At 63.9% G+C, this 43633-nt stretch carries 38 protein-coding genes and 1 pseudogene; 18 read left to right on the plus strand and 21 right to left on the minus strand.

Annotation, left to right across the window (positions count from 1 at the left end; all coding sequences use genetic code 11):
- Positions 1-1101: thiamine pyrophosphate-binding protein (locus tag Q3C01_RS37700; RefSeq protein ID WP_458150368.1), on the plus strand; the 1101-nt coding region annotated here is incomplete at its 5' end.
- A 151-nt stretch (positions 1102-1252) separates the two neighbouring features.
- Here Q3C01_RS37700 and Q3C01_RS37705 read toward each other — a convergent pair.
- A complete protein-coding gene (locus tag Q3C01_RS37705; protein WP_458150369.1) occupies positions 1253-2632 on the minus strand; it encodes an LLM class flavin-dependent oxidoreductase in 1380 nt (459 codons plus the stop codon).
- A gap of 177 nt (positions 2633-2809) precedes the next feature.
- On the opposite strand from Q3C01_RS37705, the gene Q3C01_RS37710 reads away from it, so the two are divergent.
- From Q3C01_RS37710 to Q3C01_RS37735, 6 genes are all read left to right on the plus strand, one after another.
- On the plus strand, positions 2810-4195 hold the full coding sequence (locus Q3C01_RS37710) for a M20 family metallopeptidase (protein WP_458150370.1): 1386 nt from the start codon (positions 2810-2812) through the stop codon (positions 4193-4195).
- 81 nt (positions 4196-4276) lie between these two features.
- On the plus strand, positions 4277-5188 hold the full coding sequence (locus Q3C01_RS37715) for an amino acid ABC transporter substrate-binding protein (RefSeq protein ID WP_458150372.1): 912 nt from the start codon (positions 4277-4279) through the stop codon (positions 5186-5188).
- Between the two features lie 290 nt (positions 5189-5478).
- Complete coding sequence (locus tag Q3C01_RS37720; RefSeq protein WP_458150373.1) at positions 5479-6210, plus strand: amino acid ABC transporter permease; 732 nt, start codon at positions 5479-5481, stop codon at positions 6208-6210.
- Positions 6211-6212: 2 nt separating this feature from the next.
- Positions 6213-6905: an amino acid ABC transporter permease gene (locus tag Q3C01_RS37725; protein ID WP_458150374.1), complete on the plus strand. Its 693-nt coding sequence runs from the start codon at positions 6213-6215 to the stop codon at positions 6903-6905.
- Between the two features lie 8 nt (positions 6906-6913).
- Positions 6914-7645, plus strand: a complete 732-nt coding sequence (locus Q3C01_RS37730; protein WP_458150375.1) for an amino acid ABC transporter ATP-binding protein — start codon at positions 6914-6916, stop codon at positions 7643-7645.
- Positions 7646-7815: 170 nt separating this feature from the next.
- Positions 7816-8676 (plus strand): D-amino-acid transaminase, encoded by an 861-nt coding sequence (locus Q3C01_RS37735; RefSeq protein ID WP_458150376.1) that lies wholly within the window; start codon positions 7816-7818, stop codon positions 8674-8676.
- Between the two features lie 314 nt (positions 8677-8990).
- On the opposite strand, the gene Q3C01_RS37740 is transcribed toward Q3C01_RS37735, so the two are convergent.
- The 3 genes from Q3C01_RS37740 to Q3C01_RS37750 form a co-directional block, all read right to left on the minus strand.
- Positions 8991-9452: a carboxymuconolactone decarboxylase family protein gene (locus Q3C01_RS37740; protein ID WP_458150377.1), complete on the minus strand. Its 462-nt coding sequence runs from the start codon at positions 9450-9452 to the stop codon at positions 8991-8993.
- A gap of 20 nt (positions 9453-9472) precedes the next feature.
- Positions 9473-11089 carry an MDR family MFS transporter gene (locus Q3C01_RS37745; RefSeq protein WP_458150378.1) on the minus strand — a complete coding sequence of 539 codons (1617 nt, stop codon included), beginning with the start codon at positions 11087-11089 and terminating at the stop codon, positions 9473-9475.
- Positions 11090-11203: 114 nt separating this feature from the next.
- Complete coding sequence (locus Q3C01_RS37750; RefSeq protein WP_458150379.1) at positions 11204-12355, minus strand: HlyD family secretion protein; 1152 nt, start codon at positions 12353-12355, stop codon at positions 11204-11206.
- A 140-nt stretch (positions 12356-12495) separates the two neighbouring features.
- On the opposite strand from Q3C01_RS37750, the gene Q3C01_RS37755 reads away from it, so the two are divergent.
- Complete coding sequence (locus Q3C01_RS37755; protein WP_458150380.1) at positions 12496-13404, plus strand: LysR family transcriptional regulator; 909 nt, start codon at positions 12496-12498, stop codon at positions 13402-13404.
- A 59-nt stretch (positions 13405-13463) separates the two neighbouring features.
- A complete protein-coding gene (locus tag Q3C01_RS37760; RefSeq protein ID WP_458150381.1) occupies positions 13464-14192 on the plus strand; it encodes a helix-turn-helix transcriptional regulator in 729 nt (242 codons plus the stop codon).
- A 98-nt stretch (positions 14193-14290) separates the two neighbouring features.
- On the opposite strand, the gene iaaH is transcribed toward Q3C01_RS37760, so the two are convergent.
- Positions 14291-15718, minus strand: coding sequence for an indoleacetamide hydrolase (gene iaaH, locus Q3C01_RS37765; protein ID WP_458150405.1), 1428 nt, complete (start codon positions 15716-15718; stop codon positions 14291-14293).
- A gap of 182 nt (positions 15719-15900) precedes the next feature.
- Positions 15901-19332 carry an indolepyruvate ferredoxin oxidoreductase family protein gene (locus Q3C01_RS37770; protein ID WP_458150382.1) on the minus strand — a complete coding sequence of 1144 codons (3432 nt, stop codon included), beginning with the start codon at positions 19330-19332 and terminating at the stop codon, positions 15901-15903.
- Between the two features lie 155 nt (positions 19333-19487).
- On the opposite strand from Q3C01_RS37770, the gene Q3C01_RS37775 reads away from it, so the two are divergent.
- Positions 19488-19943 carry an Lrp/AsnC family transcriptional regulator gene (locus Q3C01_RS37775; protein ID WP_458150383.1) on the plus strand — a complete coding sequence of 152 codons (456 nt, stop codon included), beginning with the start codon at positions 19488-19490 and terminating at the stop codon, positions 19941-19943.
- A 114-nt stretch (positions 19944-20057) separates the two neighbouring features.
- Here the strand turns inward: Q3C01_RS37775 and Q3C01_RS37780 are convergent, their stop codons facing one another.
- On the minus strand, positions 20058-21425 hold the full coding sequence (locus Q3C01_RS37780; protein WP_458150384.1) for an LLM class flavin-dependent oxidoreductase: 1368 nt from the start codon (positions 21423-21425) through the stop codon (positions 20058-20060).
- Between the two features lie 21 nt (positions 21426-21446).
- A complete protein-coding gene (locus Q3C01_RS37785) occupies positions 21447-22499 on the minus strand; it encodes an Ldh family oxidoreductase (protein ID WP_458150385.1) in 1053 nt (350 codons plus the stop codon).
- Positions 22500-22805: 306 nt separating this feature from the next.
- Here Q3C01_RS37785 and Q3C01_RS37790 point away from each other — a divergent pair, with 306 nt between their 5' ends.
- Positions 22806-26909 carry a bifunctional diguanylate cyclase/phosphodiesterase gene (locus tag Q3C01_RS37790; protein WP_458150386.1) on the plus strand — a complete coding sequence of 1368 codons (4104 nt, stop codon included), beginning with the start codon at positions 22806-22808 and terminating at the stop codon, positions 26907-26909.
- Here the strand turns inward: Q3C01_RS37790 and Q3C01_RS37795 are convergent.
- The 4 genes from Q3C01_RS37795 to Q3C01_RS37810 form a co-directional block, all read right to left on the minus strand.
- Entirely contained in the window at positions 26883-27224 is a 342-nt protein-coding gene (locus Q3C01_RS37795; RefSeq protein WP_458150387.1) for a hypothetical protein, read from the minus strand. The two genes, Q3C01_RS37790 and Q3C01_RS37795, sit on opposite strands and share 27 nt — an antisense overlap.
- Positions 27225-27494: 270 nt before the next feature.
- On the minus strand, positions 27495-28301 hold the full coding sequence (locus Q3C01_RS37800) for a WecB/TagA/CpsF family glycosyltransferase (protein WP_458150388.1): 807 nt from the start codon (positions 28299-28301) through the stop codon (positions 27495-27497).
- Positions 28294-30579, minus strand: coding sequence for an exopolysaccharide transport family protein (locus Q3C01_RS37805; RefSeq protein ID WP_458150389.1), 2286 nt, complete (start codon positions 30577-30579; stop codon positions 28294-28296). The genes Q3C01_RS37800 and Q3C01_RS37805 overlap by 8 nt, the downstream gene beginning before the upstream one ends.
- Positions 30580-30701: 122 nt before the next feature.
- Positions 30702-30965 carry a hypothetical protein gene (locus Q3C01_RS37810; RefSeq protein WP_458150390.1) on the minus strand — a complete coding sequence of 88 codons (264 nt, stop codon included), beginning with the start codon at positions 30963-30965 and terminating at the stop codon, positions 30702-30704.
- 422 nt (positions 30966-31387) lie between these two features.
- On the opposite strand from Q3C01_RS37810, the gene Q3C01_RS37815 reads away from it, so the two are divergent.
- The gene (locus tag Q3C01_RS37815; RefSeq protein ID WP_458150391.1) at positions 31388-32416 is read left to right on the plus strand and encodes a glycosyltransferase family 2 protein; all 1029 of its coding nucleotides are present in this window, start codon (positions 31388-31390) and stop codon (positions 32414-32416) included.
- A 104-nt stretch (positions 32417-32520) separates the two neighbouring features.
- Here the strand turns inward: Q3C01_RS37815 and Q3C01_RS37820 are convergent, their stop codons facing one another.
- Positions 32521-33504 (minus strand): glycosyltransferase, encoded by a 984-nt coding sequence (locus Q3C01_RS37820; RefSeq protein WP_458150392.1) that lies wholly within the window; start codon positions 33502-33504, stop codon positions 32521-32523.
- A 365-nt stretch (positions 33505-33869) separates the two neighbouring features.
- Between Q3C01_RS37820 and Q3C01_RS37825 the strand changes: the two genes are divergently transcribed.
- Positions 33870-35009, plus strand: a complete 1140-nt coding sequence (locus tag Q3C01_RS37825) for a GNAT family N-acetyltransferase (protein WP_458150393.1) — start codon at positions 33870-33872, stop codon at positions 35007-35009.
- 16 nt (positions 35010-35025) lie between these two features.
- On the opposite strand, the gene Q3C01_RS37830 is transcribed toward Q3C01_RS37825, so the two are convergent.
- The 4 genes from Q3C01_RS37830 to Q3C01_RS37845 form a co-directional block, all read right to left on the minus strand.
- Entirely contained in the window at positions 35026-35160 is a 135-nt protein-coding gene (locus Q3C01_RS37830; RefSeq protein WP_458150394.1) for a hypothetical protein, read from the minus strand.
- A gap of 62 nt (positions 35161-35222) precedes the next feature.
- Complete coding sequence (gene wrbA / locus Q3C01_RS37835) at positions 35223-35822, minus strand: NAD(P)H:quinone oxidoreductase (RefSeq protein ID WP_458150395.1); 600 nt, start codon at positions 35820-35822, stop codon at positions 35223-35225.
- A 157-nt stretch (positions 35823-35979) separates the two neighbouring features.
- Entirely contained in the window at positions 35980-36678 is a 699-nt protein-coding gene (locus Q3C01_RS37840; RefSeq protein WP_458150396.1) for a pirin family protein, read from the minus strand.
- Between the two features lie 36 nt (positions 36679-36714).
- Positions 36715-37467 carry an SDR family NAD(P)-dependent oxidoreductase gene (locus tag Q3C01_RS37845; RefSeq protein ID WP_458150397.1) on the minus strand — a complete coding sequence of 251 codons (753 nt, stop codon included), beginning with the start codon at positions 37465-37467 and terminating at the stop codon, positions 36715-36717.
- 119 nt (positions 37468-37586) lie between these two features.
- Here Q3C01_RS37845 and Q3C01_RS37850 point away from each other — a divergent pair, with 119 nt between their 5' ends.
- Together Q3C01_RS37850 and Q3C01_RS37855 are read left to right on the plus strand one after the other, a co-directional pair.
- On the plus strand, positions 37587-38525 hold the full coding sequence (locus Q3C01_RS37850) for a LysR family transcriptional regulator (RefSeq protein ID WP_458150398.1): 939 nt from the start codon (positions 37587-37589) through the stop codon (positions 38523-38525).
- 351 nt (positions 38526-38876) lie between these two features.
- Positions 38877-39398 (plus strand): annotated as a pseudogene (locus Q3C01_RS37855) (REP-associated tyrosine transposase).
- A 40-nt stretch (positions 39399-39438) separates the two neighbouring features.
- Here the strand turns inward: Q3C01_RS37855 and Q3C01_RS37860 are convergent.
- Positions 39439-39693: a hypothetical protein gene (locus tag Q3C01_RS37860; RefSeq protein WP_458150399.1), complete on the minus strand. Its 255-nt coding sequence runs from the start codon at positions 39691-39693 to the stop codon at positions 39439-39441.
- A gap of 353 nt (positions 39694-40046) precedes the next feature.
- On the opposite strand from Q3C01_RS37860, the gene Q3C01_RS37865 reads away from it, so the two are divergent.
- A complete protein-coding gene (locus tag Q3C01_RS37865; protein WP_458150400.1) occupies positions 40047-40400 on the plus strand; it encodes a hypothetical protein in 354 nt (117 codons plus the stop codon).
- A 22-nt stretch (positions 40401-40422) separates the two neighbouring features.
- Here the strand turns inward: Q3C01_RS37865 and Q3C01_RS37870 are convergent, their stop codons facing one another.
- Genes Q3C01_RS37870 through Q3C01_RS37880 form a run of 3 tightly spaced genes read right to left on the minus strand, consistent with a single transcriptional unit; the run spans position 40423 to position 42525 of the window.
- Positions 40423-40890, minus strand: coding sequence for a YbaK/EbsC family protein (locus tag Q3C01_RS37870; protein WP_458150401.1), 468 nt, complete (start codon positions 40888-40890; stop codon positions 40423-40425).
- Complete coding sequence (locus Q3C01_RS37875; RefSeq protein ID WP_458150402.1) at positions 40887-41627, minus strand: haloacid dehalogenase type II; 741 nt, start codon at positions 41625-41627, stop codon at positions 40887-40889. Before Q3C01_RS37875 ends, Q3C01_RS37870 begins: the two co-directional genes overlap by 4 nt.
- Positions 41628-41640: 13 nt before the next feature.
- On the minus strand, positions 41641-42525 hold the full coding sequence (locus Q3C01_RS37880; protein WP_458150403.1) for an amidohydrolase family protein: 885 nt from the start codon (positions 42523-42525) through the stop codon (positions 41641-41643).
- Positions 42526-42822: 297 nt separating this feature from the next.
- Between Q3C01_RS37880 and ykgO the strand changes: the two genes are divergently transcribed.
- Both ykgO and Q3C01_RS37890 read left to right on the plus strand, forming a co-directional pair.
- Entirely contained in the window at positions 42823-42948 is a 126-nt protein-coding gene (gene ykgO / locus Q3C01_RS37885) for a type B 50S ribosomal protein L36 (protein ID WP_006611362.1), read from the plus strand.
- 104 nt (positions 42949-43052) lie between these two features.
- Positions 43053-43633 (plus strand): tetratricopeptide repeat protein (locus Q3C01_RS37890; RefSeq protein ID WP_458150404.1); only part of this gene is annotated, 581 nt, incomplete at its 3' end.

Consider the following 43633-nt stretch of genomic DNA (forward strand, 5'->3'; position numbering starts at 1 on the left):
TCTGACGAGGCGTTGAGGGCATTCGCAGCACGGCTGCTCGAAGCCGAACGTCCCGTCATCGTCACGATGGACGAGGTGGTCAAGAGCGATGCGCTGAAGGAAGCGGCCGAGCTGGCGGAACTCTTGGGCGCGGCCGCCTATCAATCGTCCACGGCCTATGGCGCGCATTTCCTCTCGGAAAGCCCGAGCTTCATGGGCACGCTGGCGCGCGTACAGAAGGCCGCACGCGATACGCTTGCGCCTTACGACCTGCTCATCGCGCTGGGCGGCGATCCGTTGCGGATGTCGGTCCATAGCGAGATCGATCCGCTGCCGGATGGACTCCCGATCGTGCAGGTCGGCCTCGTCGATTGGGAGATCGCCAAGAATTTTGGCGCGGACATCGCGCTCAAGGCTGACGTGAAGGAAACGCTGCGCGCGCTGATCCCGGTGCTCAAGGAAATGGGCGGCGCCGTGCTGGAGCGGCGCGCGAGGGAACGTCTCGCCGAACTTGCGCCGAAGAACTGGACCGCGCGCCGCGCCATGCTGGTCGAGCAGATCACGAAGGCGAGGGACCGCACGCCCATCGACCCTGACTGGCTAACGCTGCAAATGGTCGAGGCGATGCCCGACAATGCGATCCTCGTCGACGAAGGCCTCACCTCCGGCCGCCAGATCGCAAGCCTGCGTCCGCATCGCGATCGCTACGGCTATCACGGCCTTGCCTCCGGTGGCATCGGCTGGGGCCTGCCGGCCTCCGTCGGCGTGAGCCTCGCAAACCCAACGCGGCCGGTGGCCTGCTTCTCCGGCGATGGCAGCGCGATGTACTCGATCCAGTCGCTCTGGACCGCTGCCCACCACAAGCTGCCGCTGACGATCGTGATCGCCAACAATGGCGGCTACCGCATCATCAAGCAGCGCCTGCTCGCCTTCCACGGCGATGACAATTATGTCGGCATGGATTTCGTCGACCCGCCGGTGGATTTTGCCGCGATCGCGAGGGCGCTGGGCTGTGAGGCGATCAAGGTGAGCGATCCCCGGGAGCTGAAGCCAACCTTCGCCTCCGCGTTCAACCGCCCCGGCACCAAGCTGATCGAGGTGATGGTGGACGGGAAGGTCTAAACGCGATCACCGTCATTGCGAGGAGCGAAGCGACGAAGCAATCCAACTATTTCCGCGGAGAGATTCTGGATTGCTTCGCTGCGCTCGCAATGACGATGTGGGGGTCGTGTGCACAAAAATCTGCAAAACAACCCCATGCAAAGTAGCCGGCCTAGCCTTTTCTTCCCACCCGATAGCCCGCCGCCGGGTGCGGCGTGGTGAGCCGGGCGCGGCCTTGGCCGAACAGCTTTTCCCGCAGTGTGCCCTTCGCGTACTCCGCCTTGTAGCGGCCGCGCCGGGTCAACTCCGGCACCAGCATGTCGGCGATATCCTCGAAATCGCCGGGCGAGATCGCAAACGCCACGTTCAGCCCGTCGACGTCGGTCGCCTCGAACCATTCCTCGATCTTGTCTGCGACCATCTCCGGCGTTCCCACCACGACCGGGCCGGCGCCGCCGATGCCGACATGTTCGATGACGTCGCGCACGGTCCAGACGCGGTCGGGATCGGCGCGGGTGACGTTGTCCATGGCGCTGCGGCCGGCATCGTTCTGCACGTGGCGAACCTGCTGATCGAGCTCGTAGCCGGAGAAATCGACGCCGGTCCATCCCGACATCAGCGCCAGCGCGCCTTCGGGGCTGATGTGGCGGCGGTAGTCGGCGTATTTCTGCTTTGCCTCCGCCTCCGTCCGCCCGAGGATCAGCGTCATCATCGAGAACATCAAAATTTCGGCCGGGTTGCGCCCGAGCTCGGCCGCCGTCTGGCGGATCGCGGCTACGCGCGGCGCGATCACCTTCGCCGACGGTCCCGACATGAACACGCATTCGGCGTGCTGGGCCGCGAACTGCCGGCCGCGCGGCGAGGTGCCGGCCTGATACAGCACGGGCGTGCGTTGCGGCGACGGCTCGCTCAGATGAATCGTGTTGTTGAGCCGGAAATTCCGGCCCTCATGCGTGATGCGATGAACCTTTGCCGGATCGGTGAAGATGCCGCGCGCGCGATCGCGCAGCACGGCGTCATCCTCCCAGCTTCCTTCCCAGAGCTTGTAGACGACCTCCATATATTCGTCGGCAATGTCGTAGCGATCGTCATGCGCGGTCTGCTTGTCCTTGCCGGCGCCCCGCGCGGCGCTGTCGAGATAACCGGTGACGACGTTCCAGCCGATCCGCCCTTCGGTCAGATGATCGAGCGTCGACATCCGTCGCGCGAACGGGTAGGGCGGCTCGTAGGAGAGGTTGGAGGTGACGCCAAAACCGAGATTCTGCGTCACCGCGGCCATCGCCGAAAGCAGCAGCAGCGGCTCGTTCGATGGCGTCTGCGCTGCATTGCGCAACGCGGCGTCGGGGCTGTTGCCAAAGACGTCATAGACGCCGAGCACGTCGGCCAGGAACAATCCGTCGAAGCGGCCGCGCTCCAGCGCCTTCGCCAGATCGATCCAGTAGGGCAGGCGATTATATTCGGCTGTGCGATCGCGCGGATGGGTCCACAGGCCCGGCGATTGATGCGCGACGCAATTCATCGCGAATGCGTTGAGCCGGATTTCTTTTGCCATGCTTGTCCCTCGGCGCCACTATCCCCGGGCTCGTCTCGATGCTATCGGTCCCCGGCAGTTGGCCAAGTTCTTGCATTCGGCCTGCCCTTGGCAAGAGTCAATTGCTAACCCTGCTACTTCCGAAAGATGGCGTATCCCGCTACGCTTGTTCCAAATCCAGGCTTGAAAAAGAACGAAATGACCAGAGCTGACGCCATCGCCCGCGCCCGCGATGATTTTTCATCCGGCGCGTTCCTCGCAGAGCTCGACCGCCGCGTCGCCTATCGTACCGAGAGCCAGAATTCCTCGCGCGGCGCCGAGCTGCGTGCCTATCTGGAACAGGAGATGCAGCCCGCCTTTGCCGCGCTCGACTTCGAGAGCCGCCTGGTGGAATCGCCGAGCGGCAAGGCGCCGTTCCTGATTGCCGAGCATGTCGAGAGCGCGTCCGCGCCGACTGTTCTGATCTATGGCCATGGCGACGTCGTCGACGGCATGGAGGGCGAGTGGCGCGACAATCGCGATCCCTGGCGCACGACGACATCGGGCAATCGCGTCTATGGCCGCGGCACCGCCGACAACAAGGGCCAGCACAGCATCAACATGGCCGCGCTTCGCGCGGTGCGCGGGGCGCGCGGCGGCAAGCTCGGGTTCAACGCCAAATTCATCGTCGAGATGGGCGAGGAGATCGGCTCGCCCGATCTCGGCAAGGTCTGCGATCTCAATCGCGAGACGTTGAAGGCTGATCTGTTCATGGCCTCCGACGGGCCTCGCCTCTCGGCCGATCGCCCGACGCTGTTCCTCGGCTGTCGCGGCGGCATTCGCATCCATCTCGACGTCAACTTACGCGACGGCGGACATCATTCAGGCAATTGGGGCGGTGTGCTCGCCAACCCCGCGACCATTCTGGTGAACGCGATTTCGACGCTGGTCGACGGCCATGGCCGCCTCCAGCTCGACGCCTTGAAGCCGCCGCGGCTGACCAACCTGATCCGCAGCTTCCTTGCGGACGTAAAGGTCGAACCGACCGAGGACGAGCCGGCGCTTGCGGAGAACTGGGGCGAGGACGGATTGTCCGCCGCCGAACGGCTCTACGCCTGGAACACGCTGGAAGTGCTGGCCATGTCGTCGGGCAATATCGAGAAGCCGGCGAACGCGATCCCCGGCCATGCCAACGCGGTGCTGCAACTGCGCTTTGTGGTCGGCACGAAGATTGACGGTATGATCGACGCCATCCGCGCGCATCTCGTCGCAAAGGGATTTCCGATGGTCGAGGTGCGGGCGGCGCAAAGCTTTGCCGCTTCACGGACCGATTTCGACAGCCCCTGGATCAAATGGGCCGCGGACTCCGTGCAAGCGACCACCGGCAAGGCGCCCGCGATCCTGCCAAATTTCGGCGGCTCATTGCCGAACGACGTGTTCTCCGAGGTTTTGGGCCTGCCGACGATCTGGGTGCCGCATTCCTATCCCGGCTGCTCCCAGCATGCGCCAAACGAGCACATCCTGCTGCCATTGACCGAAGAAGCGCTGACTGTCATGGCCGGCCTGTTCTGGGACCTTGGGGAGCTACCCCGTCCGCTCGGCTAGGTGAAGGGCTCCGAAAGTCACATTCTAATCCGGCCCGATTTATGCAAGCATCCGGCCGCCATTCCGCAAGGGGAGAAAAAAGTGAAACATTTCCGTAACTTCGGCCTCGCGCTCGCCGCCACCATGGTCGTGAGCCAAGCCAGTGCCGAGGAGCTGACCGGCACGCTCAAGAACATCAAGGATACCGGCGCGATCACGCTCGGCTTCCGCGACTCTTCGATCCCGTTCTCCTATCTCGACGACAACCAGAAGCCCGTCGGGTTCGCGATGGACATCTGCTACAAGATCGTCGACGCCGTGAAGAAGGAGCTCAAGCTCGACAAGCTCGAGGTCAAGCTCAACCCGGTGACCTCGGCCACCCGCATCCCGCTGATGGCCAATGGCACCATCGACCTCGAATGCGGCTCGACCACCAACAATGCCGAACGGCAGAAGCAGGTCGCCTTCACCAACACCCACTTCCTGACCGCGAGCCGCTACGTGTTCAAGAAATCGAGCGGCCTCAAGTCGATCGATGACCTGAAGGGCAAGACGGTGGTCTCGACCGCCGGCACCACTAACATCAAGCAGCTCACCGAAGCCAACGTCGAGAAGAAGCTCGGCGCCAACATCATTCCGGCCAAGGATCACGCCGAAGCCTTCCTGATGGTGGAGACCGATCGCGCCGTCGCCTTCGTGATGGATGACATCCTGCTTGCGAGCCTCGTTGCCGGCTCGAAGAGCCCGTCCGACTACGTGATCTCCAAGGATGCGTTCTCCAAGCCCGAGCCCTATGGCATCATGCTGCGCAAGGACGACGCCGCCTTCAAGAAGGTGGTCGATGCGGCGACCGCCGCGCTCTACACCTCCGGCGAGGGCCAGAAGATCTACGACAAGTGGTTCATGCAGAAGATCCCGCCGAAGGATCTCAACCTCAACACGCCGATCTCGGACGAGTTGAAGCACGAGTTCGCCAAGCCGTCGGACTCGCCGAATCCGGACGATTATAAGTAAGCTGATCTGTTACTGCCGGTTGTGCGATGGTCCAATCATTGCATGAGCGGTGCAGCACATTTCGCCTCTTCCCTCACCAGGGGAGGGGAGAGGCTCTCGATCCTCATGGTGAGGAGCTGCGCAAGCAGCGTCTCGAACCATGAAGGCCCGGACCGTGGCCTTCATCCTTCGAGACGCGGCGAAGCCGCCGCTCCTCAGGTGAGGGGCACTTTCGATCATTCTGGAGGAGAATGGTCTAAGATGTGCACGGAAGTTGGTAGGTATAATCGACACGTTCGCGCGGGGGACTCGTGAACTACAACTGGAACTGGGGAATTTTCTTCCAGCCGAACCCGATGGGTACAGGCACGTATCTCGACATGCTGTTGTCGGGACTGGTGCTGACGCTCGAGACCGCGGTGCTGGCCTGGATCATCGCGCTGATCACCGGCTCGATCGTCGGCGTGATGCGCACGCTGCCGTCCAAGGCAGCCTACTGGTTCGGCTTTTGCTGGGTCGAGTTCTTCCGCAACATGCCTCTGCTGGTGCAGCTCTTCCTGTGGTTCTTCGTGCTGCCGGAAATGCTGCCGAAGGCCGCCGGCCTGTGGCTGAAGCAATTGCCGAACGCGCCGTTCTGGACGGCGTCGATCGGCGTCGGCCTGTTCATGTCGGCGCGCGTCGCCGTGCAATTGCAGGCCGGCATCGGCTCGCTGCCGCGCGGGCAGAAGATGGCGGCGACCGCACTCGGCCTGACCACCGTGCAAGGCTATCGCTACGTGCTGCTGCCGATGGCGTTCCGCATCATCCTGCCGCCGCTGACCTCCGAGTTTCTCAACACCATCAAGAATACCGCGGTGGCCATCACCATCGGCCTGCTGGAACTGACCGGACAGGCGCGCTCGATGCAGGAATTCTCGTTCCAGGTGTTCGAGGCATTCACCGCAGCGACCGTTCTCTATCTCCTCGTCAACGCCGTCGTCGTGACCGCAATGCGTTTCCTCGAGCGCTGGGTCGCGATCCCCGGCTACATCACGGGGAAATAGCGATGCTCGGCAATTTCGATTTCGACGTTATCCGCCGTGCACTGCCCTATCTGTTCTACGAGGGCATGACGTTCACGCTGATGCTCACGGCGCTCGCCGCGCTCGGCGGCCTGATTTTCGGCACGGCGATCGCATTGATGCGGCTCTCCGGCTACAAGCTGCTCGGCCGCATCGCCGGTCTCTATGTCGACTTCATGCGCTCGCTGCCGCTGGTGCTCGTCATCTTCTGGTTCTACTTCCTGGTGCCCTATATCGGGCAGTGGTTGACCGGTGCGCCGCGGCCGATCAAGGTCGGCGCGTTCGCCTCCTCGCTCATCACCTTCATCATGTTCGAGGCGGCCTATTTCTCCGAGATCATGCGCGCCGGCATCCAGTCGATCTCACGCGGGCAGCCGGCCGCGGCGAACGCGCTCGGCCTGACCTACGCGCAGACCATGCGCTACGTCGTCCTGCCGCAGGCGTTTCGCAACATGCTGCCCGTGCTGATCACGCAAACCATCGTGCTGTTCCAGGACACCTCGCTGGTTTACGTGCTCTCGATCACGGATTTCCTCGGCGCGGCGAGCAAGGTCGCGCAACGCGACGGGCGTCTCGTCGAGATGTACCTATTCGCCGCCGTCGTGTACTTCACCATTTCCTGCATCGCGTCCTTCGGCGTTCGCCGCCTGCAGTCGCGCATCGCCATCATCCGCTAGAGCCCGTCATGATCGAGATCAGTCACGTCGACAAATGGTACACCGCCTCGTTCCAGGTGCTGAAGGATTGCACCACCAACGTCGCCAAGGGCGAGGTGGTGGTCGTCTGCGGCCCTTCGGGCTCGGGCAAGTCCACCCTGATCAAATGCGTCAATGCGCTGGAGCCCTTCCAGAAGGGCGATATCACCGTCGACGGCACCAAGGTCAACGATCCCAGAACCGATCTGCCAAAGCTCCGCTCGCGCGTCGGCATGGTGTTCCAGCACTTCGAGCTGTTCCCACATCTCAAGATCATCGACAATCTCTGCCTCGCGCAGGAGAAGGTGCTGCGGCGAGCTCACGACAAGTCGATGGCCAAGGGCATGCAGCTTCTGGAGCGCGTCGGGTTGAAGGAGCAGGCGCAGAAGTTTCCGGCGCAGCTCTCCGGCGGCCAGCAGCAGCGCGTCGCCATCGCGCGCGCGCTGGCGATGGATCCCATCGCTATGCTGTTCGACGAGCCGACCTCCGCCCTCGACCCCGAGATGATCAGCGAGGTGCTGGACGTCATGGTCGACCTCGCCCGCGAAGGCATGACCATGATGGTCGTCACTCACGAAATGGGCTTTGCCCGCAAGGTCGCCAACCGCGTGATCTTCATGGACCGCGGCGAGATCGTCGAGGATGCTCCGAAGGATGATTTCTTCGGCAAGCCCAGAAGCGACCGCGCGCAGAAGTTCTTGTCGAAGATTCTGTCGCATTAACTCTCCCCACCGTCATTCCGGGGCGATGCGAAGCATCGAACCCGGAATCTCGAGATTCCGGGTTCATTCGCTGCGCGAATGCCCCGGAATGACGGGGAGTGGGGTTTATCGCCGCCCACGAATTTCGTATACGAGCAGGCAATTCCCGCATTCCCGACAGGAGACCTGCCTTGGACTCGATCGCCTACGTCAACGGCTCTTTCGTCCCGCTTTCGGAAGCCAAAGTCTCGGTCCTCGATCGCGGCTTCCTGTTCGCCGACGGCATCTACGAGGTTTCGGCCGTGCTCGACGGCAAGCTGGTCGACAATGCCTCGCACCTGGCGCGCCTCGAACGCTCCGTCGGCGAGATCAAGCTGAAGCTGCCGGAGACGGTCGAGCGCATCACCGAGCTGCAGAAGGAGCTCATCGCGCGCAACAAGCTCGCCAATGGTCTCGTCTATCTCGAAGTGACGCGCGGCGCCGACGCGGGACGCGACTTCGCTTTCCCCACGGGCGACGTCAAGCCGACGCTGGTCATGTTCACGTCCGAGAAGGACATCATCAACGCGGCCTCGGCCAAGACCGGCATCAACGTCATCACGGTGCCCGACATCCGCTGGGAACGGCGCGACATCAAGAGCGTGGCGCTGCTTGCGCAGGTCCTGGCAAAGCAGGCCGCAGCCGAAGCCGGCGCAGGCGAAGCCTGGATGCTCGAGGACGGTTTTGTCACCGAGGGCGGCTCGTCATCGGCGTTCATCCTGACCCAGGACGACGTCATCGTGACGCGCCAGAATTCGAATGCCATCCTGCCGGGCTGCACCCGCAAGGCCGTGCTGGCGCTCGCCGAAGAGCGCCAGCTCCGCGTCGAGGAGCGCGCTTTCACGGTCACTGAGGCGCTCGCCGCCAAGGAGGCCTTCATCACCAGCGCATCCTCGTTCGTGCAGCCGGTGGTCGCGATCGACGGCAAGCAGGTCGGGAGCGGTAAGCCCGGCCCGATGGCAACGCGGCTGCGCGAGATCTATGTGGAGTTTGCCAAGGCGACGGGAGTTTAAGCCTCGTACTCAGCTATCGCAGGGTGGGCAAAGGCGCGCTTGCGCCGTGCCCACGTCTTCTCTCGCGTTTGCCGAAAAAAAGAGGTGGGCACGCTTCGCTTTGCCCACCCTACGAGATTTGCCCGCGAGGGCGTCCCGCCCCTCACGCCGCTGTGCATTGCTGCAAGCCGTGGCATGAGGCCTGTGTCGCACACTCCGCCGAAATCGCCCGGTTTGATCGGGCGATCCAGTACGCCGCGGCAGTTGTTGTGAATCTCGAAGCCTCTGGAATACTGGATGCCCCGCCTTCGCGGGGCATGACAGCGGAGAATGCCTCACGCTACCGACGCCTTCACCTTCACGGGATGAACCGAACGGAACGAGATCGCGATCCGGTTCCAGGCATTGATGGTCGCGATCAGCATGGTCAGGTTCACCGTCTCCTCCTCGGAGAATTGCGCACGGACCTGCTCGTAGACGTCGTCGGGCGCGTGCGTTTCCGAAATCAGCGTCACCGACTCCGTCCAGGCCAGTGCTGCGCGTTCCCGATCGGTGTAGAGCGGGGATTCGCGCCAGGCGTTGAGCAGATAGATGCGCTGCTCGGTCTCGCCGCGCTTGCGCGCGTCCTCGGTGTGCATGTTGATGCAAAAGGCGCAGCCATTGATTTGGGAGGCGCGGATCTTGACGATCTCGATCAACGATTTCTCCAGGCCCGTCGACTGGATCTGGGTCTCCAACGCGTTCAGGGCCTTGATCGTGTCGGGCGCGGCCTGGAAGAAATTCATGCGGGGCTTCATGGTCGTTCTCCTTGGTTTGGTCAGTGGGCTCCGCCCGCCGAAACGTGGCCGGGCTTCTTCAGGAAGAGGGACGCGATCAACGCGACGATCAGCGCCGCGCCGAGCAGATAGAAGGTGTCGCTGAAGGCGAGGATGAAGGCCTGCTTCTGCACGATATGGCCGATTGCGACATAGGCGCGGTGCGCCGCATCGGTGCGGTCGACGACGCCGTGATTGACGAAGTACTGGGTCAGTTGTTCCAGCCGCGTGCGGGTCGCCTGCTCGAACACTGACACGGACTGCATCAGTACGTTGGAGTGATATTGCTCGCGCTTGGTCAGCACGGTCTGCAACAACGCGATGCCGACGGCGCCGCCGAGATTGCGCATCATGTTGAACAGGCCGGAGGCCGAGCCTGCATTCTCCGGCTCGATGCCTGATGTTGCAACTGCCGACAGCGGCGTCAGGACCAGTGCCTGGCCGATCGCGCGGACAACATTGGGCCACAAGAGCTGGTCGGCGGCGTAGTCGCTGGTCATGTAGATGTTCATGAAGTTGGAGGCTGCAAACAGAGCGAAGCCGACTCCGATCACGATCCGCGCATCGAAGCGCTGCATCAGGCGCGGCACCAGCGGAATGAAGAGAAGCTGCGGCAGTCCGGTCCAGGCCAGCACCATGCCGATCTGTTCGGCATTGTAGCCCTGAATGCGTGACAGGTATTGCGGCAGAATGAACACGGAACCGTAGAGCGCTATGCCGAGCAGGAAGTTCGCGAGGATGCCGAAGCCGAAATTGCGGCGAGCCAGCAGGCGCAGGTTGAGCAGCGGCTTCTCAACGCTCAGCTCGATGATCAGGAACGCGGTCAGTGCAACGGCGGCAATGACGGACAGCTTGACGATGAAGGGCGAGCCGAACCAATCGTCCTTGTTGCCTTCCTCCAGCACGGTCTGAAGCGCGGAGAGACCTATCGCCATGGTGATGATGCCGGCCCAGTCGCCGTCGCGCAGCAGAGCCAGCTTCATCGGCTTGGGTTCCAGCGCATACCAGAGCATGCCGAGCATGATCGCGCCGGGCACGAGATTGACGTAGAAGATGTACTGCCAGCCGAGATTCTCGGTGAGATAGCCGCCGATGGTCGGGCCGATTGCCGGCGCAAACGTCGCCGACAGCGCAAACAGCGCAAGGCCCACCGGCTGTTTTCCGCGCGGCAGCAGTGTGATGATGAGCGTGAAGGCGAGCGGAATCAGCACGCCGCCGGTGAAGCCTTGGACTGCGCGCAGCGCGATCATCTGCGGCAGGTCCTGCGCCAGCGCGCAGGCGGCCGAGAGGATCAGGAACAGGACCGCGTTGGTCAGGAGATAGACGCGAACCGAAAACACTTGCGCAAGCCATCCCGAAAGCGGGATCACCACGATCTCCGCGATCAGGTAAGAGGTGGAGATCCAGCCGCCATCGTCGATGCCGGCGCCGATCGCACCCTGGATGTCGGCGAGCGAGGCGTTGACGATCTGGATGTTCAGCACCGCCATGAAGGCGCCGAGCGTTGCGCCGATCACGGCGATCCAGGTTTTTGCGGAGACCGCGGGCGTGGTGGGCGCAGCCGGAGCTGGAATGGTTGCGGCGGATGTGGCGTTGAGGGCGGGTTGGAGCGTGCTCATGGAAGCCTCGTCTCGATGGTAGAGACAGGATGCATTAGGCGAATGATTTCGATAATCGCGGAAGTTTTGGAAGGATCGTCCGGCGGAGCTTGATAATCGGGCGAAGTGGCGGCCTCATCCGCCGTTCGCGCGCGCCGCGCTGTCGGCGACGCGCTTGCCGATGTCACGCTCGGCCAGCACGGCCTGCTTGGTGTTGACGGTCGGAACCGCCGACATGCCAGGGCGTAACAGGCCGCTCAGGCTGTGGTCGTCGAGCACGATCTTCACCGGCACGCGCTGCACGATCTTGGTGAAGTTGCCGGTGGCGTTGTCCGGCGGCAGCAGCGCGAATTCAAGCCCGCTCGCCGGCGACAGGCTGTCGACATGGCCGTGCAGCGTCTGATTGCGGAAACTGTCAATGCGCATTTCCACCGGCTGGCCGGCGCGCACATGGGTGAGCTGTGTCTCCTTGAAGTTGGCGACGATATAGACCGCATCGAGCGGGACCACCGCCATCAATTGCGTTCCGGCCTGCACGAGCTGGCCGACGCGCAGCGAACGGGCACCGACCGTGCCGTCCACCGGCGCGGTGATCTCGGTGTAGGAAAGATTGAGCGAGGCCTGCTCCGCGATCGCGCGTGCGCGCTCGAGCTGCGCGACGGCCCTGGCGCGCTCGGTGGTGAGCACGTCGACCTTGCGCTGCGCGGCCATCAGGCCCGATTTTGCGTGCTGCAATTGCGCGTCGCTGGCGCGGAGCGCGGCGTCGGTCTGCTGTGCGCGCTGGATCGTGCCGGAGCCCGACTTCATCAGCTCGTCGTAGCGCGCACGCTCCTCCTGCGCGAATTTCAGGTTGGCCTCGGCCGCGGCGACGTCGGCGGTGCTCTGTTCGATGATCGGCTGCTGCAGCGCGATCTGCGCATCGAGATTGCGGACCGACGCTTCGCCGCCGGCAACGTCGGCGCGGGCCTGGTCGAGCGCCGCCCTGAAATCGCGGTCGTCGATCCGCGCCAGCACCTGACCCGCTTTGACCTTCTCATTATCGCCGACCAGCACCTGGGCGATGTAGCCGGAGACCTTTGGCGCGATGATCGTGGAGTCCGCCTTCACATAGGCGTCATCGGTGGATTCGAGATAGCGCCCGGTCGTCAGGTAGTCGTAGCCAAAATCGGTCGCCGCGGCGACGCTCAGCCCCAGTGCGAGTGCGATGGCCACCCGCTTGATCGCCTGCCGCGACGGGCGCAGGCCGATTTTTGTAGTGGGTTCAGTGACATAAGTAGCGTTCGACATGGCGCTCTCCGGGATCTCCAGGCGTCCCCGTCCGAAAGGACGCTGCTCGTGACGGTAAGATGCGCTGTCCTGCCCGTTGTGATAATCCCAGAAGAACTGGAAGCATTATCCAGCGACAGCGGATAATCGGAGCCTCGATCATGGATCGCTTCACCAGCCTCACGGCCTTCGTCCGGGTGGTCGAAAATGGCGGATTCTCCGCCGCCGCCCGCCGCCTCAACATGTCGACGACCATGGTGAGCAATCACGTCCAGGCGCTGGAGGACCGGCTCGGCGTGCGCCTCCTCAACCGCACGACGCGGAAGGTGAGCCTGACCGAAATCGGCCAGGCCTATTACGACCGCTCGACGCAGATCCTCGCCGACCTCGAACAGGCCGACGACATCGCTGGCGCGCTGCAATCGACACCGCGCGGCACGCTGCGCATCCATATCGCCACCCACATGGTACCGTTCGTCGCGCCGGTGGTGGCCGAATTCCTGTCCGCTTATCCGGAGGTGAAGGTCGACTTGCGCATGGGCGAGAGCAACGTCGATCTGGTCGCTGAGGGGTTCGACCTTGCGCTCCGAATGACATCGCCGCCGGATTCGAGCCTGATCGTGCGAAGCCTTGCGACCTGGCGGCACGTGCTGTGCTGCTCACACGCCTATATCGAGGCGCGCGGGCGCGTGCAGCAGCTCGAGGAGCTTGCCGAGCATAATTGCGTGCGCCATCTGAACTATCCCTTCGAGGAGTGGCGCTTCCTCGATCGCAAGGGAAACCCTGCATCGGTCCGCGTATCCGGAACTCTCATGACCAACAGCGGTGAGGCCTTGCGCACCGTCGCGCTGCAAGGCGCCGGCGTTTGCCTTGCGGCGGGGTTTTTGGTGCACGACGATCTCGAAGCCGGACGCCTGGTCCGCCTGCTGCCGGAATATCGTCCGGTCGAGCTGTCGATGAATGCGGTCTATCCGCATCGCCATCATCTGTCGGCGAAGGTGCGGACCTTCATCGACATGCTCGTGCACCACAGCGCCGAGCAGCAGAAGCTGATCAATCCCTACGCCTGACGCGAGGGATCATGATGCCGGTTCCCCTGCTCGGGTTTGGCCGTTAGACTGGTGACGCCATGTACGTTACCGCCACCGAGAGCCGGGTTCTTGCGCGCATCTTCGGGCTGCTGTCCGAGGACATGGGGGAGCGAGACGTCCGTGAAGCGGTCGGACATCACCTGCTCGAATTGCTGCAGGCGGATTACTACGCGTCTTTCGTCTGGGAGGACGCGACGAAGACGTTCGGCAAGGCCGTATTCCTGCACATGGATCCGAAGAACCTCGCGAACTACGACGCCTATTACCAGTACCACGATCCCATCACCTTCAAGCTCCAGGCACGCCGTGAAGCGACGCTGGTGACGCAAGTCATGCCGCAGCGCGATCTGATGCGGACGGAGTTCTTCAATGACTTCCTCGCACGCGACGGGCTGCATTGGGGCGTCAACGCCTACAGCTTTGTCGGCGATCGCAACATCGGCGATGTCAGGATCTGGCGCTGCCGCCAGCGCGACAATTTCGACGCGCATGCGCTGGAATTGCTGCGGCTGATCGAGCCGGCATTCACCGGAGCGCTCGTCCGTGCAAACGGCGACGCCGCGGTGGCCGGTGTCTCACCGGTTCTCAAGCTCTCGGTCCGCGAGTTCGAGATCGCGCGCATGATCGCGGATGATCTCAGCGACAAGGAGATCGCGCACCGCCTTCAGGTCGAGGTATCGACGGTGCGCACCTATCTGAAGCGCATTTTCGACAAGCTCGGAGTACGCCGCCGCAGCGGCGTCGCCGGTCTATTGTCGAGGCACTAAAGCGCGATGAGGTTTAGGATGAATCGTCATCGCGCTTTAGGTTGTTGTTTGAGCATGATCTTTTCGGAAAACCGCTTCACACTTTTCCGGATCATGCTTTAGTGCGTGGGCGCCGGCAGGCGTCCAAACACCTTGTCCATTGCCATTCCAATCGCGAGCAGTCGGCGGTCGCTTCCGGCGGGTCCATCGAGCTCGAGACCGACAGGGAGCTTGCTCGACGCGCCCAGCGCGACCGGGATCTGGATGCCGGGGACACCGGCATTGCTGCCGGGGTCGGTGTTCTGGATGAATAGCAGGAAATTCGGCAGGCTGCTGGAATCGGGATTTGCGGCAAGCGCGACCTTCGGCGTGGTCGGAAACGCGATGGCATCGAGCTTGTTCTTGGCGAACGTGTCGCGATAGAGCGCCTGAAGCGACGGACGAGCCGTTTTGATCGCCGCGTCGTAGACCGGCTTGCCGTCGACGACGGTGTTGTCGGGACCGGGCAATTTGTGCGGGATCACCAGGCCATCGTAGGTGCCTTTTACATCGGGACTTGCAATGTCTTTGGCCAGCGCTTCGATGGTGATGCCGGTGCCGGTGTGCTTGAGATAGGCGACCATGTCGTCATTGGCCTCATAGATGGCCACGGGAAAACTCACTTTGCCGTTGAGCTCGGCGAGCTCTGGCATCTCGACATCGACCACGGTGACACCTTGGGATCTGAGCTTGTCGATCGCCGCCTTGAAGGCGCCATCCGTATCGCCGTCGAGATTGGCCTGCATGGTCTTCGCAACGCCGATGCGCACCTGCTTCAGATCGGCGGGGACGATCGCACTGCCGCCGGCGATGATGCGGTCGAGCGCCGCGACGTCCGTCATTGTTGCCGCCATCGGGCCCGCGGTGTCGCGGGTGTGGGAGATCGGCGCGATGCCGCCTTGCGGATAGCGGCCGACGGTCGGTCGCAGCGATGCGCAGCCATTGAGCGCGCAGGGGATTCGAACTGATCCGCCGGTATCGGTGCCAAGGCCTGCGGTCACGATCCGCGCGCCGATCGCGGCGGCCGTTCCGGACGACGAGCCGCCGGCGATCTTGCTGGTGTCATAGGCGTTGCGGACGCCGGGCTCGGCGCCGGTCTTGAAGCCCGCATTGTATCCGGAGATGCCGAAGGCCAGCTCGTGCATGTTGGTCTTGCCGATGATGATGGCGCCGGCTGCGCGCAACTTCGCCGCGACGGGAGCATCGCTCTTCGGAACGAAGCCCTTCAGCGCCGGCGTTCCCGCGCTGGTGGGCAGCCCGGCGACCTCGATATTGTCCTTGATCACGACGGGCACGCCGCCCAACGGCTGGCACGGGCGCTTCCTGCGCCGCGCATCGAAGGCCTCGGCAGCCTTCATGGCGCCGGCCTCGTCCAGCGTGATGAAGGCGTTGAGATTGGGATTGGCCTTGGCGCGGGCCAACGTTGCCGATGTCAGCGCCTTGCTCGTGACCTTGCCTGCGCAGATGTCGGCCGCGGCCCGGGTCATCGTCAGCTGGTCGAGGTCGATCGCCTGTTGCGCGAGCGCGGGCGCCGGCAGCGCGGCGGCAAACAGGATGAGGCTTGCGATAGCTGAATTCAGCGAAACAGTTCTACGTTCCATGAGGCTCCCCCGTCGGCGAAGGCGACCGCGGGAGCTTACCTCAGGCGGAGGACGGTGCCTGTCCTCATTTTCGTGGACGCGGAGCCTCCTCAGGCTGCCTGGGCAGCTGCCGGCCGCGCCAGCAAGGATACGACCTCGGCCTTGACCTTCGTGATCGCGGCATCCTTCACCGGCCCGTAGCCGCGGATGTCCATCGGCGCCTTGGCGATGGTCACGAGATCAGGCAGATGCGCGGTGTCGAGCCGGCCGAGCATCATGTCAATCAATCCCTCGTACCAGGTGATCAGCTCGCGCTCTGCGCGCCGCTCGGAGGTATACCCGAACGGATCAAAAGGCGTGCCGCGCAATCCTTTCAGGCGCGCGAGCAGCGAAAGTGGCATCTGGATCCACTGCCCGAAGGCGCGCTTGCGCGGCCGGCCGCGCGCGTCGCGCTTTGAGGGGAGGAAGGGCGGCGCCAGATGATAGTTGACCCTGAAATCGCCGTCGAACTCGCGCTTCAGCGTATCGAGAAAGCCGGTCTGCATATGCAGGCGTGCCACCTCGTATTCGTCCTTGTAGGCCATCAGCTTGAACAGGGAGCGCGCGACCGCATCGGTCAGCGCCTCGCTACCGAATTTACTCTCGGCGCTGCGCACCTTCGCGACCATCGCCCGAAAGCGCGCCGCATAGGCTGCGTCCTGATATGCAGCCAGGAATTCGGCACGACGGTCGATGATTTGATCGAGCGTCTCGGCGACGGGAGAGCCCTCCGGCTTGGGGAGAGAATCCGGATCGGCCGCGGCGATCCGGCCCCAGGCCAAAGCCTGCTTGTTGCGCTCGACCGCGACGCCGTTGAGCTCGATCGCGCGGAGCAAAGCCTGAAGCGAGACCGGCACGAGGCCGCGCTGCCAGGCAAAGCCGAGCATGATGATGTTGGCGTAGACGGCATCGCCGAGCAGGTGTTCGGCCAGTGCGTTTGCGTCGATTGTATCGAGATTGCCGTCACCGACGACCCGGCGGATCGCGCGCAGGCGGGCGGGCGAGGCGAGATCGGCGTCGCGGAAGCGCACGACGTCGCCGGTCGGCATCTCCGCCGTGTTGATCGCGGCACGCGTGCCGCGGTGGTAGGTGCCGGAGGCTTTAGGCGAAGAGCTGACGACGAGATCGCAGCCGATCAGCGCATCTGCTGCGCCCTGATCGATGCGCACCTGATGCAGCGCCTCCGGGCTCGCGGCAAGACGGATGTAGCTCAGCACGGGTCCGAATTTCTGCGCAAAGCCGGTAAAATCCAGCACCGAGACGCCGTGGCGTTCGAGATGCGCGGCCATGCCGATCAGCGCGCCGACGGTGATCACGCCGGTGCCGCCGACGCCGGTCACCAGGAGATCGTAGGGTCGGTCGAGCGACGCGGGCGCGGGCAGGGGGAGCGAGGCGGCGCGACCCACGGCATCGACGTCGCTCGCCGTCCTCTTCCGTCGCGTGGCGCCTTCGACCGTCACGAAACTCGGGCAGAAGCCGTTGAGGCAGGAAAAGTCCTTGTTGCAGGCCGACAGGTTGATCTGGCGCTTGCGGCCGAACGGCGTTTCCTTCGGCTCGACGCTCAGGCAGTTGGACTCGACCGAGCAGTCGCCGCAACCTTCGCAGACGAGATCGTTGATGTAGGCAAAGCGCTTCGGATCTCCCATCTGACCGCGCTTGCGCCGGCGGCGCTTCTCGGTGGCACAGGTCTGCTGATAGATCAGCACGGAGACCCCAGGGACTCCGCGCAACTCGCGTTGCACGGCGTCCATCTCCTCGCGCGGATGGATGCTTACGCCACCAGGCAGATCCGCGGGCGAGAACTGCGCGGGATTGTCCGACACCAGCGCGATGCGCGAAACGCCCTCGGCGCGAACGCTGTGCGCGATCGCGTGCACGCTGACGGGGCCGTCGACCGGCTGGCCGCCCGTCATCGCCACCGCGTCGTTGAACAGGATCTTGTAGGTGATGTTGGCCTTCGCGGCGATCGCCTGCCGGATCGCCATCGAGCCCGAGTGGTAATAGGTGCCTTCTCCGAGATTCTGGAACACGTGCTTGTGGCCGGTGAATCTTGACGACGCAGCCCAGTTCACGCCTTCGCCGCCCATCTGGATCAGCGACGAGGTCTCGCGGTCCATCCAGCTCGCCATGAAATGGCAGCCGATACCGGCAAGCGCCTTGGAGCCTTCGGGGACTTTGGTTGACGTGTTGTGTGGGCAGCCTGAGCAGAAATAGGGCGTGCGCGTCGCGCCGCTGACGGTGATCACGCGCTCAGCCTCCGGCGACAGCGCGGCCGCACGCGCGGCGAGGTTCAACCCCGGAAACATCGGGTCGAGCCGTCGTGCCAAGACGCCTGCGAGCGCGCGGGGCGACAATTCCCCGATCCAGGAGATCAGCCGCGTCCCTTGTTCGTCATGCTTGCCGACCATGCGCTCCGGCTTTGCGCCGGGAAAGTCGTAAAAATACTCCTTGAACTGGCTCTCGATGATGCCGCGCTTTTCCTCGACCACCAGGATCTCGCGCTTGCCCTTCACGAACTCCATCGCGTCGTGCAGCGCCAGCGGCCAGACCATGCCGACCTTGTAGATGTCGATGCCGATGCTGCGGCAGGCCGCTTCATCAAGGCCCATCAGCCGCAGTGCCTCCATCAGGTCGAGATGCGCCTTGCCGGTGGTGACGATGCCATAGGTCGCGTGCGGGATGTCGTAGATGTGCCGGTCGATCGGGCTGGCCTTGGCGAAGGCGTAGACCGCATGCTTCTTCGCCTCCAGCCGTTCCTCGATCTGCGGACCCGGCAGATCCGGCCAGCGATAGTGCAGGCCGCCCGGCGGCGGCGTGAAGTCGGGCGTACGGAAGTCGCGCGGCGGACGCAATGCGACGGAGGCGCCTGATTCCACGATCTCCGAGATCGCCTTGAAGCCGACCCACATGCCGGAGAAGCGGCTCAGTGCGTAGCCATATTCGCCGAACTCCAGATACTCGCTGACGCTTGCCGGATGCAGCGTCGGCATGAACCAGCTCATGAAGGCGACGTCGGACTGGTGCGGCATCGAGGAGGAGACGCAGCCATGGTCGTCGCCAGCGATCACGAGCACGCCGCCATGCGGCGAGGAGCCGTAGGCGTTGCCGTGCTTGAGCGCATCGCCGGAGCGGTCGACGCCGGGGCCCTTGCCGTACCAGAGCCCGAACACACCCTGCACCTCGCGGTCGGCTTGCGTCTCGACCTGCTGGGAGCCGAGCACGGCGGTCGCAGCGAGATCTTCGTTCACCGCGGGCAGAAACTCGATGCGATCTCTGGTCAGGCGATCCTTGATACGCCACAGCTCGAGGTCGACGCCGCCGAGCGGCGAGCCGCGATAGCCGGAGATGAAGCCAGCGGTGCTCAGCCCCGCGGCGCGATCGCGCCGGGCCTGGTCAAGCGCGATGCGGACGATCGCTTGCGTGCCCGTGAGGAAGACCCTGCCATCCTCGCGCTCGTAGCGGTCGGAGAGCTCGTAAGCATCGAGTGATGAAATGGCGTCCATGGTGGACCTCGCGCGGCGTCCCTGCCGGATAGGCGAAAGGTTAGTCCCTGATGGCTGGTAGGTCTTACCTATCCATCCCGAATGGAGGCGATATTTGGTACATTTTTGCGATATTACCTTCGGTGTGGTAGAATTATCCGGATTGAGGTGCTTCCATGATCGAAGAACAGGACGCGCGGATTCTCGCTCATCTCCAGAAGGATGGTCGCGCCACCAACCAGCAGCTTGCCGAGGAGGTCGGCATGTCGACCTCGGCATGCTGGCGCCGGGTGCGCGCGCTGGAGGAGACCGGAATCATCCAGGGCTATGCGGCGCTGGTCGCGCGCGAGCGGGCAGGGTTTGCAATGTCCGCGGTCCTCCATGTCTCGCTGGAGCGGCATGATGCAAAATTCGTCGACGAGTTCGTCTCGCGCGTAACGAAACGTCGCGAGGTGCTGGAGTGCTTTGCGACCACGGGCGATGCCGACTATCACCTGCGCGTCGTGGTGCAGGACATGGCGGCCTACAACAAATTTCTCGATGAATTCATGTTCCGGATTCCCGGCATCCGCTACGTCCGAAGCAACGTGATCCTGAAGGAGATCAAGACGGGCGTGGCGCTGCCGTTTTGATATGCGGTGTCGTCGGGTCGTAGGGTGGGCAAAGGCGCTCTTGCGCCGTGCCCACCATCTCTCCACGATTGCGAAAAGTGGTGGGCACGCTTCGCTTTGCCCACCCTACGATATCTATTCCGCGGCCACGCGCGGCTGTGTCTTCCACGCGCCGGCGGCCGGCCGCTTCAGCCCGAGATTGTCCCGCAGCGTCTTGCCGCGATAATCCTTCTGGAACAGCCCGCGCCGCTGTAGCTCCGGCACGACGTGGCGGACGAAGTCGGCATAGGAGCCCGGAACGTAGGTCGCAGCGATGACAAAGCCGTCGCAACCTCGCTCGATGAACATCTCCTCGAATCTGTCGGCGATCTCCTTCGGTCCGCCGACCATTGCATCCTGTACTCCGCCGCGTCCGGAGAAGGTGACGAAATCACGCGCGGTCGGATTGCTCTTGCCCGACAGCTTCAGTACGCCGTCGCGGATGCCGAGGATGCCCTGCATGCTCTTCAGCTCGTCGGTCGTGAGCGGCTCATCGAGTCCCTTCGAGGCGAAATCATAGTTGAGGGCTTCGGCGAGCAGCGACAGCGCGTCGATCTGGAGCGGCAGCGTGTTGATCAGCGCCATCCTGTCTTCCGCTTCCGTCTTGGTCGCGGCGCAGACCGGCGTGGTCAGGTTGCAGAGGAACATCGCATCGGGGTCGCGTCCGGCCTTGGCAGCCTCATTGCGCACGGCGGCGTAGCCCTCCTTGGCGCCCGCAAGATTTCGCGCAGCAGTGAAGACCACTTCGCCCCAGCGTCCCGCAAAGCGCTGCCCGCGGCCGGAGGCGCCGGCCTGGATGATGACGGGATGGCCCTGGTCCGAGCGCGGCACGGTGAACGGCCCGCGCGATTTGTAGAATGACCCCTTGTGATCGAGACGCTTCACTTTGCTCGGATCAGCGAAGCGGCCGCTCGTCTTGTCCACGATCAGCGCGCCGTCTTCCCAGGTGTCCCAATGGCCAAGCACGACCTCCATGAATTCGTCGGCGCGGTCGTAGCGAGCGTCATGTTCGGGATGGGAGTCCCTGCCCATGTTGAGCGCCTCGCCGTCATTGAGCGAGGTGACGACGTTCCAGCCCGCGCGCCCACCCGACATCAGGTCGAGGGTGGCAAAGCGGCGCGCGACGTCGAACGGCTCGTAATACGTAGTCGAGCAGGTCGCGCCGAGCCCGAGCCTGTCGGTGACCATGCCCATGGTGGTCAGCACGATCAGTGGATCCATCTTGACGCAGCGGATGCCATATTCGACGGTGTGCGCGTGATCGTTGCCGTAGCGGTCTGGCATCGCCAGGCGGTCGTCGAAGAACGCCATGTGGAACTTGCCGACTTCGAGAATGCGCGCGATCTCCTGGTAGTAGTCCGCCGACATCGAATCATCGCGCGAGTCCGGATGCCGCCACGAGCTCGGCAGATTGGTGCAGTTCTGCGCCTGAAGGAAGCCGACCAGTACCATCTGCCGCGTCATGCCGCTTCTCTCCGTTTTTCGTCAGGCGAGGTCGAGCTCGGTGTCGAGCTTGTAGCCGCGCGCCAGCGCGCGCAGCTTCTCCCAGGTCGCGTCCTCGACCGCGATGCCGTCGCGCAATCGCTCGATTTCCCGCAGATGCTCGACCTCGCCGGGATAGAACACCCCGCGGCTTCCTTCCGACGGCGGCGTCGACTTCAGGTAACGCGCGAACTCGGCGACCTCGCGCTTGAAATCCTTCAGGGGGCGGAACGCGGCGACGTTGAACACCGCCATGAAGCATCCGTCATTGTGACGGCCGGTCGGCTCGACACCGAAGCCGAGACCGGTGAGCAGGCCGCACAGCACCTCGACCATGGCCGCGAGGCCACTGCCCTTGTAGCCCTCGGTGCAGCCGAGCGGCAGCAGTGCGCCGCCCTTGCGATATTGCGTGGGGTCGGTGGTGTGCCGCCCTTCGGCATCGATGATCCACCCCAACGGAATCTCTTCGCCGCGCGCGACCGCCAGCTGGATTTTGCCCGCGGCGACCGCCGAGGTCGCCATGTCCAGATAAAACGGGGCCTCGAGATCGGACGGCACCGCGATTGCGATCGGGTTGGTGCCGAGCCGTGCCTCGCGGCCGCCGAACGGCGCCACATGTTTTGGCGAGCGGCCGGAATCCGCCGTCGCAATTCCGATCATGCCTTCGCGCATCGCCATCAGCGGATATGCCGCGAGCCGGCCGACATGGCTCTGCCGGAACACGGTGCAGGCGGCGACGCTTGCGGTCTTCGCCTTCGCGATCGTCAGCATCATCGCCTTGGCGTTGACGTGGAAACCGAAGCCCCAATGGCCGTCGATGACCGTCGTGGTTGGCGATTCCTGCACGATCGTCCATTGAGCACCGGGCACGATGTGGCCGGCCTTGATGCGGTCGATATAGGTCGGGATCGCGATCACGCCGTGGGAGTCATGGCCGGCGAGATTGGCGTTGACGCAGCCGGTCGCAACCGCATCGGCTTCCTCGACGGATGCGCCCGCAGCCCGAAGCAGCGCGGCACTGACGCGCGTGAGGCGGTCGGCCTTGACGATCGGCATGGCGTTCCCTCGATGCCCGCCCGTTGGCGGGCTGGATTGTTGAGGGCCATCGTCTCAAAGCGCAGGCGTGATATCAATCTCCCGTAAACCAAATCAGGGCTGCATATTGGTAAAGGAGCCGTGCGCGGATGCCGCTGCTGGCGCGAAAAGCCGCGTCCACCGTAGTTCTGCGAACAGTTTTGCACCACTCGTTCGCAGCCCATTCACTTTGATTGCGGGTTTGCAGGGCGCAATAACGACCACTTAGGCGGTCGTCGCCGATAAAGTCGCGGGAAAAAACGGCAGGAATGCCCGGGAGTTGAGACCTTGCAGACGACCCTCGCGCGCACATTTGCAGCGTTGAGTGCCATCAACGAAGCCATCCTGTATGCGAAATCGCCGGACGAGCTGTACCAGAAGGTCTGCGACGCCGGGTTTTCGAGCGGGGACTTTTTGGCGGTCTCGGTGTTCCTGGTCGAGCCGGATGGCCGGCGGCTGCGCTTCGCGGCTGGCTGCGGCGAGGATGTTCCCCGGCTGCGGTCCATCAATATCACCATCGAGGAAGGCACGCCGGAAGGATCAGGCGTCGGCGGTGAGGCGTTCCGCACGCAGCGGCTGTGCATCAGCAACGATTTCCTGAACGATCCGCGTTCGCTGGCATGGCGCGAAGGCGCCATCAAGGCCGGCGTCGGTGCGGCCGCGGCCCTGCCGCTGATAAGCAATGGGAAGAGCGTCGGCGTACTGTTCGCCACGCGCACCGAGGCCGGATCGCTCGACGAGCAGATGGTCTCTCTGTTCACGCGCATGTCGTCCAACATCTCCTATGCGCTCGAAAATCTCGAGCGCGAAACGGCCCGCGTCCGCGGCGAAAAGGCGATGCGGCGGCTGAACCGCATGTTCAGCGCCATCAGCGCGACCAACGAAGCTATTTTGCGCGCCAAGACCGAGCTCGAGCTGTATCAGCTCGTCTGCGACGCCTCCGTGCACAGCGCCAAGTCGATTGCAACCATCGTCCTGCTCCGCGAGCCGAATTCACACTGGTTGAAGCCGGTGGCGGGAACGGGCGAAAATCTCGACCTCGTCACCCAGGCGCGCTACTCGATCGATCCGGACAATCGGTTCGGCCGCGGCATTTCCGGCCAGGTGTTCCGCACGCAGGAGCCGATCGTCGAGGACGACCTCGCCAGTCGCACCAAGGGAACGCCCTGGGAGCAGGTCAACGTCGATACCGGCGTCGCGGCGTGCGTGGCCGCGCCGCTGATCAAGTGCGGCGACGGCGTCGGCGTGCTGCTGTTCTTCATCAGCCGGTCCTGGGCAAAGGACCAGGAGATCGTCGGCTTGCTGCTGCGCATGGCGGAGAACGTCTCCTTCGCGCTCGACAACTTCGCGCGCGACGAGGAGAAGGCACGGATCGCCGCCGAGGAGGAGCGGCTGGCGCGGATGTATGCCGCGCTCAGCGCCACCAATGAGGCGATTCTGCGCGCGCGATCGCGCGCCGAACTGTTCGATCTGGTCTGCGAGGCCACGGTACAAAGTGCAAAATTCGCATCGACCACGATCTTTGTGGCCGATCTTGAGGCCGAATTGCTCCGTGTCGCGTCGAGCTACGGGCCGCATGCGGAAGACTTGCGCAACTACACGTTCTCCCTCACCGACGCGGTGCCGGAGGGACGAGGGTTGACCGGAACCGCCTTCCGGACTCGCCAGACCTATATCAGCAACGACCTACTGGCCGACGAGCGCATCAAGCCATGGCACGAAAGCGCGCGTCGCGCCGGCATACATTCTTCAGCGGCCTTGCCGCTGTTCAACGGCAGTCGGGTCGAAGGTGTCTTCCTCTTCAATGCCGTGGAGCGCGACACATTCACTCCGGAGTTCGTCGAGTTGCTCCGGCGGTTGCAGGCCAACGTCGCCTTTGCGCTCGAGAACTTCGATCGCGCGGAGGAGAAGGCGCGGGCCGACAGGCAGCGCGACAGGCTGAGCGGCATGTTCCAGGCGCTTTGCGCGACCAACGAAGCCATCATGCGCGCCAAGACGCGCGAGGAGCTGTTCGAGGTGGCCTGCCAGGCCGCCGTCCTCGGGGGGATGTTCGCCTCGACCACCATCGGTCTCATGGATGCCAAGCATGAAGTTCTCCGAGTCGTCGCGGCCAAGGGGCGCAAGCACGAGAGGATGCTCGGTCGCACCTGCGTCATCTCCGCCGATCATCCCGAAGGAAGAGGCCTGATCGGCACGTCGGTGCGGACCCGACGACCCTGCGTGATGAACGACTATCTGAACGATCCGCGCTCCGAGCATTGGCGCACCAAGGCGAACGAGGACGGCACCCACGCGGCAGCGAGCTTCCCGCTGCTGCGCGCGGGTCGGGAGCCGATCGGCATCCTGCTGTTCCTTGCGCCCGAGGAAGGCACCTTTACGCCCGACCTCGTGGAGTTGCTGGAGCGGCTCGCGGAAAACGTCTCCTTCGCACTCGACAATTTCGACCGCGCCGAAGAGAAGGCTCGTACGGAGGAGCAGAAGGAGCGCCTGACGCTCATGTTCGCGGCGCTGAGCGCGACCAATGAAGCGATCATGCGGGCGAAGTCCCGTGCCGAATTGTACGAGCTGGTGTGCCAAGCGGCGGTGCTCGGCGGCAAGTTCACCTCGACGACCATCGCGCTTGCCAGTCCCGACAGCGACCAGCTCGAGATTGTGGCTACTGCCGGCCCATCCTCCGAGACGACGCGGAACGTCAGGCTGTCCATCGACCCCGCGCGTCCCGAAGGGCGTGGCATGAGTGGTACGGCGTTCCGCACCCGGCAGCCCTGCATCAGCAACGACTATCTGAACGACAACCGGGTCGCCGCGTTCCATGCCATCGTTCGCAACGACCGGGCGCGGTCGGGCGCCGCATTCCCGCTGATCGCACACGATCAGGCCGTTGGCGTCATGATTTACATGTCAACCGAGCACGCGGCGTTCACCGGCGAGTTCGTCGAGCTGCTCCAGCGCCTCGCCGACAACGTCTCCTTCGCGATGGAGAATTTCGACCGTGCCGACGAGAAGAACAAGGCCGACGAGCGCATCGAATATCTGGCGTCCCATGACAGCCTGACCAACCTGCCGAATCGCGAGACGTTCAACGCCCTCTTACGTGCGGCTATCGACACGGCGCAGCGTCACGACCACCGCTTTGCCCTGTTGTTCATCGACCTGGACCGGTTCAAGGTCATCAACGACTCGCTCGGCCATGAAGCTGGCGACTTGCTCCTGCTCGAGGTCGCCGCTCGGCTGCGCCGCGCGCTGCGGACGAGCGACGTGATGGCGCGGCTCGGCGGCGACGAATTCGTGGTCATTCTCGACCAATGCGGTGAGATCGATGACGTGCAGCGCATCGCAACCGGGCTCCTGACGGCACTCGCGCAGCCGATGGAGCTTGCCGGTCACGAGTGCCACACCACGGCCTCGATCGGCATCGCGATGTATCCGGCCAACGGCGCCGACGCGCAGACGCTGACCAAGAATGCGGACATGGCGATGTACCTCGCCAAGGAAGACGGCAAGAACGGCTACCGCTTCTTCTCCAAGGAGGTGAAGACGCAGTCGATCGAGCGGCTGTCGCTGGAAAGCGCGCTGCGGCGGGCGCTGGAGCGCGAGCAGTTCGCGCTGAACTACCAGCCCAAGGTGGACATGGAGACCGGCCAGATCACCGGCGTCGAGGCGCTGCTCCGTTGGACGCATCCCGAGCTCGGCAGCATATCGCCGGCGCAGTTCATCCCGCTCGCCGAGGAGACCGGCCTGATCGTTCCGATCGGCCGTTGGGTGCTGAAGGAGGCCTGTGCGCAGGCCATGGCCTGGCAGCGCCGCGGCCTCTTGCCGCTGTCGATGGCGGTCAACCTGTCGCCGCGGCAGTTCGCCGACGAGCACCTGTTGCAAGATGTCGACGAGGCGCTCGCGGCGAGCGGCATGTCGCCCGTGCTGCTCCAGCTCGAAGTCACCGAGAGCATGATGATGCGCAACGTCGGGCGCGCGTTGAAGGTGCTCGACGCCATCCAGAGCCGCGGTATTCGCCTCGCGATCGACGACTTCGGCACCGGCTATTCGTCGATGTCGCTGATGAAGCATTTTCCGATCGACACCATCAAGATCGACCGCTCCTTCGTGCGCGATCTGTCGCATGACAGCGAGGACCAGGCGATCGCGCAGGCGATCATCAGCATGGGCAAGGCGCTCGGCATGACGGTGGTCGCCGAGGGCGTCGAGAATGCCGAGCAGGAGACGTTCCTGCGAACTCATGGCTGCGACGAGATGCAGGGTTTCCTGATCGCCAAGCCGCTGCCGGCGCGGCAGATGGCCGAGCTGTTGCGACCTATGGCGCCACCACTCCAGCCCGAGCAGGACGCAGGCAGCGAGGCGGAGACCACGTCACGGCTGAAACGCGCTGTCGTCTGACGGCAGCGGGTGCAACTCGCGAGTGGCGTGATCGTCACCCTCGGACTTGCTTGGAAAATCCTGTGGCCCCGTCAGAGACGTCTGCTCGACGAACAGTGCAAGGATCGTGCGCGCGCCTTCGGCGAAGCTCGCGCTTTCGTTCAAGCCAAGCTCGCAACACAACGCGCTGCTCATCGGCTCATGGTCGTCGAACACCGCCATGGCGGGCCCCCACCACCACGCCGGCGCGGGCGAGCGCTCGTGCTCGGGCACGGCGTGCCAGCGGGCGAACTCGTCCATCACGCGCTCGAACTCCAGGCGTTGAGCCTGATGCATTGCTTCGGTGCTCCCTGTGCCGCGCCTGAAAACAGGCCGATCAGTTAAGGACACGGTGACGACCTTGACGCGGTGAGAAAATCCGCTCGCACAAATCTTCGCGAGCCATTCAAGCCGACCTCATCGTCGGCCACGGGCAACTGGCGACTGGGCGTTTTGCCGGCGCCGACCGCGTTGCTATGTTCTAGCCGTCAAGGCTCCCGCCCGGCAAGGCGCGGGGTCCACGGATGCCTGACGCCAGTCTAGCAGAAGCTTCGCCGTGCCGCCACGCTAGCGATTGAATGGCCGGTTTCGGCTGAACAGGAGATAGAGCGCACGCGGATTGGTGGTCAGATAGCGCCAGAACAAGCGCCGCGGTTCCAGCATCGTGCGCCAGACCCATTCCAGCCCGATCGTCTGCATCCATTTCGGCGCGCGGCTGCGGCTGCCGGACAGGAAATTGAACAGGCCGCCAGCGGTCTTGATCACACCGACATTGCCGAGATGGGGCGTGTATTCCTCGACGAAAAGCTGCTCGAAGGGCACGCCGAGCGCGACCCAGAGATAATCGGGTGCCAGCGCGTTGATCTCGTCGACCTTGGCCCGCAGCGCGTCGCCGCGGAGATAGCCATGGCTGCGTCCGACGATCTTCAGGTTCGGGTACATCTTCCGAATCCGAGCGACCGCAGCGGCGTTCTCGTCCTCGCTGGCGCCCAGCATGTAGAAGGTCCGGCCGGCAGCTTCGGCTTTGCGGGCGACGACATGGAAGAGATCGGTCGTCGCGACGCGTTCGGGAAGCGGGAACCATGATTGCAGCCTGGAGGCCGCTACCAGCGGTTGGCCGTCGGCATTGATCAGGTCGGCCGAGCGGAACAGGCGGTCGGTTTGCGGCTCGGTCGAGCAGCGCGCCAGCACTTCGCCGTTGGCGGAGGTGAGATAGAGCGGGCGGCCGATGCGATGACGCGGGTCGGTCGCCTCGATCATGAAATCGGCAGTCGCTTCCAGGTCGAGCGCGGCCATGCGAAGGCCACCGACCGTGGTCCGTGGTACCTCGGCGGTCGCGGTGCGTCCGACCAGATTGACGCGGCGCTCAAGCATATTGTTTGCCTCGCTGGCGCGATTGGGTCGCGGGATTGAGCTCGTTGAGGATGACGCCGACGAGCTTGCGCTCGCCACCGCCGAGTGCGGTGAGGATGTCTTCCATGGCATCGTTGATGTCGAGATGAGTGGGCAGCACGGCCACCAGCGCGTCCGCTGCGTCGAGCAGCTTGCGGTCGGCAGCGGTCAGCGGCATTGCCGGCCCATCGAGAATGACGAGATCGCTGCCGCCTGCGGAACGTGCCTGCGCCACCGCCTTGCCGATGGCCTCGACGGCCTTGCCGGCATCGCCCCCGGCGACGGGCAGCACCGAAATGCCGTTTGCGGTCTTGATCTCGCGCGATGCCTTGTTGCCGATTGAGAGCCAGCCGAACCGGCCCGGCTCGCTCTTGCCGGGGCGGTTGAGCTTGTCGGAGAGCTCGTGGGCCCGGCGGTCGGTGTCAATCATCAGCACGCGCGTGCCGTCACGAGCGGCGGCGAGCGCAAAGTTCAGCGCAGCGACGCTGCGGTCGGCCGTAGTGCCGGCGCCGACGATTGCAATCACCGGCATGGTCTTGCCTGCCGCGTGTCGCGTCGCCACGGCGCGCATGTCGCGCATCGCGTTGATCAGCGTCGTCAGAGGAAATCCGGGACGGAGCGTCGGCCAGCCCAGCCGGGTGAGGTCGAGCGTGGTGTCGACAGCGAGGATGGCGCCGAGCGTGCGCATGACGTCGGCTTCCTGGAGGCGCGCGATCAGCGGCTTCTCGACCAGCGTCAGCGGCGGCGTCTGCGGCGTGGAGGCGTCGTCGACCGAGGCCTTGGGAGCTTCGGGAGCTGCCGTGCGCTCGCGGCGCGTCGGTTCGGGCTCCGATGCGCCGGCGGACAATTGCCTGATGGCGACGAACCAGCCCGTGGCGGCGAGCGAGCCGAACAAGAAGCCGATCATGGCGAACAGGCCCATCGTCGGCGGGAACGAGCGCCGCTGCGGCATCGTGGCCTCGCCGATCACGCGGGCCGCCGACGTATTCAGGCTTTCCTGCTCCTCCGTCTCGCGTGAGCGCTTCAGGAAGGATTGATAGACGTCGCGGCTGGCCTCGGCCTCGCGCTCGAGCTCACGCAGGCGCACCGCGGCCTGGCTGAGCTGCACGCTCTGCCGCTTCTGCGTTTCCAGCGCCCGGTTCAGCGACGCCTCATAGTCCCGCGCGCGCGTCAAATCGTTCTTGGCGGCCTGGGCGAAGCGATCGATCTCCTCGTTGATGGTGCGCTTGACATCCTCGACCTGCTTCTCGGTCTGGCGTAGCGCCGGATGCCGCGGCCCGAGCTCGGCGGCTTGCTCCGCGTATTTCTTGCGCGCTTCGGCATATTGCGCGCGCAAATTCGCGATGGTCGGCGATTGCAGGGCTTCCGGAATGGCGCCGGCATCGGTCGCAGTGCGGCGGCTCGCCTCGATCTGGTCGTAGCGCGACTGCGCGTCCAGCGTCGCCGCGCGTGCCGCGGCAAGCCGCTGGTTGCTGGCGGAAAGCTGCTGGTCGCTGATCAGCGTGTCCTGGGTGCCGACGAAATTGTTCTGCGCCTTGTAGGTCGCAAGGGCGGTCTCGGCCGTACGCAGTCGCTCGCGCAATTCCTTCAGCCGGCCGGAGAGGTCGTTGGTGGCGCGTCGCGCCGCCAACGCCTGTGAGTTGCGAGACTCCGCGAGATAGACGTTGGTCAGCGTGTTGGCGAGCATCGCCGCCTTCGCCGGATCGGTCGACCATACCTCGACGTCGACGATGAAGCTCTTCTCGGTCTTGCGGATCGTGATGTGCCGGTTCAGCGCCTCGAGGGCGCCGAGCTGAACTTCCTTCCTGGCGGCGGCGGAGGGAGCGCGGCCCTGAAGACCGATCAAGCCAAGCAGCGACGACATCAGGCTCCTGCCGTCGCCGCCGCCGAACTCGGGATCCTTATCGAGATTGGCCTGCTCGATGACCTGGAGGAGCACGCTGTTGGAGGTGATCAGGCGTGCCTGGCTCTCCACCACCATGGCCATGCCGGAGACGTCCTGCGCGCGCGGCGTCAGCTCGCGGTCGACGAGTTGCAGCTCGCGCGGATCGACATAGAGCTGGGCGGTTGCGGTGTAACGGGGCGTCAGGCTCTTGCCGACGGCGACGGCGAGGCTCGCGCCGATCAGGCCGGCGGCCGCGATCGCGGCCTTGCGCTGCCAGAGCAGATGGACGAGCTCGAGCACGTTGAAGCCGGCCGATGGCGCAGGCTGCCTGGCCTCTCGCTTCGATCGCTCTATCGGCTGGTCATAGTCGAGCATGTTCCCCAGCTTTCACTCCAACTGCCGCAGGCCGAGGGGTTACTCTTCGGGTCACGCGCTGCGCCCCTGATATAGGCGCTGAACAAACGCAACAGGGAAAATTAACCATACTCATTGAGGGACTATTCACCGAAATGGCAAACAAAGCGTTTAAGCGCGTGTGAGCGCGCGGCGCGTCGTTGTGACGCTTCCACCGCCGCCGTCCCTCCGGGGATTAACGGTTCGTTACCGCGCACGCGCTTCTGCGTGCGTGCGTCCGACGGCGCAGCGGCAAACGCATCGAGATTGGGATGCGTCAACACGAGGTTCGGATTCGCCTCCACCGCGCGCGCGACCGCATCGGTCTCAGTTGCTATCGCGAGGTCGATCGTGGCTTGCTTGTTCATTTTTTCAATCGCGCTGCGTCGCCCCAAATTACAGGGAATCCCGCACACGACCGAAGAGCAAATTTGATGCCGGTGGGGCACCGCCGGTCGCGGTGCTTACGGTTCGGTTAATGCGCATGCGCGTTAACTACGCCATCCTCCCAGGCGTGAGCCTACACCGCGTTGGATCGAGAATTGCAGTAGCATGCGCGAGGGATTTTGCAGGCGAAACACGTGAAAGCGGTTCAGCGGATGGTAACTAGCGTCGGCGCGAGGCGAAATTCGGCGTCAGGTGTGGTTGCAGTGCGTGGCATGTCGAACCAAGCCGCGACTGCCGGCGTCGGAGCGGGCGTCCATCTTGGGACGATCGTGTATCGCGATAGCAGCACTGTATCGGACTGGAGCAGGGCTTTTTCAACACATCTCGGCCATTGAGCAGCATCATGACCTTGATCCCGACCGAGCTGCCCAGGAGCAGCATCACCGATGCGGTGCGCGATCCCAGCCGGGAGATCGCCGCGAGCTCGCACGTGCTCGACCTGTCGGTCGGCATTGTGGTCTGCATACCCTGTTTCCGGCGGCCGCAGCATTTGCGGCTGACCCTTGAATCGCTGGCCAGCCAGCGCACGCCGCGCTCCTTCGCGGTCGTGATGGTCGAGAACGACACCACGCAGCGCGAGAGCGCGCCGGTCGCCGCGGAGTTCCTCGCCGCGGGAAAGCTTCAGGGCATTTGCCTCGTGGAGAAGCGTCAGGGCAATTGCCAGGCGATCAACGCCGCCTTCGAGACGGCGCAGGCGCTGTTTCCGGCAGCCGACCGCTTCTTGATGATCGACGATGACGAGATCGCCTCGCCGGACTGGCTCGAGCTGATGGTGCGCACCGCGGAGGCCACCGGCGCCGACATCGTCGGCGGTCCGGTGCTGCCGATCTTCGACGACGACACGAAACCCTGGCTCGCGCGCCATCCGGCGTTCTGCCCGGCCTATGACTATACGGGCGCGGTGCCGCAGATCTACGGCAGCGGCAACTGCCTGATCACACGTCCGGTGTTCGACCGGCTCCACAGTCCGGCCTTCGACCTCCGATTCAATTTCCTCGGCGGTGGCGACTGTGATTTCTTCACGCGATGCCGTAATGCGGGAATGAAATTCCACTGGACGGCGGAAGCCGCGATCACCGAGACAGTGCCGCATAGCCGGACGAGCTTGGGGTGGATCGCAAAACGGAGCCTGCGCATCGGAGCGATCAATTATCGTGTACAGTGCAAGGCGGCAAATACCACAATCGCCCGGGCGCGCGTGTTTGCGGCGATGCTGGGGAGGCTGCCGCTGTCGCTGGTCCGCGCGGCGCGCTTGTCGTTCACGTCCAAAGCAGTCGTCGCGATGCATCCCGTGATGGTCGCGTTGGGCTGCGCGCTCGCCGCCTTCGGCATCGAGCAGCGGCCGTATGAAGCCACGAAGATCGTCTCGTGACGCCTAGAGCATGATCCGGAAAGGCGTGCAGCGGTTTTCCGAAAACATCATGCGCAAACAATAACCTAAAGCGCGATGATGATTCATCCTGATTTCATCGCGCTTTAGATGCCAAGCCGGGCGAGAACCAGCTTCGCGAGCGATCGCGGCAACGCGGTGAGCGACCGCTGCCCGACCATGCGCATATAGTTCAGGGCATCGCCATAGCGGCGAAAGCGGACCGCCTGGGTCGCCGCATATGTGATGAGGTGGATCTCGGCCGCCTGCCGCAGGCCCGGCCGGCTCTCCGGCGCGAGCTTACTGAGGATCAACTGGTCGGCAAAGACGCGCTCCACCGCCGGAAAGAAGTCGCCGGGCGAGCGCGCGGCTGCATTCATGGTGTTCGCAGTGTGGAGGCGATAGTCGAGGAGCAGCGCGGGCACGAACTGGAAGTCGCCGATCGCGGCCAGGCGGCACCAGCAATGCCAATCCTCGCACAAGCTGAGCCGCTCGTCGAAACCGCCGGCCGTCCGGAACGCGTCAGTGCGCACCAGCGTGATGCCGCCATTGACGATGAAGTTGCCGCGCGCGAGCCGCGCGAGAACGTCGCCTGACGGCTTGCTGCGCCCTTGCAGGAGGCCGCGCCGGCCGATCGGCCGGCCATCACTGTCGATCAGATCGTAGTCGCCATAGACGAGAACGGCGGCGGGCGCGGCCATCGCTGCCGCGACCAGCGTGGCCACCGCGCCTGCGCGCAGACGATCGTCGGCGTCGAGGAACAGCAGCCAATCTCCGCGCGCCGTGCGTGCACCGAGATTTCGCGCCGCCGAGACGCCCGGAAGCTCGTTCGCGATCGGGTGCAGCCGGCTGTCGCGGATGGACCGGACGATCGCCACGGTGTCGTCGCTCGAGCCGTCGTCGATGACGATGACTTCGCCGACACTTTTGCTTTGCGCCAGCGCGCTCCCGATCGCCTCACCGATGTAGGCGGCAGCGTTCTTGGCGGGGATGATAACGGAGACGAATCCGGCCGAACGCGCTTCCACGTGCTCCCCGGCGGTCGACAGCGTGCCCGGCGGTGGATCGAGGATGGCGCCGACCGTGATCAATTGACGCCTCGTCCTCTGGAGCTGGCTTTAATGGTTCGTTAATCAGGCCGCATATCGGGCCTGGCGCCGCATGATGGCGGCTCGGTTCGCCTTCGATGATAGCCAGATAAGCGTCAAAGCTTTGCAGCAAACAGCGGTCGGGGGCGCCTTTTGCATATTAGCGTTAAACCCACCGTATCCGGCGAGCCTGCTGATTGGCCAAAGGTGAGGACGGGTCGGCTTCCGCACGTCTCAGATCAGGACAGGCGCCGCTCTGCAAGGAAAGCCCAACGGTATCAGCTTAACGATAAGCAGCGACGTAACTTGTCGTTGGCGACAAAACGTTCTTCATCTGGAAACATTCAGTAATCGTATGCCCAGGGCGGATGGCATTTCTCAGCATCGAGCAACTAGACGGTCGGGTGACCAGCGCGTCCGGAATCGCAATCGATTTCGTGCGCGACTGGAGGCAGGCCGCATCGCGCCTGGGTGCGGGCCATCGCACGGCATTCCAGCATGGTGACTGGCTGGCCGCCTGGTACGACGCATTCCGAGGCCTCTCTCCGCTGATCGCGGTCATGTCGGATGCCGGGACCGGCAACGACATTGCGCTGGTGCCGATGATCAGCCGCAGCAAGGGCGGCGTGCGCATCGTCGAGTTCGCCGATCTCGGCGTGTCCGACAACAACGCGCCGATCCTGGCGCTCGACGCCGCATGCGACGCGGCCGGCGCGCGCGCCATCGGCGATGCGCTGGTCAATGGCTTGCGCGCATTGCCGGATCGCTTCGATCTGCTGCGCCTGCAGAAGATGCCGGCCTATGTGGGCGGCAAACCGAACCCGCTGGTGTCGCTCGGCCGCGTCGGATCCTGTTCGCTCAATGGCAATCTGGTGCTGACGGGCGATGATTATTCGGACTACCGCACCGCGATCAAGCGCATGCAGCTGCCGCGCTGCTGGCGCGTCTTCAGCCGTCATGCCGGCGCGCGTTTCGAGATTGCGACCGAGGTCGATCATGCGCTGATGTTGCTCGATGCGATGGACATCCAGCAGCAGCAGCGCATGAAGCAGCTCGGGCTCAAATTCGTCCTCGGCGACGAGAGCCACGCGAAATTCTATCGCGAGGTGGTCCGGAAGGGCGTTGCGGAAGGCTATGCGATCGTCTCGGCGCTGGTGTGCGACGAGGGCATCATCGCGACGTCGCTGGGCCTGAGATACGGCGCGAGCTATTATCTGCTGCGCATCAGCAATGCCGGCAAGCCCTGGTCGGCCTGCTCGCCGGGCCTGCTCGTGACCGAACGCACGATGGCGGCCTTGCATGGAGAGGGCGTGCGCCGCTTCGATCTCAGCATCGGCAATCACGACTACAAGCGCCGTTTCGGCGCCGTGCGGCTTCCGCTGACCGACGTCAGCGTCGCGCTGTCCTGGCGCGGCGTGCCTTATGTGCTGCGCGATCACGCAGCCCAGGGCCTGCGGCGCCATCCGCGGCTCGCCGCTCTTGCGAACCGCGCGATGGGCAAGGCCTAGCACGCGCAGGAGCGCGTCACTGTCCCGTGCATTCGGCGCAGTGCAGCCGGCCGCGCGAGGCGCGGAACAGGCTGCGGCAATACCAGCGCCGCGCCAGCATCTGGACAGGCTTGCGGATCATCTGCGCCATCAGGAGAATTTCGAAGGCCATGCGTTGCTCCTGCACGCTGAGGTGGGGCGGCATCCGCAAAAGAGAATGCCGCCCCGAACGCATCAGCCATGCAGCTTGTTCGCGGTCTCCGCGATCACGCGTCCTTGATAGCGCGCGCCGGCAAGCTCGTTGGCGCTGGGCTGGCGGCTGCCGTCACCGCCGGTGATCGTGGTGGCGCCGTAGGGCGCGCCGCCCGTCACTTCGTCCAGCTTCATCTGGCCGGCGAAACCGTAGTTCAGGCCGACCACCACCATGCCGAAATGCAGGAGGTTGGTGATGATCGAGAACAGCGTGGTCTCCTGGCCGCCATGCTGGGTCGCGGTCGAGGAGAAGGCGCCGCCGACCTTGCCGTGCAGCGCGCCCTTGGCCCAGAGGCCGCCGGCCTGGTCCAGGAAGTTCGCCATCTGCGAGGACATCCGGCCGAAGCGGGTGCCGGTGCCGACGATGATCGCGTCATAGTTCGCGAGGTCCTCGACCTTGGCGACCGGAGCGGCCTGGTCGACCTTGTAATAGGAGGCCTTGGCGACCTCGGCCGGCACGAGTTCGGGTACGCGTTTGATATCGACAGTCGCGCCTGTCTCGCGCGCGCCTTCGGCAACGGCGTTCGCCATCGCTTCGATGTGGCCGTAGGCGGAATAATAGAGAACGAGAACTTTAGCCATTGGTGGTCTCCGTTGTGAGTGAGGTTGAAAAAATGCATGCCCGGGCAAAAGCGCGAAGCGCGTCTTCGCGCCACGAGTCTCGGGCATCCACGTACTTGTTTTCTGTGCAGAGAGCCGTGGATGGCCGGGATAAGCCCGGCCATGACGGCATTCGTCGTTATGCCGCGTCGACCAGCACGAGCTCTGAGTCTTCGAGCGCCGTGATCTTCAAGTTGGACTCATCGCGGATCGCGGCACCGTCGCGGGCATTGACGCGCACGCCATTGACCTCGACAGCGCCGGCGGCCGGCACGAGATAGAGGTGACGCGACGTCTGCGGTTCGTATTCCGCGCTCTCGCCGGCCTTCAGCGTGGTCGCGAGCACCCGCGCATTGGCGCGGATCGGCAGCGCGCCCTTGTCGGCCTGAAAGCCGCTGGCGATGGTGACGAGCTTGCCGTTTCGGTTCGCTTTCGGAAACGGTTTTGAACCCCAGGTTGGCTGGCCGCCGCGTCCGACCGGCTCGATCCAGATCTGGAATATCTTGGTCTTGGTCGCCTCGAGATTGTACTCGGAGTGGCGGATGCCGCTTCCCGCGCTCATCACCTGCACGTCGCCGGCTTCAGTGCGGCCCTTGTTGCCGAGGCTGTCCTGATGGGTGATCGCGCCCTCGCGCACATAGGTGATGATTTCCATGTTGGCGTGGGGGTGGGCGGGAAAGCCGGTGTTCGGAGCGATCTCGTCATCGTTCCACACGCGCAGCGCGCCGTGTCCCATGTTGTCCGGATCGTAGTGGCTGGCAAAGGAGAAATGATGCTTGGCCTTGAGCCAGCCGTGGTCGGCGCTGCCGAGCTTTGCGAAAGGTCTGAGTTCGATCATGTGCGTGATTCCTGGCTTGAATAGTCTGCGTCCGGATCAGGCGTTGAAGCCGCCGTCGACGTTGAGCACGGTGCCGGTGACGAAGGAGGCTTCCGGGCTCGCCAGGAAGACGACGCCGGCGGCGACTTCCTCCGGCCGGCCGAAGCGCTGGAGCGCGTGCTTCTTGCGCTGGGTCTCGGCGAACTCGCCGCCATCCTTCGGATTCATGTCGGTGTCGATCGAGCCGGGCTGCACCACGTTGACGGTGATGCCGCGCGGACCGAGATCGCGGGCTGCACCCTTGGTGTAGCCAACCACCGCGGCCTTCGTCGCGACGTAGTCGGCAAGTCCCGGGAACGAGGCGTGGTCGGCAAGCATCGAGCCGATCGTGACGATGCGGCCGCCTTCGCCCATCAACTGCGAGGCTGTGCGGATCGCCGCGATCACGCCATGCACGTTGACGGCATCGAGGCGCGCCAGTGCGGCGGTGTCGGCCTTGGGATCGTCGATGGCGCCGCCGGCGGCGACACCGGCATTGTTGACGAGGATGTCGAGACGGCCGAATTCATTCGCGACGTCGTTGACGAGCTTTTCGACCTCAGTCACCGAGGCCTGGTCGGCCTTGAAGGCGCGGGCCTTCACGCCCTTGGTCTTCAGTTCGGCGACCACGGCTTCGGCCTTGTCGGGCGACGCGACGTAGCTGATGGCGACGTCGGCACCTTCATCGGCGAGAGCGCGGGCGGAGGCCGCGCCGATGCCGCGTGAGCCGCCGGTGACGAGAGCAACCTTTCCTGAAAGCTTCTTGGTCATTGGATTTCTCCATTCCCTGAATGTCTGATGCCCCCTTTGATATGCCTCCATCTGTGGTATAGAAATAGAAACTGTCGAAACGCATTGTTTCCATAAACGTCACTTACAGGCTGGCACCCATGGCAAAACTCCCGGATTTCGAGGCGCTCGCAATCTTCGCAAAAGTCGTGGAATTACGGTCGTTTGCGGCCGCCGCCGGCGAGCTTGCGATGTCGAAGGCGACGGTCTCCAAGGCGGTGACGCGGCTCGAGGAGCGACTCGGCGCCCGGCTGTTCAACCGTACCTCGCGGCGGCTCGCGCTGACCGACGCCGGCCACAAGCTCGCCGATCGGGCGACGCGGCTGCTGGCCGATGGCGAGGCGGCGGAGAACGAGGCGCTGGCGCAATCGGTCGCGCCGCGCGGGCTGGTGCGGCTCGCTGTGCCCATGACCTTCGGCGTGAAGGCGGTCGCGCCGCTCTTGCCGGAGTTCTTCCAAACCTATCCGGAGGTCTCGGTCGATCTGCACTTGAGCGACGCCACAGTCGATCTGATCGGCGAAGGCTTTGACGCGGCATTGCGCATCGCGCGGCTGCCCGATTCCTCGCTGATCGCGCGGCGGCTCTTCACCATGCCGCGCTACACGGTTGCGGCGCCGTCGTACCTCAAGCGCCACGGCCGGCCGACGCATCCGATGCATCTCGCCGAGCACAGATGCTTCAGCTACGCCTATCTCTCCACGCCAAACATCTGGCACTACACCAACAGTGCCGGCGAGCAGGCGAGCGTGCGCCCAGCGGGGCAGTTGCGCGTCAACAATGGCGAGGCCGTGATGCCGGCGCTGCTCGCAGGTCTCGGCATTGCCGATCTTCCAGAGTTCATCGTCGGTGAGGCCATCACATCCGGCGAGGTAGAGGTGATCCTGAAAGACTGGAAGCAGGCCGAAGGCGCCGTGCATCTCGTCACCCCACCCGGCGGCCCGCGCCCTGCGCGCGTCGAGGTGCTGGCCGAGTTTCTCGCGGCGAAATTGCCGGGCACATGCAGGCGCGGAGCTGCGAAGAAAGCTATCAAGGCGAAGTAGGTTTCGTAGGGTGGACAAAGCGAAGCGTGCCCACCACTTTTGGTGAGAAGATCTCAGATGGGCAAAGTGTTCTTCTTAACTGTTCTCGTTGATCGTTCGAGCGCATTGCTGGTCGATCAGATTGATCGCTGCTGATTGGGGCGGCGACATGCGAGATATCGAGGGCAATTCGGCGAATAAGAGTGGTGGGCACGCTTCGCTTTGCCCACCCTACGGCACCTCAAAACTTGGCTCCGTCACTGGCGATCACACGCAGGTCCGGCTTCAGCGTTTCTTCCAACTGCGCCTTCAGCTAGCTTGTAGGGTGGGCAAAGCGAAGCGTGCCCACCACTTTCGCTGAGAAGATCGCAAGTGCCCCAGTATCGTCGAGCAACCGGCAAAGTTTTCTTCTTCACCGTTGTTCTTGCTGATCGTTCGAGCACATTGTTGGTAGATCAGATTGATCGATTGAGGCAGGCCTACCGAACCGTTCAGCGGCGCCGTCCATTCGAAACCGTGGCGATCTGCATCCTGCCTGACCATCTGCACGCCATTTGGGACCTCCCAGAGGAGGATGCCGACTTCTCGTCCTGATGGAATTTGGTCAAGGGCAGCTTTTCGCGAGGCCTGGATTCACGGCCGAGTTCGACAAGCAAAATTGCCAAGCGCGAAAAAGGCATCTGGCAGCGTCGCTATTGGGAACATGCGATTCGCGATGACACGGATCTCGAGCGTCACATCGATTATATCCATTTCAATCCAGTGAAACATGGCCATGTGTCTCGCGTCAGCGATTGGTCTTACAGCAGCTTCCACCGTTACGTTGAGTGCGGCGTCCTTGCAGCGGATTGGGGAGGGGACATGCGGGATATCACGGGGCAATTCGGCGAATAAGAGTGGTGGGCACGCTTCGCTTTGCTCACCCTACGGCACCTCAAAACTTGGCTCCGTCGCTGGCGATCACACGCAGGTTCGGCTTCAGCGTTTCTTCCAACTGCGCCTTCAGTTCATGCACGCGCGGATCGCTCGAGCGCGCGGCACAGGCTGAATATTGATTGACTGATAGTACCAGCGCGCGCCGCGCCTCCGGCGTTCGCGTCAAATCCGGCTTCGCTAGCCGGAGCACAATGGCGGCGAGATTGACCAGCATCTCGTCCAGCGCAATATCGATCGTGCCAATCTCGTTCATCCCGCGAATTCAATCACGCGCGGCGGGATCCGTTCCTGCACTTTGAGATGCAGGGATAACAGTTCGCAAATGTTGCCATCGCTTGGCACCAAATGCACAGATACGGCCGCAGGCGGGAAACGGCGCGAGGGAGATCGGCTACATGATGTCGAGATGTATATCTGGGCGGGCAAGATGCGCCGGAGTTTTCGCAGTTCGTTGCGGCCGACAGCGCGCGGCTGATCGCGGCGGTCAAGAAGATCGGCAGGGTGGAATAGGTTCCATCGCTGCTTTCACATTTTGTTGTTGGTCCAGAACCTTCGCGCGCCTCATTGATTGAGGAGCGTTTGAGAGAAAATGAGAAGGATCGGGACATGCGAACAGGGCCGATAGCGCTCGGAGTGGTGCTCGCGATCGGCGGCACGGTCGCCGCGAGCGCCGTATCAGCCGAGGAATATCGCGGCACCATGGAACAACAGATGGCCTGCACGCCGGATGTCTGGCGCCTGTGCAGTGATCAGATTCCTGACGTCAATCGCATCGTCGCCTGCCTGCGGCAGAACACGCCGCAGCTTTCGAGCGGATGCCGGGCCGTCTTCGAAACCAACAACCAGGCGCAGCCGCCGCAAGTGCTGCCGCGCGGCCGGGCCGCACCGCCGCGCTACAACAATATGCCGCCGCCTCCTGCGGCGCCCCCGCCGCGGCCTTATTACGATGACGACTACTAGCGTGTCTGGCGATTAACGCGCTTTAAGGTCTATGCTCGCAGACGTCGACCCATTCGGCGCTGACCAGCTCGGCCATCCGGTCGGGCGCGATGCGCACCGCGCTATGGGTTGAGCCCGCGGCCGGCACCACGATATCGAATGCCTTCAGCGACACGTCGCAATAGATCGGTAGCGGCGCCTTCAGCCCGAACGGGCAGACACCGCCGACTTCGTGGCCGGTGATGTCGGCGACCTCTTCGAGCCCCAGCATCTTCGGCTTGCCGCCGAACTGCGCCTTCACCTTTTTGTTGTCCATGCGCGAGGTGCCGCTTGCGACGATCAGGACGACGCGCGCGCCGATCCGCAAGGACAGCGTTTTGGCGATACGGCCGGGTTCGACGCCGTAGGCCTCGGCGGCAAGCGGCACCGTCGCCGAGCTGATCGGCGATTCGATCACGGTGATGTCTGGGGCTTTCTCGGCGAAGAAGTCGCGAACGGATTGAATGCTCATAGGCGGGCGGCAATCTCGGGCAGTTCGGAAAGTGAGCGGACGCGGTGATCCGGCGCAAGGCCCAGCTCGTCCATCTGGGTCCGGATCGCCTTGAACATCGTCAGCGGTGCCATGAGATCGCTTTCGACGCAAGCCAGTGCCATGGCTTCCGGTGTCACGCGCTCGATCCAGGCGACGTTCAGTCCGAACGCCTTGGCGCCGGCGACATCCCACGGGTTCGAGGAGATGAACAACACTTCGTCGGGACGCGTACCGAGCACCTCGCCGATCAACGTATAGGCCTGCGGGCTCGGCTTGAAGACCTTCTTCGCGTCGACGCTGATCGTGGCATCGAGCAGCTTGTCGAGACCGGAGTTGTGCACGAGCGCGTCGAGCATGTCCGGGCTGCCGTTGGAGAGGATGGCGAGTTTTCGCGGCTTCAAGGCCGCGAGCGTGGCGGCCGCATCTGAATAGAGGTCGAGATGCAGGTATTTCTCGATCACGCGCTCGAACGCCTCGCGCTCGTAAGCGAGCCCGAGCACGCGCAGCGTATAGGCAAGCGAGTCGCGCGTGACTGCGGCAAAATCCTGGTAGCGCTGCATCAGCGAGCGCAACCAGGTGTATTCGAGCTGCTTGATCCGCCAGACTTGCGTGATGATCTCGCCGTAGCCCGGAAACGCATCCTCGGTGACGTCAGCCACCGACTGGACGTCGTAGAGCGTTCCGTAGGCGTCGAAGACGACGGCTTTGATCGTCACGTTGACCCCTTGGCTAGATCCCCAACAACTTTCTCGCGTTCGCTTTCAACACTTTCGGCCGGATCTCGTCGCGGATGTCGATCTTGGCGAAGTCGGCCAGCCACCGGTCCGGTGTGATCACCGGCCAGTCCGAGCCGAACAGCATCTTATCCTGCAGGATCGAGTTGATATAGCGCACCAGGATCGGCGGGAAGTATTTCGGCGACCAGCCGGACAGGTCGATATAGACGTTGGGCTTGTGGGTCGCGACCGACAGCGCCTCCTCCTGCCAGGGGAAGGAAGGGTGGGCGAGGATGATCTTGAGGTCGGGGAAATCCGCCGCCACGTCATCCATGTACATCGGGTTGGAATATTTCAGCCGCATCCCCATGCCGCCGGGCATGCCGGAGCCGACGCCGGTCTGGCCGGTGTGGAACAGCGCGATCGCGCCGCCATTGTTGATCTCTTCGTAGAGCGGGTAGGCCATGCGGTCGTTGGCGTAGAAACCCTGCATGGTCGGGTGGAATTTGAAGCCGCGGACGCCGTATTCCTCGATCAGCTTGCGCGCCTCGCGCACACCAAGCTTGCCCTTGTGCGGGTCGATCGAGACGAACGGGATCAGCACGTCGAGATGCTCGGAGGCAGCCTCGAGCATCTCGTAATTGTTGTAGCGGCGGAAGCCGGTCTCGCGCTCGGCATCGACCGGGAAGATCACGGCGGCGATGTTCTTCGAGCGGTAGTAGGCCGCGGTCTCCGGAACGGTCGGCGGATGCTTGTTCGGCGACTTGAAGTATTCCGCCATCTGCGCCTGGAAATCGTCATAGCCGTCGTCGGGATGACAGCCGCAGGGCTCCTCAGCGTGGGTGTGGATGTCGATCGCGACGACGTCGTCGATGTTGGGCAACTTCAGCTTGGGCATTGGTTTCCTCCGGACGGGTTGCCAAATTGATTATATGATATAACGAATTTGGCAAGGCGTCGCAGGAAGCAGAGATTGGGACCGATCCGGCCATTTTCTACTTTGCATGGGGTTGTTTTCAAGAATTAGCTGGGCCGGAACGGGGCAGTTAACATTGACATCACCTGCCGCCATGCCTTAAGAACCGCCGCATCCCGGGCGGTCGGTCCGCCGGCGGGAAAGATCGCATTTTGCCACATTCGCGCGTGCCGAAACGGTAGTGCCGAACACGGCCTTTCGAACGTTCAGGATTCTGCCATGAAGGTCCGTAACTCGCTGAAATCGCTGCGCGGTCGCCACCGCGCCAACCGCCTGGTCCGCCGCAAGGGCCGGGTCTATGTGATCAACAAGGTGCAGCGCCGCTTCAAGGCTCGTCAGGGCTGAGTTCCCTGCCGAGGGCCTGCGCGCCCCCGCAAGACCACGGTCTCACACGACTTTGACGCCGTCCTTGCTATGCAAGGGCGGCTTTGCGCGTTTACACTTTCACCATGGCAGTGAGATTCTTGTCCGCGCATCCGCTCCGTCTGGCCGCCCTGCTGGCCGCGCTGACGGTCGTCGCCCCCGTCGCCCCCGCTTTCGCGCAGGATGATCCCTCAAGCCCGCCTGCAAAGCAGAAGAAGCTTCCCGAGGCGCCGGCCAAGCTGCCCAAGGTCGACCGCACCAAGAACCTCGATTTCCTGTTTGGCGCGCTGAAGGCGGCGCCCGATGATATCAGCGCCAAGCATGTCGAGGCGCGGATCTGGGCGATCTGGCTCCAGACCCCCAGCGATACGGCAGCACTGCTGATGACGCGGGCCAAGGCTGCCGTGGATGCGCAGAAGGTCGACGTTGCGATCAAGCTGCTGGATGCGGTCATCAAGCTCCGCCCCGACTATGTCGAGGCCTGGAACCGGCGCGCCACGCTCTACTACATGCAGAACGACTATGGCCGGTCGCTCGCCGACATTCGCGAGGTGCTGGTCCGGGAGCCGCGCCATTTCGGCGCCCTCGCAGGCCTCGGCATGATCATGCAGGAGATCGGTGACGAGAAGCGTGCGCTGGATGCCTACCGCAAGGCGCTCGCCATCAA

The sequence above is a fragment of the Bradyrhizobium sp. UFLA05-109 genome, assembly GCF_054185165.1.

Coding starts and splice junctions, on each gene's coding strand:
- Q3C01_RS37705 (WP_458150369.1), bottom strand. CDS start 2,632: ATGGCAAAAGAAATCCGGCTCAACGCATTCGCGATGAATTGCGTCGCG.
- Q3C01_RS37710 (WP_458150370.1), top strand. CDS start 2,810: ATGACCAGAGCTGACGCCATCGCCCGCGCCCGCGATGATTTTTCATCC.
- Q3C01_RS37725 (WP_458150374.1), top strand. CDS start 6,213: ATGCTCGGCAATTTCGATTTCGACGTTATCCGCCGTGCACTGCCCTAT.
- Q3C01_RS37730 (WP_458150375.1), top strand. CDS start 6,914: ATGATCGAGATCAGTCACGTCGACAAATGGTACACCGCCTCGTTCCAG.
- Q3C01_RS37740 (WP_458150377.1), bottom strand. CDS start 9,452: ATGAAGCCCCGCATGAATTTCTTCCAGGCCGCGCCCGACACGATCAAG.
- Q3C01_RS37745 (WP_458150378.1), bottom strand. CDS start 11,089: ATGAGCACGCTCCAACCCGCCCTCAACGCCACATCCGCCGCAACCATT.
- Q3C01_RS37750 (WP_458150379.1), bottom strand. CDS start 12,355: ATGTCGAACGCTACTTATGTCACTGAACCCACTACAAAAATCGGCCTG.
- Q3C01_RS37755 (WP_458150380.1), top strand. CDS start 12,496: ATGGATCGCTTCACCAGCCTCACGGCCTTCGTCCGGGTGGTCGAAAAT.
- Q3C01_RS37760 (WP_458150381.1), top strand. CDS start 13,464: ATGTACGTTACCGCCACCGAGAGCCGGGTTCTTGCGCGCATCTTCGGG.
- Q3C01_RS37770 (WP_458150382.1), bottom strand. CDS start 19,332: ATGGACGCCATTTCATCACTCGATGCTTACGAGCTCTCCGACCGCTAC.
- Q3C01_RS37775 (WP_458150383.1), top strand. CDS start 19,488: ATGATCGAAGAACAGGACGCGCGGATTCTCGCTCATCTCCAGAAGGAT.
- Q3C01_RS37780 (WP_458150384.1), bottom strand. CDS start 21,425: ATGACGCGGCAGATGGTACTGGTCGGCTTCCTTCAGGCGCAGAACTGC.
- Q3C01_RS37785 (WP_458150385.1), bottom strand. CDS start 22,499: ATGCCGATCGTCAAGGCCGACCGCCTCACGCGCGTCAGTGCCGCGCTG.
- Q3C01_RS37795 (WP_458150387.1), bottom strand. CDS start 27,224: ATGCATCAGGCTCAACGCCTGGAGTTCGAGCGCGTGATGGACGAGTTC.
- Q3C01_RS37800 (WP_458150388.1), bottom strand. CDS start 28,301: ATGCTTGAGCGCCGCGTCAATCTGGTCGGACGCACCGCGACCGCCGAG.
- Q3C01_RS37805 (WP_458150389.1), bottom strand. CDS start 30,579: ATGCTCGACTATGACCAGCCGATAGAGCGATCGAAGCGAGAGGCCAGG.
- Q3C01_RS37810 (WP_458150390.1), bottom strand. CDS start 30,965: ATGAACAAGCAAGCCACGATCGACCTCGCGATAGCAACTGAGACCGAT.
- Q3C01_RS37815 (WP_458150391.1), top strand. CDS start 31,388: ATGACCTTGATCCCGACCGAGCTGCCCAGGAGCAGCATCACCGATGCG.
- Q3C01_RS37825 (WP_458150393.1), top strand. CDS start 33,870: ATGGCATTTCTCAGCATCGAGCAACTAGACGGTCGGGTGACCAGCGCG.
- Q3C01_RS37830 (WP_458150394.1), bottom strand. CDS start 35,160: ATGGCCTTCGAAATTCTCCTGATGGCGCAGATGATCCGCAAGCCTGTC.
- wrbA (WP_458150395.1), bottom strand. CDS start 35,822: ATGGCTAAAGTTCTCGTTCTCTATTATTCCGCCTACGGCCACATCGAA.
- Q3C01_RS37840 (WP_458150396.1), bottom strand. CDS start 36,678: ATGATCGAACTCAGACCTTTCGCAAAGCTCGGCAGCGCCGACCACGGC.
- Q3C01_RS37845 (WP_458150397.1), bottom strand. CDS start 37,467: ATGACCAAGAAGCTTTCAGGAAAGGTTGCTCTCGTCACCGGCGGCTCA.
- Q3C01_RS37850 (WP_458150398.1), top strand. CDS start 37,587: ATGGCAAAACTCCCGGATTTCGAGGCGCTCGCAATCTTCGCAAAAGTC.
- Q3C01_RS37860 (WP_458150399.1), bottom strand. CDS start 39,693: ATGAACGAGATTGGCACGATCGATATTGCGCTGGACGAGATGCTGGTC.
- Q3C01_RS37865 (WP_458150400.1), top strand. CDS start 40,047: ATGCGAACAGGGCCGATAGCGCTCGGAGTGGTGCTCGCGATCGGCGGC.
- Q3C01_RS37870 (WP_458150401.1), bottom strand. CDS start 40,890: ATGAGCATTCAATCCGTTCGCGACTTCTTCGCCGAGAAAGCCCCAGAC.
- Q3C01_RS37880 (WP_458150403.1), bottom strand. CDS start 42,525: ATGCCCAAGCTGAAGTTGCCCAACATCGACGACGTCGTCGCGATCGAC.
- ykgO (WP_006611362.1), top strand. CDS start 42,823: ATGAAGGTCCGTAACTCGCTGAAATCGCTGCGCGGTCGCCACCGCGCC.